This window comes from Roseateles sp. UC29_93 (genome assembly GCF_042695725.1).
In the GTDB taxonomy this organism is placed as follows: domain Bacteria; phylum Pseudomonadota; class Gammaproteobacteria; order Burkholderiales; family Burkholderiaceae_C; genus Roseateles; species Roseateles noduli_A.
In genome coordinates, this window is the sequence record NZ_CP170545.1 from 4,473,677 (window position 1) to 4,527,232 (window position 53,556).

A 53,556-nucleotide genomic window follows, 5' to 3' on the forward strand; every position below is an offset into this window, starting at 1 on the left:
CCTTGGGATCCACGCCGGCCTCGGTGATCACGGTGCCGCCCCAGGAATGTCCCACCAGCACGGTCGGGCCGTCCTGCTGCGCCAGCGCGCGCCTGGTGGCGGCGACATCGTCCGCCAGCGACGTCAGCGGGTTCTGCACGATGGTGACGCGGTAGCCGCGCTTCGTGAGGTCGTCGTGGACACCGCGCCAGCCCGACCCGTCGGCGAAGGCGCCGTGCACCAGCACCACGTTCCGGGCAGGCTTGACGTCCGAGGTACTCCGGGCCGTCTGCGCGGACGCGAGGTCCGACAGACCGGCCGTGGCGGAAACGGCCAGGACGGCGGAAAGGATGGCTTGTCTGCTCATGATGAATCTCCTTGGGTGGGGGAACTGCATGCGGGCCAACACGGCCGGTGGATGACCGACGACACGGTCCGCTCGGGTGGAAGGATCCGGCGAGGGGATCCGGTCAGGGAAGTCGGAGACCGTGGGTCGACACGAGCTCCTCGACGGCGCGCTCCCCGATGACGACGCAGGGGGCCATCGTGTTGCCGCTGGTCACGTGCGGCATGACCGAGGCATCGGCGATGCGCAGGCCGTCGATGCCGTAGACCTTGAGCTGCCCGTCCACCACCGCCATCGCGTCGCGGCCCATCTTGGCCGTGCAGGACTGATGCCAGTAGGTCACGGCGGCATTGCGGAGGTAGTGCGCCAGCGCCTCGCCCTGCATCCGGCCGGGCAGCGACTCGCCTTTGACAAGCCCCTTGAAGGCCGGGCTCGCGCCGAGTTCGCGGACCAGTTCGATGCTCCGGATCGCGCTGCGAAGGTCGTCCGGGTGCGACAAGGTACCGGTGTCGATCACGGGGGCGTCCGTGAACTCGCGTCCGGAGAGCGTGATGCGGCCGCGGCTCTGCGGATGGGCCAGCCCGGCGAACATCGTCCAGCCATGGGCGGGAACGCCGAGCGAGGCGTTCTCCGCGCTCGGCACCGGGAACTCCACCTGGCAATGGAACATGTCGGGCAGTCGCAGGGCGTTGCTGCTGCTCCAGTACAGCGTGGCTTCCGATCCGCCGTAGCCCACGGCTTGCGGTTCCTCATACTCGAAGATCGCCGCGAAGGAGACATGGTCCTGGTGGTTCTCGCCGACGCCGGGGAGGTGCTGGACCAGGGGAATGCCGTGACGGTGCAGTTCCGCCGCGGGGCCGATGCCGGACTGCATGAGGAGCTTGGGCGTGTTGACGGCGCCCAGGGACAGGATGACTTCGCGATCGGCGTTGAAGCGCTCGATGCGGCCGTGGCGCAGCGCTTCCACGCCCACGACGCGGCGGCCGGAGAACTGCAGCCGGCTCACCACGGTGCCGGTGAGCACCGTCAGGTTCGACTGGCCGCGTCGGGGGTGGACGTAGGCGCGGTAGATGGAATGCCTGCGGCCGTCCTTGACGATGAGGTCGTTGAAGGCGACGCCGCCGAGGCCTTCCATCATGGCGCCGTTGGGGCTGTCGAAGTGGGGGATGTCGCTCGCGCGCGCGGCCTCCACCAGTGCCCGGGCGATGGGCTGCGGATCCTGCACGGCGGCGACGTGGACGGGACCGCCCGTGCCCCGCCGCAGCGCATCGGCCGGCCCGCGGTAGTCCTCCACGCGCCGGTAGATCTTCAGCACGGATTCGTAGTTCCACGCGGGGTTGCCGGACTCCTCGGCGAAGTCCTCCCAGTCGTTCTTGTGGCCGCGCGCCCAGAGCCCCACGTTGATGCTGGAGCCGCCGCCCAGGACGCGACCCATGTTGAGCGGGATCGACCGGTGGTTCAGATGCGGATTGGGTACGCCGCTGAAGTTCCAGTCACGCGCCGATCCGAGATTCAGCGGCCATTGGCCGGGCGTCATCACTTCCGGCAGATCGTCGTCGCCACCCGCTTCGATGAGCAGCACCTTGACGTTGGGGTCCTGCGCGAGACGACCCGCGACGACGGAGCCGGCCGTGCCGGCGCCGCAGATGATGAAGTCGTAGGTCGTTCCGGCAGCGTCGGCGCTGACCGGGTTCGGATGCGAATGTTCCATTGCTTTCTGATCGGCCAAGGCCGATGGCTTGTGACGCGGAAGTGGCCGCGACATCGATCAGAAAGGAAGGACTTGGCGGCTACGAAATGGTAGGAGGAGTGCCGCGAAATGAGGTTGTGAACATCGTCGTTCGAACAAGCCTTGACGCGATCTTCACGCTTGATCGCCTAAGAAGATTAGCGGATTGATGGCTGAGAAGAAATTTAATTCCACGCGCCATTGAGGGAAGACCTCAGGGGGAATCAAGCGGGCTTCAACGAGGTGCAAATGGAGTCCGAACGGGATCCAGACGAACTCAGGCAATCGGAATCGCGGTAGTGGAGAGCACTTCCTTGAGAACCATGAAGGACCTCACCTGCCGGACGCCGGGCAGATGCAGGAGGTGCTCGGCATGCAGGCGGTTGTAGCCGGCGTTGTCCTTGGCGCGGACCACCATGAAGTAGTCGAACTCGCCGGTCACGACATGGCATTCCTGGCAGCCGGGGACCTTCTGCACGGCCTTCTCGAACGCCGCGAACGATTCCGGTGTCGAGCGGTCGAGCACCACGCCGATCACCACCAGCATCCCGGCATCCAGCGCGGACGGATTGAGGAGCGCCACGATGCCCTTGATGTAGCCGGCCTCCTTGAGCCGTTCCACGCGCCTCAGGCAGGCTGGCGGACTCAGGTTGACCTTGCCGGCGAGGGCCACGTTGGAGATCGACGCATCCTTCTGCAGCGCCCTCAGGATCGCCTTGTCGATCTTGTCCAGGGTGGCCGGCGAGAGATCCGTGGCGACGACACTCTTGCTCTGCACTTTTCTTGCGTTCATTCTGACCTTCGAGAGGGTTTGTGATTTGAATCGACTGTACGGAGAACTATCGACTCGTGAAAGGCCGTGATGTTGCAGCAACATTGTTCAGGCTTGTTCCTATCATCGATGGACCCGCAATCAGGAGTGCCTGAGATGAATCTGTCGAAGTTTCCCCGTCATCCGCTGACCTTCGGGCCCACGCCGATCCAACCGCTCAAGCGCCTGTCCGAGCACCTCGGCGGCAAGGTCGAGCTCTACGCGAAACGCGAGGACTGCAACAGCGGCCTGGCCTTCGGCGGCAACAAGACGCGCAAGCTCGAGTACCTCATCCCGGAGGTCCTGGCAGGCGGTTACGACACGCTGGTGTCGATCGGCGGGATCCAGTCCAACCAGACCCGCCAGGTCGCCGCGGTCGCCGCGCACCTGGGCCTGCGCTGCGTGCTTGTGCAGGAGAACTGGGTCAACTATTCCGACGCGGTCTATGACCGGGTCGGCAACATCGAGATGTCCCGCATCCTGGGCGCCGAGGTCACGCTGGACGCGGCGGGATTCGACATCGGCATCCGTCCCAGCTGGGAGCAGGCGATCGAGGACGTGAAGCGCGCCGGCGGCAAGCCTTATCCGATCCCGGCGGGCTGCTCCGAGCATGCGCTCGGCGGACTGGGCTTCGTCGGCTTCGCCGAGGAAGTGCGACAGCAGGAACAGGCCCTGGGCTTCCGGTTCGACTACATCGTGGTCTGCTCGGTGACCGGCAGCACGCAGGCCGGCATGGTGGTCGGCTTCGCCGCGGACGGTCGTGCCGACCGGGTCATCGGCATCGATGCCTCGGCCAGACCCGACAAGACCCGCGCGCAGATCCTGCGCATCGCGCGCCACACCGCCGAGATCGTGGAACTGGGGCGCTCCCTCCAGGACAGCGATGTGGTGCTGGACGACCGCTACGGCGGACCGGAATACGGCCTGCCGAACGACGGCACGCTGGAGGCGATCCGCCTGTGCGCGCGGCAGGAAGGCATGCTGACCGACCCGGTGTATGAGGGCAAGTCCATGCACGGCATGATCGACAAGGTGCGCAAGGGCGAGTTCCCGGCGGGCTCGCGCGTCCTCTACGCGCATCTGGGCGGCGTGCCCGCGCTGAACGCCTACAGCTTCCTCTTCCGCAACGGCTGACGGCAGGCGCGAGAGCTCGTTGCGCTAACGGCCAGCCTAAGCCGGAGTCAGGTCGCGATCCAGCAGGCAGTCGATGAAGGCGCTCAACGCCGCGGGGCGATGGCGCCGGTTCGAGTAGTAGAGGAAGAGCCCGGGCCGCGTGATCGTCCAGTCGGCGAGGACCTGCACCAGACGCCCCTGGGCGAGCCACTCGTCGACGTGCTCGCGGTCGAAGGCGTAGGTGATGCCCAGCCCTTGCAGCGCCGCGGCCACACCGATGTCGGAGTGGTTGGTGACCAGGGGGCCTTCCGCCGCGACCTCAACGCGTTTGCCCTTCTTCTTGAACTCCCATCGATACACGCGGCCGTCGAGCTGCAGCCGCCAGTTGATGCAGGCATGGCCGTGCAGGTCGGCGGGTGACTGCGGCGTGCCGCGGCTTGCCAGATAGTCGGGCGACGCCACCGCGATCATGCGCACGTCGGGGGTCAGGCGCACGGCGACCATGTCCTTCTCCAGCTGAGCGCCCACGCGGATGCCGGCATCGAAGCGACCGGCGACGATGTCGCTCAACGCGTCGTCCACCACGATGTCGAGCGCCACATCCGGATGCGCACGATGGAACCGGCCGAGCCGTGGCGCGATGACGGTTCGTGCCGCCATCCCCAGCGTGTTGATGCGCAGCGTTCCGCCCATCTGGCCGGTCGCCGCGCTGGCCTCGGCGACGGCGTCGGCCATTTCCCGGAAGAGCGGGGCGACGCGCCGGTAGAGCTGCTCCCCGCTGGTCGACGGCGCCACGCTGCGGGTGGTGCGGTTCAGCAGCCGCGCGCCGAGCCGTTCCTCCAGTTGCCGGATCGTCTGGCTCAGCGCCGAAGGCGACAGGCCGAGATGCTCGGCGGCGCGGGCGAAGCTCTCCCGCTCGACCACCGCGACGAAGGCCTTCAGTTCGGCGAATTCCGATCCGCGCATTCTGTATCCGTTGCTACATGGCCTATCCAGATTCTAGGTGATTCTCTAATGTCTCCATCGGACGGAAGCTAGGGACTTCGAAGCCTGAAAGGAGTCTCGTCATGAACGAATCGATCCTTCCCGATCCCATCGCCGCCTACTTCGCCGCCGACAGGCAGAACCCGGACAGCCTTGCCCGATGCTTCACCGCCCAGGCGGTCGTGAAGGACGAGGGGCGCACCTACACGGGCCGCGATGCCATCAAGGCGTGGAAGGCCGAGTCGGCGGCCAGGTACACGTACACGAGCGAGCCGTTCGCCGTGGCGCCGGAGGAGGGCGGTCACGTCGTGAGCAGCCATGTGGTCGGGAATTTCCCCGGCAGCCCGGTCGATCTCAGGTATCACTTCCGCCTTGAGCGCGGCCTGATCGCACAGCTGGAGATCACCGCATGAGCTTCGATCTCCAACTGGGCGGCCTTCGGGCGCTGGTCACGGGCGGTACCAAGGGCGTGGGGGCCGCGGTCGTGCAGAGCCTGCTCGATGCCGGCGCACGGGTGATGACCACGGCGCGGTCCGTGCCGGCGTCATCGACGGATGGCGCGTTCTACGTTGCCGCGGATCTGTCGACGGCCGAGGGCGCGAGCCGCGTCGCGCAGGTTGCGCTCGAGCGGTGGGGTGGCGTCGACATCCTGGTCAACCTGCTGGGCGGTTCCAGCGCGCCCGGTGGCGGTTTCGCGGCGCTGGACGATGCGCAGTGGTTCAGCGAGCTGAACCAGAACCTGATGCCCGCGGTGCGGCTGGACCGCGCGCTGCTGCCCGCCATGCTGGCGCAGGGGTCGGGCGTCATCGTTCATGTGAGCTCGATCCAGCGGCTGCTGCCGCTGCCGGAGTCGACGACGGCCTACGCCGCGGCCAAGGCGGCCCTGTCCACCTACAGCAAGGCCTTGTCGAAGGAGGTGACGCCCAAGGGCGTCCGCGTGCTGAGCGTCGCGCCAGGCTGGATCGAGACGGAAGCGGCCGTGGCGCTGGCGCAGCGGCTGGCGGCCCAGGCCGGCACGGACTACGAGGGTGGGAAGCGGATCATCATGCAGTCGCTCGGCGGCATTCCACTGGGCAGGCCGGCCAAACCGCAGGAGGTGGCGGATCTGATCACCTTCCTGGTGTCGCCGCGCGCCGGCTCGATCTCGGGGTCGGAGTATCTGATCGACGGCGGGACCGTCCCGACGGTGTAGGGCGACGGGGCGTGCCGTTCCCGGACGGGAGGCGGCAAGTCCTGACCCCAAGAGACTCACGTATTGGCGTGGTCCGCAAAGGCGGACGTTTGCGGAAGAAGGGCGGCGACTGAAGTCTCGGGGTTGCGGATTCACTCCGCCGGGAGGTAGTAGCTGAATTCGTAGAAGTGTTTGCCGTCCCGCACGTCGATGCTGAGCGTGCCGCTCAGGCCGACCAGTTCGCCGGTGCCGGAATCGGGCACGACCTGGACGATCAGCTTGGGCGTGCCGCGATTCATCTCGCCGAAGTGCATCAGCATGAACGAGCCGCTGCGGCCCGCCACCCGGCCCTCGACGCGCTCCATGGCGACGTAGCCGGCCGAACTTGGCTCCGCGCTGCGGAAGGCCAGCATGTGGCCGAGGCCGGTCGCGTCGAGTTCGCCGTGGAACTGCTTGCGAAGCAGCAGATGGCCGAGGTTCGCCTCGGCCTCTTCAGGCGCCGGGGTCAGCGGCGTCATCTGCACGTCGAAGGTGCCGCGGAGGGTGTGGGTCTGGGTCATGGTGGCCTCGGGGTCGATCTACCAATCGATGATGACGAGCCGCTTCATCCTGGCATGACGGGAATGCTGAAATGCCTGCTCCAGGCGGCTCAGAACGGACACCGCAACGGCGGCGTCGTCATCCGGATAGTCTAGTCATTGGATATGCTCGGCACGAGACGCTGACCGGACCGGGAATGAGCAAGCTCCACTTTTCCGAACACGCAGAGCCCATGCGCTTCATGGCCGCGAGCACGGCGCCCCTCGGCGGCGTGCTGCTCGCCTTGTTGGCGCTGTGGATGGCGGCGGTTCCTCCGTCGCTTCATGAGATCGGCTTTGATCTTCCCGGCGACGGTTGCCTGGGCGTGATGGGTCCGGAGGGGCCTCCAGTCCACATCGTCATCATCGACCAGGCCGGGGACGTCACCTGGGATGGCGAGGTGCTGGCCGATCGCGCGGCCCTCGAGCGCCGGATGAGCGCCATCGGTGCCGGGGCCATCGCTCAGCAGCCGGCGATCCATGTCGTGCCGCACAAATGGGCCCGCTACGGTGCGTTCATGGCCGTCGTGGCTGCCGCTCAGCGCAATGGCGTGGCATCGGTCGACCTGATCGGAGAGGGGCCGATGCGCATCCGCGGCGTGCCGGCCGACGCCCCGAGGGTCATCGACCATCTCTGAGCCTCACGAGCAGCTGGGCAAGACCTGACACCGCCGCTCACCGAGCGTGTTGTGGGACCGCCGTGATCCGCGCTTTCAGCACGTCCTTCATCCAGTCGAGCGCCTCGTGCTTGCGCTGCTCCGATTCGGAGGCCGTGCAGTCGGCGGGGACTGCCACGCGATAGCCGCGGACATACGCGTCCATCGCCGTGCACTTGACGCAATAGTCCGTCGCGAGACCCGTGATGACGAGATCCTTGGCGCCCAGCTGCGCCAGGAGAAGATCCAGCGGCGTCGCGTAGAAGCCGGAATGTCGCGGCTTGAGGATCAGCAGGTCGGCCTTGGCGGGCGGCAGCAGCCGTGCCAGTTCGGCGGCGGCGCCGCCCGCTTTGCGGCACTCGCGCAGCAGCGTCTGCACATCCGACCGCCACTGGCCGAAGTTGTCGTTGACGTAGATGACGCACGACCCGTCGGCATGGAACTGCTTCCTCAGCCGCGCGGTGGCGCGTGCCGCATCCACCGCCGCGTCGGCGATGTCCCCGGCGCCTTCGAAGCGCAGCGGATTGATGAAGTCCACCAGCAGCAGCACCTTGCGTGAACGCGGCATGCCCGTCCCGCTCGCGACCTTCCGGTCGATCGCGCGGGCGCCGGAACGGGATGGCATGGTCAACGCGCTTTCATGGATCGCCGCGTCCGCCCGACGCGCCGTAGACCTGCCCGGTGGCGTAGCCGGACTCCGCCGACGCCAGCAGCACGTACACCGCCGCCAGTTCCGCGGGCTGACCCGCCCGCCCCATCGGCGTGTCGGTGCCGAATTTCTGCAACTTCTCCTGCGTCTGACCGCCGCAGACCTGCAGCGGCGTCCAGAACGGCCCCGGCGCGACCGCGTTGACGCGGATGCCCTGCTTGGCCAGCTGCTTCGCGAGCCCCTTGGTGAAGATCAGGATCGCGCCCTTGGTGGACGCGTAGTCCAGCAGGTTCTCGCCCGGGGCGTACGAGTTGACCGACGCCGTGTTGATGATCGAGCTGCCCGGCGCGAGATGCGGGATCGCCGCCTTGGACAGCCAGAACGGCGCGTAGATGTTGGTCTTGAAGGTCCAGTCGAACTGCTCGGTGCTGATGTCCAGGATCGATTCGTGGCTCTGCTGCCGGGCGGCGTTGTTGACGAGGATGTCCAGGCCGCCGAGCTCGCGCACCGCGTCCGCCACCAGCCGCTGGCAGAAGGCTTCCTCGCGCAGGTCGCCCGGCAGCGCGATCCCCTGGCGTCCGGTCTCCCGGATCAGCGCGATCACCTCGCGCGCGTCGGGCTCCTCGTCGGGCAGGTAGTTGATCGCGACGTCAGCGCCCTCGCGCGCGAAGGCGATCGCGGCCGCGCGGCCGATGCCGCTGTCACCGCCGGTGATCAAGGCGCGGCGACCGGCGAGTCGGCCATGCCCCACGTAGCTCTTCTCGCCGTGGTCGGGCGGCGGCGTCATGTCGCGGGCGAGGCCCGGCCACGGCTGTGACTGCTTCGGAAAGGCGATCTTGTCCGTCATCGGAATACTCCTGGGAAAGACGCGGCGACCGCGTTGCCGCATCTGCATCCGCGTTGATGCTGATGCTGATGCGGCAACGCGGATGCCTGTGGCGCCGGCCTCGCGCCGCGATCAATGCTTGGCCTGCTCCTGCGCCATCAGTTCCTGCTTGCGCTGCAGGATCCGTTCGCCGAGCTCGGCCATGTCCAGTCCGGACTTCTTCGCCTTCGGGAACATCTCGTTCTGTTCTTCCTTGACGTGATGCTTGACCCATTCGCTCATGACCTTGACCTTGGCGTCATAGTCCTCGCCGCCAGGCTCGACGCCTTCGACGGCGGCGATCAGGTCCTTGATGCTCTGGTGCTCGACACGCGCCTCGGGGACGAGCTCCTTGTCCTTCAACGCGGCCTGGACTTCCGGGTAGAAGATCTCTTCCTCGACCTGGGCGTGCACCGTCAGCTCCAGGCAGATCTGCGCGACGAGCTGCTTCTTCTTCGCGGTGGAGCGCGACTTCTCGAACTGCTCAAAGAGCCCGGCGACCAGCTTGTGATCGGCGCGCAGCAGGCTCACGGCATCCGGCGTCTTCGTGCGCGCGGTGGTCGTGCGGCGGGTGGTCGATTTGCGGCTGGTGGTCGCGGTCGTCGTGGATGGCATGGAAGTTCTCCTGGCGGTGATGGCTGGGGCGGCGAGCCCTCATGGCTCGTCGCAGCAAGTTCATTGGCAAAGGCGATGCCCGCCGTCGCGTCCGCTAACCGGGATCGTCCGACGCCGCAGCTTCTTCGTCCTCCTTCTTGTTCTTGCGCACGCCGCGCAGGTTCATCGCGAACAGACCCAGCTGCAGGACGATCAAGGCGTACGACTGTGTGAAGGCGCCCCAGACGCACCACAGCAGATTGCTGAGCACGAAGACCCAGAAGCCCCAGGTCCGGCGCCGCGCGCTGCGACCGCCGACCAGCCAAGCGGCGATGAGCGTGACGACCATCGCGGGCCATTGAAGCGCGTTGAGCAGTTGGTCCATGACCCGCCGAGGCAAGCGGCTCGCCAGCGATGGTCCACGGCATTCAGCGGAGGACTGCGGAAGACTGCGGAGGACCGGGGAGGACCGCGGCGGGGGACGAAAAAAAGCCCCGGCGGGCCGGGGCTGGTGACGCGGGCTGGCAGCGGCAGCGGCCGCCGCGACGCCGTTCGAAAGGACGAGCCTTCAGCGATCGTCGCGCGACGAGTCGCTGTCCTGGCCTTGATCGTCCTTGGAGGCGCGGTTGGATTGATCGCGGGAGGTCTGCGGGTTCTGCTGCTGCTGCGAACCTTCGTTCATCTGGCCTTGCCGGCCGCTGCCGGGCTGGCCCTGCTGCGGCGATTGCCGCTGGCCTTGCGATCCTGATCCTTGCTGCTGGCCGCCGGGCTGGTTCTGTCCTTGCTGGCCTTGCTGATGCTGCTGTTGTTGCTGCTTCTGCTGGCCTTGTCCGCCCGGGGCCTGCTGCGGGTTCTGCGCGTTGGGTTGCTGAGCCATGATGGTCTCCACGTTGTGCGCGTCGGCAAAGACACCGACAGCAGGAAATGGGCAATGCGCATGCCGGCTCGGCCATGCCGGTTGCCATCGCCGGGGCGGTGCGCCGCTTGCCACGGTCCGGCAGAACCTGTCGTCCCGGAGTCGCCCGCATGCCCGTCACCGTCCGCATCGGCACCGCCGGTTGGAGCATCCCCAAGGCCGTCGCGTCCTCCTTCCCCGGCGACGGCAGTCAGCTGACGCGTTATGCCCGCGTCCTCGAATGCGCCGAGATCAACACGACCTTCAGCCGCACCCACCGGCCAACGACGTTTGAGCGCTGGGCGAACGAAACGCCGGCGGACTTCCGCTTCTCGGCGAAGGTGCCGGAAGCGATGACGCACGGCGCGCGGCTGAAGGTGCCTCGCGCGGAGGTCCGGGCCTTCACCGCGTCGCTGGCCGGGCTGGGCGATCGGCTGGCCGCGTTGCTCGTGCAACTGCCGCCGTCGCTCGACCTGGACACGAGGACGGCGCGCGCCTTCTTCCGTTCGATCCACGCCGGATTCGAAGGCGCCGTGCTGTGCGAGCCCCGGCACCCGAGCTGGTTCACCGCGGCCGCCGAGCGGCTGCTCATCGAGGAACGTGTCGGACGCGTCGCCGCGGATCCCGCGAAACCGGACGGTGCGGCCACGCCGGGCGGTTGGCTGGGGGAGAAGGGCGATGGCCGCGGCGCCACGGTCTACTACCGCTGGCACGGCTCGCCGCGCATGTACTGGTCGCGGTATGAGGATGACTGGCTCGCCGCGCAGGCATCGGAGATCTCGCGGTGGCCGACGGGCACGCAGGTCTGGTGCGTCTTCGACAACACCGCCTCCGGTGCGGCGGCTGACGACGCGTTGCGATTGCAGGCCTTGCTGAGCGGCGGACTCAAGGGTCCTTGATCGCTGGCCCGGGATCCTTCAAGCGAAGGCGCACCACGGGCCGTGGCTAGAGGCGCTCGATGCCGTCAACGGACACGGCCGATACCACCAGCACACGCACGGGCTCCGTATAAGCCGGACTGTTTGCGCGCAGGGTGGCGAGCAGTGCCGCAACGACGGCAGGGTCCGATTCACGCACCATCAACAACGTGGGCCGGCGCGGTCGGAACGCCCCGGCGGACTCCAGCGGACCCCCTCGCCACCAACCGCAATCCCACGGGTCGTGAGGCTGAGCGCCTCGCTGCATCACGCATTCGCGCCACAAGATCTGCAAGCGCCATTGCAGGCCTTGCCAGCGGCCCAGGCGTGCCAGTTCATGGCTGCCGTCGAGTTCGCACGCGACGCCATCCAGGCCGTTGTGAGGCGCGATGCTGGCCGCGCGCAGCGGCTCCGTGACGACCGGGAAGGCGCCACTCTCGCACCAGGCGCGCAGCGACGAGAGCAAAGGCGCATCGACCGCGCCGAGGGCATCGGGCGGGATCATCAGGGCGTCGTCGAAGCGGCGCGGCAGGCGCATGGCAGGGCGGGTCAACCGCCGCTCGACGAGCGCCTCGCGGGGGCCGAACTCGCCTGAGGCGCGACGCCGATGGGGATGACACGCACGCCGGAGGCGGTCGCCGTGGCGTCGGCCTGACGAGTCGTCTGCGCCGCCGGTGGCTTCTTGCGGGCCGCGAACATGTTCACCACGCCCTGGCGAGCCTCGGAGAAGTAGAACAGTCCGGTCACGGCCAGGACGATGGCCGCGATGCCGGCGGCGATTTTGACGGGGGAGATGTGCAGCATGAAGAAGCCTTCGACGGGGCCAGGAGGGTAACAGCCCGCGCCTGGCGTCCCGAGGTCACTCCTTCGCGACGGCTTCCACCTGGATGCGCAGGGCCACGTCCATCTTGAAACCGTAGTCCTTGCCCGCGGCCAGTCCGAACTCCTCGCGGTTGAAGCTGCCCGAGGCGTCGGCGCCGCAGAAGTCGCGCTTGAACATCGGGTGCGGCATGCACTTGAGCTGGTGGATCGTCAGCGTCAAGGGTCGGGTCTTGCCGTTCAGCGTGAGTTCGCCCACCACCTGGGTCGGCACGCCGCCCTTGGCGCCGTCGAAGCGGCCCTTGAACGTGGCGCTCGGGTTCTTCTCGACGTTGAAGAACTTGTCGCCGGTGGCCCAGGCGTTCATTGCGTCCAGGCCGAAGTCGATGCTGGCCAGGTCCATCTTCACGTCGACGCTGCCCGCGCCGGTGGCCTTGTCGTAGATGATGGTGCCGGCGCTCTTGTTGAGCTTGCCGCGCCAGTGGGACATGCCCATGTGGTCGGCCTCGAAGCTGGGGTAGGTGTGCGACGGGTCGATGTCGTAGGTCACGGGCGCGGCCTGCGCGGCGGCGGCGGAGAAGAGCAGAGCGGGGACGAGCAGCAGCGAGTTCATCGGAGTTCCTTGAGGAGGCTCGGCAGGGGTGCCTCCCTGACGACGAGCCGGGCGGGCGGTTTTCGACATCGTCGCATCTTCTCCGGACGTCTTTCGTGTCGCGGGCCCGTCCACAAGCCGACGGATGCGCCGGCGGGCGCGAAGGATTGAAATGCGGGGCTGCACGAGGCAGGGGATGGGACCGCCATGGCGAAGAAGCAATATCAGATGGGCAGCGGCGCGCGCAAGATCGATCCGAGGCTGCGCATGGTCGCCAATGGCGAGGGCGCGGTGAACGCGGTCCGCGCGGAGACCTGCGCCTCGCTGGCGATCGCGCCGTCGATGAAGGTCGATGCGGTGCTCCAGACCTGCACGGCGGGCGCCGTCGACGGGGCGAGGCCCGCCGCGGTGCCTCCCAAGGGCAACATCGCCGCGCCGCCGTCGGACATCCTGGCCAACGTCTTCATCGCCACCGATTCGATCGACAAGCTGCCGGCCAGCATGCTGAAGGAAACCGGCCGCGTGGGCACGCTCGCCACGGCCACCATCCCGTTGTCCAAGCTGGCCGCCATCGCCGGCAAGACCAGTGTCCGGTCGATCATTGCCGGCCGGCAGCTGAAGGACCCGGACCACCGCGTCGAGCGGACCGTCGTGAACCCGCCGTCGCCGGACATGCGGCAGGTCGATCACGCGAAGCGGCATCGCAACGGCGCCGGCGTGCTCGTCGGCATCATCGATGTCCAGGGCTTCGACTTCGCGCACCCGGATTTCCTGAACAAGGACGGGACCACCCGGTTCGAGGCGATCTGGGATCAAGGCGCCGAGCCCGACGGCACCGCACCCAAGCCGTACGGCCGCGTCATCGACAGCAGGCACATGAACGACGCCATCGCCGCGGCCCCGAAGGTCGGGGCTCCCGCGGTCGAACTGGAGCCGCAGACCCAGCAGGCCGCCGCGTCCCACGGCACGCATGTCGCCAGCATCGCGGCGGGCAACCTCGGCGTCGCGCGTGCCGGCGCGCATTGCCGCGGTGCTGGTCTCGCTCGGCGACGAGGACGCGGATCCCCGGCGCTCGTTCTACGACTCGACCCGGCTGGCGCATGCGGTCGACTATCTCTTCGAGCTGGGCGACAGGCTCGGTCTGCCGGTGTCGATCAACGTGAGCCTGGGGACCAACGGCGACGCCCACGACAGCAGCGCGCCCATCAACCGCTGGATCGACGCGCTGCTGATCACGCACGGACGCTGCGTGTGCGTCGCCGCCGGCAATGCGGGGCAGGGCAAGGCCGAGAGCGAGCAGGACATGGGCTGGATGATGGGACGGATCCACACCAGCGGGCAGATCAAGGCCACCGGGCTGGACACGGACATCGACTGGACCGTGGCCGGGCGCGACGGCAAGGACTACTCCGAGAACGAGCTCGAACTGTGGCTGAGCCCGCAGGACCGGTTCGCGGTGTCCGTCAGGACGCCCGACGGCGAGCGGATCGGCCCGATCGAACCGCTCGAGTTCGTCGAGAACCGGCAACTGCGCGACGGGTCGTTCATCAGCATCTACAACGAGCTCTACCACGCCAACAATGGCGCCAACTACATCGGCATCTACCTGAGCCCGAACTTCGTCGCCAATCCGATCATCGGCGTCGCGGCAGGGACCTGGACCGTGAGGCTGCACGGCCAGGACATCCGCGACGGTCGATTCGACGGCTGGATCGAACGCGACGATCCGCACGTGCTGCCGCCGCAGCCCGGCGTCGTCGCGCCGCTGGCCTTCCCCTCGTTCCTGTCGGAGCGCAGCAACGTGGACTGCTCCTCCATCTCGACGCTGGCCTGCGCGCTGCGCGTGGTCGCGGTCGGCAACCTCGACGACGTCCGCGAGCGCATCCACGTGTCCAGCAGCCAGGGGCCGACGCGCGACGGCCGCTGCAAGCCCGACGTGGTGGCCAACGGCACGGCGGTGGTCGCGGCATCGGGCTTCACCGGCGAGGCGCAGCGCTGGGTCGCGATGACGGGCACCAGCATGGCCAGCCCCTTCGCATGCGGGGTGGCGGCGCTGATGCTGGCCGTCGAGCCCAAGCTGTCCTCCGCGCAGATCGTCGGGATCATGCAGCGCACGGCGCGCCCGCTGCCCGGCGGCAACTTCGCCTGGGGCAACGACACGGGCTTCGGGCGTCTGAATCCCGACGGCTGCATCGCGGAGGCCGCCAACATCAACAAGCGCAAGGACAGGACGAAGCCATGAAGATCCGGATCTTCCAGTCGGACAAGGGCGACTGCCTGCTCCTGACGAGTGCCAGCGGCGCCCATGTGCTGGTCGACGGCGGCATGTCCGACGCGTTCACGACGCATGTGCAGCCCTTCCTGGGCAAGATGGCCGCCGCCGGAAAACATCTGGACCTGGTCTACGTCTCGCACATCGACCAGGACCACATCGCTGGCGTCCTGAAGCTGCTCGACAACACCATGACCTGGCGCGTCCACGACTACCGCCAGGCCAAGGGCTTGAGCACCAAGTTGCCGGCGGTGCCCCGGATGCCGCCGGTCCATGCCATCTGGCACAACGCGTTCTCGATGCTGCTCAAGGAGAACGCCCACGCCGCGGAGGACCTGCTGGCCCAGTCGAGCCAGGTGATGGCGTTGTCGACCGACGACGCCTGGCAGGGCGTGGCCTCCAGCCAGCAGGAGCTGGCGTACAGCATGTCCGAAGCGGTCCGCGTGTCGCGGCGGGTGGCGGCCGACCAGCTCGCGATTCCGCTCAATGCCGAATTCGGCGGTCAGCTGATCCTTGTGCGCCAGCCGGCAGGCGTCGACGCGACCGTCGGCGGCATGGACATCCGGGTGGTCGGCCCCTTCGCCGAGGACGTCGAGAGGCTCCGGGACGAATGGGACGACTGGCTGCGCACCAGCAAGGCCACGGTGGCGAGCTTGCGGGCCAAGGCCAAGGAAGACGCCGCCAGGATCGGCCACTCGGCCGACGGACTCGGGGTCGGCGCTGGAGATCTATCTGAAGCAGCTGGGCAACCGCAACGCGGTCACCGCGCCGAACCTGGCCTCCGTCATGCTGCTGGTCGAGGAGGCGGGCCAGCGGGTGCTGCTGACCGGCGACGGGCATGCCGACGACATCCTGGCGGGCCTGGAGCACCATGGCGTGCTGCTTCCGAATCAGGAGCTGCGCGTGGACGTCCTGAAGGGCCAGCACCACTGGGCCGAGCACAACGTGACCCCCGAGTTCTGCCAGCGCGTGTTTGCGGACAAGTACATCTTCTGCGGCAACGGCGAGCACGGGAACCCGGACCTGGACGCGATGAAGCTGCTGCTGGACACCAACGAGGCCGTGAGGCCGGGCCTGCCCTACGAACTCTGGTTCAACTGCGACGCCACGGTGGCGCCCGAGGGCAAACCCCGGGAGCACATGAAGAAGCTGATGAAGCTGGTGACGGATCATGCAGCGACCCATGCCCACGTGAAGTGCGAGTTCCTCAATGCGTCCAGCGTGGAGTTGCGAGTGTGATTTTCAACCCACCTCGATGACGACCTTGCCACGGAGCGGTTGATCGCCGTTCCGACCGTTTTCGAGGGCCGTGTGCGCATCGCCGATCCGGGCCAGCGGGAAGGTGGCGCCGATGACCGGCCGGATGCGCTCGCGCTCCAGCAGGTCTTTGAGCGCGAGCAGCTTGCCGCGGTTCTGCCTGGTGAAGACGAAGTGGTACTCCGCATTCACGCCCCAGGCGGCATTCAGGTTCTGAGGCGTCGCGATGTCGACGATCGACACGACGCGTCCCGCATCCGCCAGGACCTGCGGCGAACGCTCGAGCGTCCTGCCGCCGATGGTGTCCAGCACGACGTTCACGCCGCGGGCACCCGTCAGCTCACGCACGTGGTCGACGTAGTCGCCGGACTCGTAGTCGATCGCCTCATCCGCGCCGAGCGAGCGGACGAAGTCGGCCTGCGGGGCTCTGCAGGTGGTCAGCACCCGTGCGCCCATCGTCTTGGCGAGCTGAATGGCGATGGAGCCGACGCCGCCGGCGCCGCCGTGGATCAGGACGGTTTCAGCAGGCTGCAGACGGGCGCGCGAGACCAGCGCTTCCCAGGCGGTGCCGCCGACCAGCGTGGTCGACGCCGCTTCGGCGTGCGTCAGGTTGCGCGGCTTGTGCGTCACCAGCTCCTGCGGGACGACGTTGAACTCGGCGTAGCTGCCGCCCTTGGGGCCGAAGATCTTCGGTGTGTAGAAGACCTCGTCGCCGGGCTTGAAGTCGTGCACGCCGGCGCCGACGCGCTCGACCACGCCGGACACGTCGTGCCCGATGACGGCTGGCAGGGGCACGTACGCCGGGTAGTCGCCGCGGCGGATCTGATAGTCCAGCGGATTGATGGACGTGGCGATGACGCGCACGAGGAGTTCACCGGGATCGACGTCCGGCACGGGGATCTCCTGCAGCTGCAGGTGCTCGACGCCGCCGAAGGCGGTCAGGACAATGGCTTTCATGGGGGCTCGCAAAGGTTGAGGTCTGTCTCGCTCCGCCGATTTCTGCGGAACGACGCCATTGTCATATCGCAAATCGTCGATATGTTGAGGAGACGAACTTCAACCCTCCTGCCGGCGATGGTGATGGGTCAGGCCTTGCGCGTCCCGGCGCGCGCTGCTATCCCTCGCGCGAGCCGCCCGTACACTGGCCGCTCAAACGCCCGATTCCGCCCATGTCCGAAGAAGTGCCCCTGCTCCGCGTGCTCGAAGTGCTGGCCAACGCGCAGCGCCTGGAGATCCTGCGCAAGCTCAAGACGCCCGGGAGCTTCCCGCCGCAGGACGAGGGCGACCCGCTGGTCGACGGCGTCTGCGTGTCGTCGATCCAGGAAGGGCAGGGACTGGCGTTCTCGACGACCTCGAAGTACCTCGCCGACCTGGCGAGCGTCGGTCTGGTGACCGTCAAGCGGGCGGGGAGGTGGTCGTACTACCGGCGCGATGAGCGGGCGATTGCGGCGTTGGCGAAGCGGATGGCGCGCGAGCTGTGATTTCTGCTGCTAGAAGGACTGCAACACGCTCTTGGTCGTGAGACAGTCCCAGCAGATGAAGACGTACAACATCCCGCAGTCTCCGATGCAGACCGCATCGCCGAGGGAATCGATCTGGGCATAGAAAGACATCGGCCTTGTGCATGCGCAGGTGGGGACGTCTGGATCCTGGATCCACTCAGGGTCGCCGCCTATCCGATGGCGAGCGCCCATTGGGCGACCTGCCCACTTGAATCCGACGATGGCTTGGGATTCCGGTGTGTCTGGTGCCGGTAGAAGGGGAACTGCCGGGATTTTCATGGCGTCTTGGGAATCTCTGCGTGAGGAGCTGCACTGGGGTCGGCGAGTCCGATCGCCTTCAGGCAATCCAGCGGAGCATGCCGCTTCAGGACGCCGCCGCATCCAGGAAGTACTTCTTGAGCGCCTCGAAATTGTGCAGCACGTAGTCGCGGTCGCCCGCATCGCCGCGCCACGGAATGGGGCAGCGCGTCGTCCAGGTCAAATCCGATCGGTCCAGGTCGGGGCACGGGGCGCTCGCGCGACGGATGTGGACCGGGGCACTCAGAGCGCCTGCACCGCCTTCAACTGCGCCTGCTCATCCTCGGTCGGGAAGACGCTCACGCGCACACGCGGAGGATGCAGGCCGTCGACGCGCTGCATGTGATGCCCGGCGATGCGTACCGCGTCCGCCCAGGCGACGATCACCGTCTGATCCGGTTTCTCCTGCGAGGCGAAGGCCACCAGGTCGGTGTGAGGCAGCAGCGTGTCCACGCCGTCCGACCACACCGAGTAGCTCACCACCCGATCGCTGTCCTTGAACTGCAGCAGCTGGATCGAGCCGACGAAAGGGGCCGCCGGATCCTGCGCATGCTGCTGCTCCAGCAGGTTTTTCTGCGTGGTGTAGTCCTCCGAGTCCTCGACCGCGATCAGCGCCTGGAACTGCTCGCGCAGCGGTTCGGGCGGCTCGAAGGGTTGCCACTCGCGGTCGACGAGCTGCAGCGGCCGGCAGGACAGCCAGCGGGTGTGCTCCTGCTGCATCCGCCGGCACGCGGCGGCCATCAGCGCCAGGCCCGCGAGGTCGTTGGCATCCGTCGCGAACAGCACGTGCCGCAGCGGCACCATCACGACGGGATGCGCCACGCCGGAGCGGTAGATCACATCCGGCAGGAAGAGCCGCGACGATTCGTAGGAGTCGTTCCACGCGCCCTGCCAGAGTCCGGGGGCGACCTGCTGCCAGCCGTCGTTCTCCGGAAGCCCGCGCAGGTTCTGGAGCGCGTCGTTGAAGGCGTCGTCGAAGCTGACGCCCCATCTGTCGAGCATGCCCTGTGCCACGCGGGCGGTGCTCTCCGGCGTGTCCAGACCGAGGAGGGCGACGTAGTCGCCGACAAGGGCGCGATAAGGCATGTCGTTCGCCTCGCGCGGCGCGTCCTTGGCCAGGCTCAGGCTGTTGGCGGCGTTCAGCGCGTTCTTGCCCATGTCGGCGTGCGTGCGCAGCAGGGGGATCAGGCGGGAGTGGACGCTGGCGTAGTCCTCCGCGTGCTCGGGAAGGTCCTTGGACATCGAGCGGAGCATGACGCCGTCCACGTACCGGTAGACCTCGGCGTCGCGTGCGCGGCCGCCCTTGGCCCGGAGGACGTCACTCAGCAGATGCACCAGATGCGAGTGCATCTGCGTGCCGTTGAGCGTGAAAGTGACCTCGGGCGATCCTTCCTTGAAGATCACCTGCGTGGCGCCGGCATCGTTCAGGCGATTGACGACGCGCTGAACGACGTCAGCCGCGGTCGGCTTGCTGAAATGCCAGCGGATCCATTCCATCATGAGCAAGTCCCTGCTGTCTGGTTGGGGCGGATTGTCGAGGAAGGATCCGGTCGGGCGTCGAGTCTCTGGCAACTCCTGACCCCCTAAGGTGCGATCCGTCCAAGCACATGGTCAATGCGGCGAAGGTTGAACTGTCTCGTGGCATCTGATGCACTGGCGCTTCATCATGCCCCGAGCATAGGGCTCCGATTCTGAAGATCGCGGATTTCCGCTTACGGCAGTTCCCACTTCTGCAGCGGAATTTTGAAGTCGAACCGCCAGCCCACCTTAAGGCTCTTCATCTCGACCCGCACTGCCTGCGCATCGAAAGTGAGGATGGCGTCGTTCTGGCGCTCTGCGCCGAAGACGATGCCATTGCGCGCCACAGCGGAGGTCACGAGCTCGATGATGCCGCTGTCGTCGTACGCGGCATTGCGGTGGACGTCGCCCGTGAGTACCAGGGCTCTTCTCTCCTTCTTCTTCAGCAGCTCGACGAGGCGCTGGAACGCGCCGGGATACTGCTCAGTTTTCGTCGCCGAAGGTGTGCACCGTGGAACTGGAAGCCGCCACCAGATGGGTTGCGTCCGAAGTCTCTACCTGGTGCTCGAACCACGCCCATTGCTCGGCACCCAGGATGGCATTGCGACCGCTGCCGGCGTCCGCCGGCCGCGTGCGGTAGAACCGCTCGTCGAGCATGATCAGGTCGATGAGCTTGTCGGGGCCCAGCGCATGTCGGGCATACACATCCGGACCGGTCTGCACCGTCGCCGAGCAGCAGCAGGGCATCGGGCTTCTGGCTGCGGATCTCGTCCCAGGCAGGCTGCTGCGGCTGGTCCTGGAACTTTGAACAAGAGGCGACGGCGAGCTTGAACATGGCGTGCTCCACGGCTGGCGATGCCGCGGACAGCGGCTGGGTGATCGGGCCTTGCGCCTTGACTTTCAGCGCGGCGGAGGCAATCTCGGGCCAGAGGGGAGTGATGCCATCCTCAACATTGCGGAGGGTGGCAGAGGGCGAGTCCAGGTGTCCTGAATGGGAATCGAAGGAAAGGGCGATGAGGTCGTTCAGCGGTCCGTGAGGGCCGCTTCCTTTGGCCGCTCGACGGTTCGCCGCTTCACAACTAGGGATGTCCGTCCTCGCTGGCTGGTGCACGATCCGCCGGCACAGGGAGGAGGCCAAGATGGCTCATTCAATCATCCGCATTCAGGCTTGGGCTTTGGCAATTGCCATGGCATCCATGGCCGCCCCTGCCTGGGCCACGCTCACCGTGGGCAAGGACGCCGCGTGCGGCAAGGACCAGTGGGTCACAGGCCTCACCGGGAAAGCCGGTCTCTGGATCGACGCCGTCGGCCCGACATGCGCCGGCTGGAACGAGAGGACCCACCTTCCCATCGAGGGGCGGGCAGGGCGTCCCGTTGGCGGCAAGGGCGGCGGGGCGGTCACGCAGAGCTGTCCTGCGGGCTCCGCCGTCAGCGCGTGGGAAGTCGCGAAGGTGCTTCAGGGGGATGCCGCGTTTGCCGACAGGGTGACCCTGCAGTGCAGCACGCTCGCACCGCCGCAGACGGTGACCGGGTCGGCCATCGCTTTCGGAGGAAGCAACAACCTGCCGCGTGGCAAAGGCAAGCCAAACAAGGGCAGGTGCCCAGCGGGCGAACTAGCCACCTCGTTGTCGGTCTGGACCTCCAGCGACGGGCGCTTCGTGACGGACGTGAACATGAGGTGCGCCCGCGCGCCGCGCGCGTATTCGGAGATGTCGACGCAACGCGCGGCGGATGGATCCCTCACCGTCTTCTCTCCTGAACTGAAGCTCAAAAGCGGCGACGTCGTCCAGCTCGATTGGTGCCGGGAGTGGGCGACCAATTGCGGCAAGCCGGCTGCGGACGCCTTTTGCGCATCGAAGGGCATGGGACCATCGAGCAATGAAGTCGCGAAGCCGAACTACGGCCTGACCGTCGTGATCTCCGACCAGCGGATCTGCAATGGTCGCGACTGCACCTCTTTCCAGAAGCTCACTTGCAGTCCCCGCAGCTAGGAAAGTGATGCCCTGGCGCAATGCGGGCGATGCCAGTTGTCAGCTAAAGGAATTTCGGAATCGGTCCATCCTGCGGGGTCGTATCCGCTCCCAGGTCCACGATGGTCTTGTCGACGAAGCACCATCCCCATCCTTCTGGCGGGTCGTAGCCTTCGATGATGGGGTGCTGGGTCGCGGTGTAGTGGGCTCGCGCATGCCGATGGGGCGAGTCATCGCAGCATCCGACGTGCCCACAGGTGCGGCAGATGCGGAGATGCACCCATTCGCTGCCAATCTTGAGGCACTCCTCGCAGCCTCGCGCGCTGGGAATCACCGTTCGAATGCTGTCCCGGTGTGTGCAAGAACGTGCCACTGTGGTCTCCTCAGAGTCGCCTTTGAACGGCGAGCTCATCCTAGCAGTGGCCCATGGCGTCGGACCTCGCTCGGCCTGCCTGAGTCGTCCCGTCTCCGGAAACACTGCGTTCCGCCATCGGCACGAGATGAACAGCGCCGTGCCGGGGGTCGAGCTGGCGGCTCTGAGCCAACAGACCGCTACCTCGCCGCCACCGGCAAACTCCTCGCATCCCACCGCTGCATGTTCGCGAGCGCGTTCTCGATCGGATCTGACGTGACGCGTTCCGCGCCGAGGAATGGCCGGTCCATCGCGGCGACGAAGTGGAAAACCAATCCGAGGGCAATCGCCAGCACCACGATCGCCCCGCGACTGCACGCGGTGACGGGCAGCACCGCGACGGGCGCCAAGGTGAGCAGCGAGCTCACCAGCACCACCACCCACAGCGTCGTCGGCACCTTGCCATCGCTGGCCTCCAGCCGGGCGCGTCTCTGCATCAGCAGGTCATTCACCTGGCTCCACATCTGCTCGACCAGCACGGTCTCCGCCGCGCTCGCCGGTCGCAGGGCGCCCAGCGACCGGTAGACGTCGTCGAACGCATCCTGCGTCTGCTGACTCGGCTGCTCGTGCTGCATCGCCGCCCATTCCTTGCCGATGACGCTCCGGCCATAGCCGCGCAGCCGTTCGCGCGCGAGCGTCGACTCCGGCGTCCCGTACACCGCCAGCGACCGGCCCAGCTGCGCCATTGCCGTCGCCTCCCGGCTCACCGCCTGCTCCGCCGCGCTGAACGAGTCCCACACCGACACCGCCGAGAACGCCAGCAGCAGCGAGTTGATCGTCGCGATCACGCCCAGCGACGCGAGCGCGACGTTGCGATCCGCCTCGGTCGCATGCTCGCGCCACCGCCGCGGAAGCACCGCCTGCGCCCCCAGTCCCAGCAGCACCCAGGTCAGCACCAGCCCCATCCCGAGCGCCCAGTTCGGCACGTCGTAGACGATCACCGGCATGGCACGCCTCCCTCGCTCAGGCCTTCGCTCAGCGCATACCGCGTCATGCCCGCCACCCCCCGCACGCCGAGCTTGCGCGTCACGTTCTCGCGATGCGTCGCGACTGTCTTCGCGCTGAGCTTGAGCCGGTCCGCGATCTCCTGCGTGCTCAGGTCCTCGGCGAAGAGCTGGACGATCTCCCGCTCACGCGCCGTCAGCGCGGGACCGGCCGGGATCGGCGTGCCGGCCTCGGGCAGCCGGTGCCGCGTACGGATCTCGTCGACCAGTCCGCCCATCAGCCCCGGGCTCAGGTAGATGCGGCCGCTGGCCACGTCGCGCACCGCGCGTAGCAGCTCCTCGCTCGACGCGTCCTTGAGCACGTACCCCGACGCCCCCGCCTGCAGCGCCGTGACCACGCTGCGCTGATCGCCGTGCATCGACAGGCAGATCGCCTGCACCGACGGATGGTGGGCGCGGACGCGGCGCGTGGCCTCGATGCCGTTGAGGCCCGGCATCGCGATGTCCGTGATCAGCAGATCCGGCTGCAGATGGCGCACGAGCTTGACGGCGGCGGCGCCATCCTCGGCCAGCCCGACGACGTCCAGCTCGGCGTCTCGGGACAGGAGCGCGCGCAAGCCTTCGCGCACGAGTTGGTGGTCGTCCGCCAGGACGATGCGGAGGGTCATCGGAATCTCCCTGAAAAGGAACGTGAAAGCGGAACGAGGAAGAGGAACGAGGAAGAGGGCGTGTGATCGCTCGGCACTCCGCGTGATCACGCGGAGTCGATCGGGATCAGCAAGGTCGCGCAGGTGCCGCGACCCGGCTCGGAGCGCAGCACGAGCGCGCCGCCCAGGGCCTGCAGCTGGGCGCGCGCGCCGCTCAGGCCGAGCCCTCGCGCCTCGGTGTCGCCCTGGCCCGTCGCGAAGCCGCGCCCGTCGTCGCGCACGCGCACGCTCAGCCATCCGGCGTCGACCGTCGGCACGATGTCGACGCGGGACGCCGAGGCGTGCTTCTGCACATTCAGGCAGAGCTCCCGCACCACGCGGCAGGCGACCGCGCGTTGCGCGGCCGGGATCTCGACAGTGCCGGGGGCCGCCATCGCGCTGCCGTCGACATGGATCGCCAGCGGGCCGAGCAGGCCCAGCTCCGCCGCCATGGCGGCCAGCGCCGTCGGCAGGTCGCCGTGCCAGTCCGGCGGCGCCAGCGCGAAGGTCAGCGTGCGGACCGTCTGCGACAGCTCGCCCAGCAGCGCGGTGACCTGGGCCAGCGCCGGATCCGCGCCGGCCGGGGCGGTCGCGCCCTGGCGCCACTCCCCGAACGCCAGCCGCAGCCGGACGATCAGGCCGCCGACCTGGTCATGCAGCAGCTGGGCGACGCGCTCGCGCTCGCGGAGTTCGGCGTCGGCGTGCGCTTCCGCGAGCGTCATCTGCAGACGGGTCAGCCGCTCGAGCCGGTGCTCGCGGGCGAGCCGGCCGGTCGGGCCGGTGGAACGGGGCCGCGTCGGCGGCGGGGACTCTTCACGCTGGCGGGGACGGTGTGGGGTGAGGTTCATGCGAGCTCCCTGTGCGCCTGGACGGCGTCGTCGTGTGGATGCCGACCCCGGGGGATCGGTGCCGCAGACGGTAGTCGGCGCCGTCTTCCGCGACCTTCCGGAAACCTTCCGGAAGCGCCGTCAGGTTCCGGAAGGTCCGGAAACAGGCGCTTGCGGGCGTCTGCACGCCCTTGCACGCCCTTGCACGCGCTCGCGACCGACCGGCCAGGCCGTTCATTCGCGGGGGCAGTGCGGACGCTGGTGCGGCGTGGCACGGCTGAGGTCGTAGCAGCGCTTCAGGTAATCGATGTTGGCGCCCAGGTCCGGCAGCGGTCGCCCGATGCCTTTCCAGTGCTCGGCCAGCGCCTTGCGCAGCGGGTCGACGGCCGCCATGTAGTCGTCGGGGAAGGGGACGACCTCATAGACCAGCGGGAACTCGATGTACTCCAGCTTCACCAGCGCGCCGAGCTGCTCGTAATGGAAGTGGACGGCGGCGAAGTTCTCCATGTCCTGGCTCAGGTAGAGGTCCTCGCCCGAGCCGGCCAGGCGGATGAGCTCCTGGGCGTGCGGGCCGATCTCGGGCAGCAGCTCGCGCTGGAACGCGCGGGCGCGCAGCCGGATGCGCTCGTCGCGCTCCAGCAGGTGGGCGACGTGCTGCAGCGACTGCAGCCGCTCCGTCAGGTTGGCGCGCTTGCTGTCGTCCACCCAGGCGACGAGCTGGGTGACCGAGATCAGCACCCCGACGATGACGCTCAGGCCCGTGGCCAGCCCGACCGCCGCCTGCCAGTAGCCGAGCACTGCCGCGCGGCGGTCGCGCGGCATCCTGACGTTGTCGGAGGCGCTCAAGGCGGCGCTCCCTTCTGGCGCAGCAGGACCGTCCAGGCGCGGTCCGGCGTCGCGATCAGCCGGCCCCCGGCGTCCAGCGGCGCGCGCGTCCAGCTGACGCTCTCGCTGACGTTGCCGCCGATGGCGCCCAACTCGCCGCCGTCCACCTGCACGACCAGGTCGCAGTGCCAGGTCCAGATGCGGCCGCGTTGCGCGCGGGGCAGGGTGCTCCATTGGGCGAAGCCGGTCGGTGCGTCGGGCTGCGCGTCGCGCGGCGCGCAGATGACGTCGCCCGGTCGCGGCGGCGTGACGGCGGCGTCGCGGGCCTCCAGGCCCGAACGGCTCCCGTCCAGCGCCGCGCGGATGTAGTGCCAGTGCAGCTCGCTGGCCTCGAACTGGCGCTCGCCGAAGCCGGCGTTGCGCATCAGCCAGGAGATGAAGACCGCGCTCCAGGGCTTCAGCGAGCCGTCGTCGAAGCGCGTGCGCTGGAGCGGGTAGTCGGGGCCCTTCACACCGATCCAGTACAGCAGCACGCGGGTGTGGAGGTAGGGCTCGGTTTCCTGCCGGCGCGGTGCGTCCAGCCGGCGCTCGGTGAGGTTGGTGGCGGCATCCCAGCGACCTCGACCCCAGAGCTCCCATTCCTGCAGCGCGAGCGCGAGCAGGCGCTCGGTCGACGGCGCCGGCGGCGCGGTCTCGCCGCCCAGGCCGGTCGTCGGGCTGACGTCTGGAGTGGCTTTCGAAGCGGCGTTCGCACTGAGGTTCGACATGGCGGCCGGACGCGGCGGCTCCACTTCATAGACCGGCGCCGGATCGTCGAGCGGCCACGGCGGCGGTGCCGCGATCGGCTTCGTCTGCGCGCAGCCCTGCAGCCAGAGCGCGACGAGCGCGAGCAGCGCCAGCAGCACGGCGTGCGAGAGATCGCGAGGGAACGGATCGTGGCGGTACACCCGCCGGGGCGGACGCTGTGACATGAGGCCTCCTGCGTCGCGGAACGGGGACGCGGAAGGCTCATCGTCGGGGCGGCCCGGCGCTCAGGGCATCGGAGGAAGGCTGAGCTTGGGGGTGAGAAATCCGGAACCGCTCCCGCCGCCCCGGCGCTGGGTCACAAGCCCCAGAACGCCTCTTTCACCGCCAGCTTCGCTGGAATGATCTTCTGCGCGAAGAAGGCATCGGCGATACGCTGCTGATCCGCCGCGATCGCCGCCGTCAGCGGACGCGCACCGTAGCGCAGGCGCTTCTGCAGCTGCAGCAGCTGCGCTTCCGGCACGCCGAAGAGCGGCGCCACGAGGCGCGCGCTCTCCTCGCGGTGCTCGTTGGCCCAGGCCCCGGCCTCCGCGAGCAGCGGGATCACCTGCTCGCGCAGCAGCGCGCCATGCTCGGCGGCGAAGGCGCGGCGCGCCTCGTAGAAGCTCCACGGCGGGGACTCGGGGGCGAGGGCGCTGAAGTCGGCCAGCACGCGCGCCTGCGTCGCCGCCTGCGCGAAGGTGAGGTAGGGATCCCAGACGACCCACGCGTCGATCGCGCCGCGCTCGAAGGCCGCGCGCGCGTCCGCCGGCGAGAGGAACACCGGCGACACGTCGCGCAGCTGCAGTCCTGCCTTGGCCAGCGAGGCCAGCAGCAGGTAATGCGAACTCGACCCCTTCTGCAGCCCGACGCGGCGGCCCTTCAGGTCCGCGACGCCGCGCAGCGGGCTGTCGGGTTTCACCAGGATGGCTTCGCTGTGCGGCTGGCCGGGCTCGGCGGCGATGTAGACGAAGTCGGTGCGCGCCGCCTGCGCGAAGATCGGCGGCGGCGCGCCCGTGACGCCGATGTCGACGGCGTCCACGTTGAAGGCCTCCAGCAGCTGCGGGCCGGCAGGGAACTCGAGCCAGGCGACTTGCCAGCCGAGCGGGGCCAGTCGTTGCTCCAGTAGCCCTCGAGCCTTCACGAGCGGCAACAGCCCGCCTTTCTGGAACCCGACACGCAGCGTGCGCCTGGTGCGCACCGAGCGCTCCGTCGTGGCGCCGCTCGGTCGGACTCCCCTCTCCCGCTTGCGGGAGCGGGTGGGGGTGAGGGCCAGCGGCCGCGGCCCGTGCGCCGGTGCCGACGGCGATCCCCGTCGACAACAGGGGCACGGCGGCGAGCAGGGTACGGCGCTTCATGGGAACTCCTTGACGAGGGTATTGGCGATGGCTTTGATGTGACCGGGGTGAGCCGGCCGCGCCAGCCCCAGGTGATCGCGCAGCGTCGTGCCTTCATAACGCGTGCGGAACAGGCCGCGCCGCTGCAGCTCGGGCACGAGCAGGCGCGTGATCGCCTCGAAGCCGGTCGGCAGCAGCGGCGGCATCAGGTTGAAGCCGTCGGCGGCGTCGTGCTCGAACCAGTCCTGCAGGATGTCGGCCACGTCGCTCACGCTGCCGATGGCGGACAGGTGGCCGCGACCGCCGGCGATCTTCATCGCGAGCTGACCGAGCGTCAGGCCGCCGTCGTGGCCGAGCTGCGTCAGCAACTGCTGGCGGCTGCGCTGGCCGCTGTCGGTGAGCGGCAGTTCGGGCAGCGGCGCGTCCCAGTCGAGGCCGCGCAGGTCGATGTTGCCGATCATCCGGGACAGCAGGCCCAGCGCGGTGTCGCGGTGAACCAGCGATTGCAGCTCGGCCTGCCGGTCCTCGGCCTCGGCACGCGTCGGCGCGACCAGCACATAGGCGCCGGGGAGGATCTTCAGCGCGTCGCGCGGGCGGCCGGCGGCCTCCGCGCGGGACTTCAGGTCGGCGTAGAAGGCCTGCGCACGCGCCCGGGTCGGCTGCGCGGTGAAGACCAGCTCCGCGCTGGCCGCGGCCAGCTGCCGTCCCGGCTCGGACGCGCCCGCCTGGACGATCACCGGCCGGCCTTGCGGCGAACGCGGCACGTTCAGCGGTCCGCGCACGCGGAAGTGCTCGCCGCGATGGTTCAGCACGTGGCGTCGCGTCGGGTCGTAATAGAGGCCCTGATCGCGGTCGTCGATCAGCGCGTCGTCCTCCCAGCTGTCCCACAGGCCTTGGGCGACGGCGAGGAACTCCTGCGCGCGCCGATACCGGTCGCCGTGTGCGAGGTGCGCGTCGCGGCCGAAGTTGCCGGCCTCGTTCGCGTTGTCCGAGGTGACCAGGTTCCAGCCCACGCGACCGCCGCTGAGGTGGTCCAGCGATGCCAGCTGGCGCGCGACCGTGTAGGGCTCGTTGTAGCTCGTGGTCACCGTGCTGACGAGTCCGATGCGCGAGGTGCCCGCCGCCAGCGCGGACAGCAGCGTCAATGGCTCGAAGCGCGAGGACCGCGACAGGCGCTCCGCGCCCGGTCCGTCCTCGGTCGCCACGGAATCGGCCAGGAAGATCGCATCCAGGCAGGCGGCCTCCGCCTCGCGTGCCAGGTGTTGATAGAGCGCGAGATCGACGCCGGCATGCGGCGGCACGTCGGGATGCCGCCACGCGGCGACGTGATGGCCGGACTCGAGCAGGAAGGCGCCGAGGTGCATGCGGCGACTCTGGCCGCGATGACGCGCCGCAGCCTCGGAGACCTCGGAAGGGGACGCTTCAGAAGTCATGCCGCGCCTGCACGCCGAAGTAGCGCTGGTCGTCGCGCGGGACCCAGCGGTTCACGTAGCTGCCCCCGCGACCGAGGAAGGAGGCATACGACTTGTCGAGCAGGTTCTTCGCCACCAGCGCGACGCGCCAGCCCTGGCTGGGCTGCTGCAGCGCGATGCTCGCGTTCCAGATCCCGTACGCGCCCTGCCGGGTGTCGGCGAACTGGCCGATGTCGTACTGCACGCGGCTCTGCCAGGCGTAGTCGCTGCCCAGCTCCAGTTGCCGTCCTCCCGCCAGCGGGATGCGGTAGCTCGCGCGGACCGTGCCCTTCCAGTCCGGCGAGAACGGCAGCGGCTTGCCGTTGACGTCGCAGCTCGCGGCCGCGCCGACGGGGCAGTTGAAGCGGTCGATGCGCGCATGCACGTAGGCGACCGACGCGGCGACGCTGAAGTCGCGCGTCACGCGCGCATCGAGATCGAGTTCCGCGCCGCGGCTCGCGACATCCCCCGCGTTGATCAGCCGCGTGACCACGGTGCCGTCGACCGTGTCGAAGAAGTTGGCCTGGTAGTTGCGGTAGTCGGTGGAGAACACCGCCAGGTTGACCCGCAGCCGGCGGTCCAGCCATTCCGACTTCAGGCCGGCTTCGAGGCTGTTGGAGGTCTCGGGCTTCAGCGCCAGCGCGTCGCGCGCCAGCATGTTGAAGAACACGTTGAAGGCCGGTCCCTTGTAGCCGCGCGACCAGGTGAGGTAGGTGCTGAGGTCCTCGTCGACCGCATGCTGCAGGCCGACACGGCCGGAGCGCCCGATCGCCGTCGTGTCGCCGCCCAGCGCCACCGCGCCGTTCACGCCCGGGATCGCGCCGGCGAACTGCGCATCCGGCGTGCTGCGGGCGCGCTCGTGCGTGAAGTCGAGGCGGTCCTGCGTCCAGCGCGCGCCGGCCAGCACGGTCCACGCCGGGGTCAGGTGCCAGCGGCCCTCGCCGAAGAGCGCGGTGCTGTGGCTGTCGGTCCCGTAGTGCGCCTCGCCCCAGTCGGCGTAGGTGCCGGTCGCGGTGACGCGCGCCACGTCGCGGCGGTAGATCTCCTTGTCGCGCGTGTGCATCGTGAAGAGCCCGGCGACGTAGTCGATCGGCAGCCCGAAGGCCGAGCCCTGCGGCGAGGCGATGCGGATCTCCTGCGACAGCTGCTCGAAGTCCACGATGCCGCGGTCATGCGATTGCGGCAGTCCGGCGGCGGGCGCGGCCAGGCGGTCGCCGTCCTGCACCTGCGTGTTGTCCCAGCCGCGCCAGCCGGTGATGGCGGTCAGCTGATGGCCGGCGGGGAGCTTGCGCTCGTAGGTCAGCGAGGCGCCGCGGTTGCGGTCGTGGACGGTGGTCGCGAGGTTGGTGTTGATGCGGCGGTTGTCGTCGCTGGCCACGACCGGCGCGAGCGCCGACGCGAAGGCGGGGAAGTCCGTGACCGCGCCCGACGGATACGCGATCAGGCGCGTGCGGGTCACGACGCCGGTCGGGATGTCGTCCTTGGACTTGAGGTAGTCGGCGGTCAGCGCAAGCCTGCTGAGCGCGTCGATGTCCCAGTCGACGCGCGCCCGCACGCCGCGCTTGTCGTAGCCGTTGACGCGGCTGCCGTCCTGCACGTTGGTCACGTTGCCGTCGTAGCGGGCGCCCAGTGCCGTCAGCGAGGCGCGCACGCCGCCGGCCAGCGGGCCGGAGATGCCACCGCGCAGCCGCGTCTCGTTGCCGCCGCCGTAATGGCTGAGGTCGATGAAGCGCTCCAGCTGCGAGGCCGGCTCGCGGCTCACGATGTTGACCACGCCCGCCGACGCGTTTTTTCCGAACAGCGTTCCCTGCGGGCCGCGCAGCACTTCGACGCGCTGCACGTCGAGCAGGTCCAGCGTGCTCTGGCCGGGGCGCGCGAGCGGCACGCCGTCGATGACGGTGGAGACCGTGGGCTCCACGCCCGGCGAGGTCGAGATCGTGCCCACGCCGCGCACGAACAGCGAGGTGTCCTTGTTGGACGCGCCGGTGCGGAAGTTCAGGCTGGGCACCGCGGCGGCCAGGCTGCCGAGGGTGTTGCGATTGGCGTTCTCCAAGGTCTCGCCGTCGAGCACGGACACGGCGACGGGGACGCGCTGCAGCGACTCGCTGCGCTTGGCGGCGGTGACGGTCACGGCGGGGAGGGCGTTCGGCGCGGCCGCGTCGGCCCCGCCGCCGACTGCGGTGCCGGCCTGGGAGGCGGCGCCGGACGCCGCGGTCTCGGATGCCGCTGCTGCCGCGGTGTCTTGCGCCAGCACCTGCTCGGCCGACATGGCGCACAGCAGGCTGCAGGCCGCGGCGAGCATCCGGTGCTGCCGGTCGTGGCGCCGCCGGGCGGGGCGGTGTGGGGCGATGGTCGGGCGGCGCATGGCGTTCTCCGTTTTCCTCAGAAGCGATTGAGATGGCCAACAAGCTGTTAGCGCTAACATGGTTCGCATCATCCGAATCGGCGCCAAGGCGCGTCAAAGACCAAAAGATGATTTCCTTAAACGGTTTCCGTTCTGGCCACGGCGTCGTGGCGGGTGCTTCTTCGGCGCGCGCGTCCCACGCAGACGCAGGCGGCGGAGGCACCGATGCGTAAGCGCAAGACCACGCAGCGGACCACGCTGATGGATGTGGCGGCGGCGGCGGGGGTGTCCGCGATCACGGTGTCGCGCTTCTTCAACGAACCGCATCGCGTCGGCGCGGAGGCGGCCGCGCGCGTGAAGGCCGCCGTCGACGCGCTGGACTACGTGCCCAACCTGGCCGCCGGCGGACTGGCGTCGGCGCAGAGCCGCGTCGTGGCGATGGTGGTGCCCAACATCTCCGGGCCGATCTTTGCCCACACGCTGGAGGCGCTCTCGGACGGGCTGGCGGCGGCGGGGTATCAACTGCTGCTCGCGTCGAGCTACTTCTCGAAGGAGAACGAGGAACGCGCGGTGCGCGCCTTCCTCGGCTGGCGGCCGGCCGCGCTGGTGCTCACGAGCCGGCACCACAGCGCCGCGACCGAGCGCTTGATCGAGGCGACGCAGGTCCCCGTCATCGAAACCTGGGAGCTGACGCCGCGCCGGCCGACGCTGCAGATCGGGTTTTCGCACCGGCAGGTCGGGCGCGATGCCGCAGCGCATCTGTGGGCGCGCGGGTATCGCAAGCTGGCGTTCGTGCACAACAGCGCGGCGGGCGACCTCAGCGCGCAGGAGCGGCACGAAGGCTTTGCCGAAGCGCTGCGTGAGCTCGGCCATCGCGGCGAGCCGGTGGCCCTCCGCCCGGTTGCGCCCGCGCCGATGGAGGCGGGCGCCGAGGCGCTGCGCGCGCTGCTGGCGCGCAAGCGGCAGCGGCCGGATGCGGTGTTCTTCGCCAACGACAACCTGGCCTGCGGCGCGCTGCTGGCGGCGCAGCGCGAAGGCTGGTCGGTGCCGGGCGACGTGGCGGTCTTCGGCTTCGGCGACTACGCGTTCGCCGACAAGCTGCTGCCCAGCCTGAGCACGATCCGCCCGCCGGCTCGCGAGATCGGCGAGCACGCAGCGGCGCATGTGCTCAAGCTGGTGGCGGGCGAACAGCCGGAGCGCCTCACGGCGCTCCAGTGCGAAGTCATCGCGCGCGAGAGCGCGTGAACGCGGTGTCCTGCGAGGGAACGGGCAAGGGCAAGGGCAAGGGCGCCTCGGTGGTGCCTCAGCCGCGCTTCACTCGAAAGGAAAGCGGCCTTCCGCCGCGATCGCGCTGAGCGGCAGGCGCGTGTTGGGCTGCTCGCGCGCCTGCAGCGCTTCGGGCAGCACGGACTTGTCGCCGCGACGGCCCAGCGCCACGATGACCTGCGGTGCGTAGTCCTCGGGGATGTCGAGCGAGCTGCGGGCCAACGCGCGGTCGAACCCGCCGATGCTGTGCGCGTGCCAGCCCGACAGCGAGGCCTGCAGCGCGAGGTGCGACCAGGCGGCGCCGGCGTCGAAGGCGTGGGTGGCGTTGGGTTCCAGCGCGGACTTGCCCGGCGGCAGCCAGCGCTGCTGGGACACGACCAGCACCAGCGCCGACGCGCGATGCGCCCAGCTCTGATTGGTGATGCTGAGCGTCTCGAACAGCGTGGCCCAGGCCGGCGTGCCGGCCAGCGCATAGACGAAGCGCCACGGCTGCACGTTGTAGCCGGACGGCGCCCAGCGCGCGGCTTCGAGGAAGCGCAACAGCGTGGCGGTGTCCAGCGGCTCGCCGGTGAAGGCGCGCGGCGACCAGCGGTCCAGGAACAGCGGATCGATCGGATGGTCGGCCTCGCGGACGGCGGGCACGGCCGCGGGAACGGCGGTGGGCTGTGCGGTGGACAGGGCTTGGGACATGACGAGACTCCTTGGAACGGATCGCCGGACACCAACCGCCGGCGCGGGATGGCCCGGACCTTGGCATGTCGCCCGCCGGCGCGCCACGCAGAAAGACGCATAAGCAACTGCGTGACCTTCAGGGCGCCGAGGACATCCCGCGGTGGCCGGCGTTGTCGCGTCTGACCTTTCTCGTCCGTCCGCTCTCGCCCGTCCTTTCTCGAAAGAGGTAGTGATCCCGGCACTGTTCGACATGAATCAAGGAATTCGGCTCAACCTGGGCGGTCCGCGCCCAAGCGGTGCGAAGCGCCCTCAGGGACGGCCCGGACGTGCCGATCCCATGGGCACACACAACAAGGGAGTCACGATGTCTTCGGTTTTCAATCTCAGGATCGGCGCGCGTCTGGCCGTCGCGTTCGGCCTGATGGTGCTGCTCATGCTGCTGATGGCGGGCGCCTCGCACGGCGGGTTGACGTCGGTCGACGGCCGGCTGGGGCAGGTGATCGGTGACCGGTACGTGAAGGTGCGCTCGGTGGGCCGCATCTTCGACGAGCTGAACCTGCAGGCCCGCAACGCGCGCAACGTGTTGCTGCTGGACACGGCGCAGGAGCGCGGGGTGGAGCTGACGTCGATCCGCGAGTCCCGCGAGCGCGCGACCAAGGTCTATGACGCGCTGACCCCCACGATCCACGACACGAAGGCCAAGGCGTTCCTCGAGGAATCGCTGACCGCGCGCAAGGCCTACGGGGAGGCGCTCGACGCCTTCTTCGCGCAGGTCGGGTCGGAGGACATGGACGGCGCGAAGCTGGTGCTGATGCAGAAACTGCGCCCGGCGCAACTGGCCTACGTGGGGTCGCTGGGCAAGCTGGTGGAGCGGCAGGAGCAGCTGATGGAGGAGTCCGGCTCGCTGGCCAAGGAGGCGGTGCGGGAGACGACGTTGGTGCTGTGGATCGCGGTGATCGTCGGCGTGGGGGCAGGTATTGCCTTCGGCGTCCTGGCGACGCGGTCGGTGACGCGGCCGCTGGCGGACGTGCGTCGCGCGATGGAGGCCGTGGCGGGCGGCGACCTGACGACGGACGTGCGCGTGACGCGCCGCGATGAACTGGGGGACCTGCAGCAGAGCCTGGCGCGCATGGTGGAAGGGCTGCGCGGGCTGGTGCGCGAGGTGCGCAGCGGCGTGGACTCGGTGACGACGGCGTCGAGCCAGATCGCGGCGGGCAACCTGGACCTGTCGAGCCGCACCGAGGAACAGGCGAGCAGCCTGCAGCAGACGGCGAGCTCGATGGAGGAGATCACCGGGACCGTGCACCAGGCGGCGGACAGCGCGCGTCAGGCGACGGCGCTGGCGGAGGAGGCGTCGGGGACGGCGCGCCGCGGTGGGGAGGTCATCGGGCGCGTGGTGGCGACGATGGATGCGATCACGGACAGCAGCCGGCGCATCGAGGACATCATCGGCGTGATCGACGGGATCGCGTTCCAGACGAACATCCTGGCGTTGAATGCCGCCGTCGAAGCGGCGAGGGCGGGCGAGCACGGCCGCGGATTCGCGGTGGTGGCTGGTGAGGTGCGTGCGCTGGCGCAGCGCAGTGCGAGTGCGGCAAGGGAGATCAAAACGTTGATCGGGACGTCAGGCGTGTCGGTGGCGTCGGGTGGCCGCGAAGTGGCTGCGGCGGGCGAAACGATGCGCGAGATCGTTGAGCAGATCCGCCGCGTGAGCGAACTCGTCAACGAGATCTCCGGCGCCGCCGGAGAGCAGAGCCGCGGGATCGAGCAGATCAATCAGGCCATCACGCAGATGGATCAGGTGACGCAGCAGAACGCGGCGTTGGTCGAAGAGAGCGCCGCTGCCGCCAACAGCCTGGAAGCGCAGGCGCAGAGGTTGGCGGAGTCGGTGGCGACGTTCAGGGTGGCGTGAAGCGGCAGAGCGCGCTGCTGCTGATGTGCTCGGCTTGCCCCCCCCATTTTTCCTAGGCGATGTAGGACTGCCAAAGGCTGGAAGCGGACGTCACCTCCGTCAGCAACTGAGCGCCAAGTCGCGACTCCGCCGCGAAGCCCGACAAACGCCCCGTCGCCGAGATAGAACTCGTCGGTGCCACGACCGCGCGCGACAACATGGTCGGCCCGTCAGGGGCACGGATCGCCTGCTTGTCGGCGCGGTCATCGCACGTAGATCGGCGTCGTCCACTTCGTGTCGAGCTTGTACTGGAGGTGCCCCGCGCCGCCGTTGGTCAGGCGTTTCATCAGCCCTTTCACACAGGACATTTCCGGGGCACTGACGGCGACCGGTTCATCATTGGCATCGACCAGCAGAGCGACACAGCTGTCGACCTCGCCGTTCACCTCGAACCGCGTGCGGTACGACGCCTGCTCCTGCGGCGTGAAGGTGAACGTGAAGCTGCACTCTCGGTTCTGCATGTAGCGCGCTTCGACGTAGCCGATGCCGATGGTCACCGGCTTGCCGGCCGGCACCTTGAAAGGCTCCAGCGCGCCTCCCGAATTGGCGATCCGACGTGCCACCAGCACGCCGTCCTGCTCGGACTTGCACGAGGCGTCCTCGAAGCTGGACACCCGCCAGGCCTGGAGATTGGTGCTCGTCGACGCCGCCCGCACATCGACGGCCAGCGTCGCCGCCGGGCCGGACGTCACCAGCGCCTGCGGTCCGCCGCAGCCCGTCACCCCCGCCGCGGCCAGGGCCCACGCCCTCACACACCAAGACTTCGCCATGCGATTCCTCCCTCTGGTCGATTGTTGTCCGCCCCATCCCGCTCAGGAGCGGTGGCGATTGTGTCGCGCGGCGAGATAGGCGCGCCAGTCCCGGGCCCCGCTCATTCGAGCGTCCGCGGGCGCCCGTCTGTCCGCAGCGGCGAGTGGTCGGCGCCAATGCCCGTGGGGGCGCGTCATTCCTCGCCAAGGTCTGCGACGTCGTCGATGCACCTGGATGCATCAATGACCGCTGGCGCTGCGCTGCGGACTCCGGGTTGAGGCTGGAAACGGCCATTGAGTAGGCGGAACACTACGCCCCTCCGAGGGACTTTCCTAGCGTCAATTCCGCCCACGCTTGCTCGACAGCGTCGCCTTATCCGCCTGCTAAGCGCTCGCCTCTGGCATCCGCTACGGCGCTAGATCCGATGGGCACCCTGAGGCAGATGTAATCAGCACATCTCCCTCAAAATAGGCACGAGGGTCCACGTCGACCAGTTCGATGAATGATGAAGGTTTCTTATGCTGGACGACCAAGCAGTCGTAGTCTTCGCGGCTAAGGATGGCCGACCTCTGCGGATTTACCCAAAGGTGCTCGTAGCGAGCTTCAATGGTGTCATAGAGATACGCTTCATATTCATGGCTGCCGAGCGGATGCGGATTGGCATCGAAAGGGCGCCCCGTTTCGCGTAGGTACGTAACCTTTCCGGCCTGAAAATCGAGGTCGACAATCCGCCCGCTGGTGGCCATGTCGCTACCCGCGATGATGTAGGTCCAAGAGCGCCAGTCCATCCATGTTGTCATCCGTTGTCCCCCAAGGTCCGGTTGCCGGTCAGTATGGCCGAAAGGTTTCGATTTCTGCGACTGGCTAGGAACCTACGTTTGTGGGGGCCAGCACCAGCCCCTCCTTGCCTCGAAAAATAACGCCCAGAGTCCCCGCGATGGCGTCGAAGCTGTCCGATTCGGGATGGAACGCAATCGTGTACTCCAGGTGCCCGTCGAGCGACCGAGCCGCCGAGCTATCCACGCGCACGCAAAGGCGGGTGGGCTTGAGACTGGCGCTCAGGACTTCACACTCGTGCGTAAGTTGGTCGGACACCATCAACTGCATGTTGTCGGCCTCGACTGCCCGAGACAGCGAGAACCAGTACGCGTCCTCAGCATCTCGAACCCAGATGTGCGCCATGCCTTCGTACTCTTCGTCCTCGATGCGTGCGAACACGACGCCAGTCACAAGCTTTGCCATTCAAACTCCAGTGCGTGGGGTCGAGAAGCCTAACGCGACCTGTCGCCCCGATGTCTGCTTCCGCTGCAGAGCAGACCGTGGTTGCGCACGCTGCCGAACGCGGCGAGCAACTGGTCTGAGATGCGCAGGCAGCACCCATCCAAACCGGCGACCCTGGGCACGATCAGCAACATAGTCACGACCAGCAGCGCCGGTCACCACAGCATGGAGCGGTCACGACCAGCGCATATGGTCAAGGTTGGCCGGCGCGGTGGTCACGGGGTACCAGCACGAGCAGCGAGTCCGCCACCGGTTTCGTATACAGGGGCAGCCCATCTCGCGGTGTCGCCGTTGCGAGCAAGCCATCTCTTGCGACTGGCTCGATGTGGACATCTGTCATTGCGGACAACGCCCGCTGCCGAACGTCCCGCTGTTCCTCATAGACTGCGACATCTCCCACGGAACACGTCACCATGCGAAGGAAACCGAAACCGCTTTATCCCACCCGGCTTGCGCGCACGATTGATGCGTCGGAGATCCCGGGCTTCGAACCATGGAGCGATCGGGGAGGCGACTACCAGGCGGGACGGCCTTATGGCGAACTCACTCGTGAAGGCCGAGTGCGCTTCCTCGTCATGTCGCTTCACATGCAGATGCGTTGGCGAGGAGAGGACGGACAAGATGAGCTGCAAGTCTTCGGACCGGCCGGACATGTGCAGGCCCGCTCCAGCTATCCGGACGTGGATGAGCTACTTCCGACCGTGCTGACGGCGTTGGCCTATTTCTGGAACATCCAGCCCGCCGTATTTGTCGGGCTTGTCAATGACATCTTTGGCGCAGACTTCGGTGTTGACCCAACGGTTCCGCAGGACTGCTATCGACGTGCGGGAATGCTTCCAGGTACCCCACTCGCCGACCATTGGCTGCGAACCAGGTCGTAACGGCTTCTTGTCGACGTTGGAATCGGTCGGAGGCCACGGCTGATTCTGTGGGCCGCCTCATACCCGTTGCGGAAGACTGAGTGGAGGGCAGCTGAGGGTCGAGGGTGGCTGTTCGCTACCGAAGGCAGCGGTCATTCGAGCGACGCTAGCGCGCCTCGGAACTCGCCATGTCGGCTGCAAATCCATCAGCGGCCATTGAGATCGCGCGATCCGCGCCGGTCCGATGTCTGCTGAGCACCATTGACTGTGCGCGGAAGTCGCGTCGTCCATCGGCCGCAACCGCTGCGATCCGGCCAAGGCATCAGGCTGGAAGCGGTCAACCCAGTTAGGCGCGAATCAACCATCGTGAAAGCCGATCCACGAGCCGACCAACGTTGATTGCCGAAGAGTACGGGTAAGTCTGGCGTGGGGCGTTCTTCACCAGCCCCGGTGCTGACTGACAAGCCCTGACCCTCAAGGGGGATGCCATCCCCCTCACTCCCTCTAAGGAACGAACCGCCCGAAGTCTTTGATATAGATCAGAGAACGAAGCCGCGATCGGACGGAGCATGGACCCCGGTGATTCAACCCACCACAACTTCGGCGCCAGTGGCAAGACTGACGTTCGAGCCCTTGATCATTCGTTCATGGGCGAGATGGGCCTATCCGCGAGGACGGCCTCACGTGGTTGTCGTGGTTGAACATCTCGCCCACCTCTCCGGTCGATCCGAAGGCATGTCGCCTTCAACGTCGGAGCCGGTGGTGTCCAACATTGACCGGGGTACGACGACATGGGAAGTTTCCAACAAGCACGCATCGACGAGTCCGACAAGCCGCTGCGCTCGCGCCATCCGTTGGCGGGCTGCGATCAGCAGACGCTGATCCACCTGCAGCACGACTGGGGCATGACCGAGCCGCAAATCTTCGGACCGCGACTCGGCTCCGATGCGATCTGCCTGCGCGCGGATCTGACGATGGGCTCGGCACTGGCCAATCTGCGCGCACTGCTGGTGAGCGGCGCGTCGATGCTGGCCATGCTCTCCGACAACTGCGCGGAGAGTGATCCGGCCAAGCATGTGGCCAACGCGGTCAAGGAGTCGCTGCGCGAAGGGCTGGGGATGCTCGGCGTGGTGGAACGCGCGGTGGATGATGATCGGAGGAAGGTGGTTGCTTGAGCGAGCGAGGCGATGGCGATCGAAGATCGCCTCGCATCGGACCTCAGTCTGGAGTCTATGCCTCGGATCGTCATGACCATACTTCGCGCAGAATGGTGACCCGTCCATTGAAGGTCTTCCATGCCAGAGCTCGCTTGGACCAGTTGATTTTCTGGAGGTGCTTGACGTCGTGCCGATTGAAGGGGAGTACGGCACGTCCTACCTCTACCTATTCACGCGGGATGCGATCACGGTCGAGCTCGGCGTCTATCCGCTTGCAGGAGACGTGTCTCTCAGGATCGTCCACGGCCAGCAGGATGAGCCGGTGCTCAATCTCCAACTGCTCGGGTGCCCAGCCGCACGCGTCATACGGGACAAGCAAGGTACCTGCATTGAGTTCGCGGCAGCCAATGTCTTCACTGGCCGCTTTGACGAGACGACAGCCGCGCCCTATGGATTTCGACTCCGAATTAGGCCATTGCTCCAGGTCGAACCGTACTCGTATCCCGTCTAGTCGCATCACTCCTGTCGACGCGGGTTGAGCGTCTCGGCAGTGTCTGGACCACGCCGATGAGACACCTGATCCGATCCATTGCGTCCTTGCTTATCGCAGGATGTGCCACCTACACCTTTGCGCAGTCGGCGGTTCGGCAGGACACGCAGCCAGCGCCGGCCAACGACCCCATCGACTGCCCGAAGAAGTACCAGGAGATCGGTTCGATCGCGATCAAGCTGCCCTATTGGGATTTCGACCAGACCGAGAAGGGCTGGCGCTCGCTGGGCAACTGCAATCGGGAACAGACGCAACTGCTCAAGCGGTACGTGAAGCGCCAGGAGAACGAGATGCGCGGTGTGCGCTGGCATCTCGCGCAGACACTGGCGATGGAGGGCGACGACGCCGCGGCCGCGGCCGCGGAGCAAGCCTTGTTGTCGGTCAATCCGGACGAAGCATTTCGGTCCGGTTGCACGCCATGTCGGCAACGTGTGCAGCCACGGTCCGGCATGCCGGAGCGGACGTTGGCAGGCAACACGTGAAGGACATGAATCGGCCAGTTATCGACATTGGTGAGCGGCCGGTCTGCGGCGTTCTTGCTCGACCGACGGATGACCCTCAACCTTCGATCATGCGACGGCGAAGTGACAGGTCGAGACTGATTCCAGATACCCGGCTTAGACGACCTGGACGAGCGCCGCTACAGCTACCTGACAATCAGGGTCAATGCGTCTTACCGACGGCTGGTGGTGTCAGTACTCGGACGAAGACCAGCAATGATTCGTGGAATCTGAAGATGATGCAAATAGAAGGTTCAGCGTATCAGCTCCCGCCGCGTGGCTCTTGGCTTTACGTGATGGCAAGCAGCAGAGACTATGGGAGAGCGAAGATCGGAATGACGACGCAGAGCAACCCGATGAGACGGTTTGCAACCCTGCGTTGCGGCGACCCATTCTTGTTTCTCCGAGTCGCCTTTTACCTGCCGCATGACTGTCCGGTAGATGCCGGGGCGCTCGAGAGACGTCTACACGTTGCATTCGGGCCAGCCCGAATACAGTTCTTCAGCGGGGGATGGTCTGAGTGGTTCTACATTGAACATGACAGGGCCGAATTTGAGTGCCAAAGATTCATCGAGAACTTCTTTGAAGATCCGGAGTGCGTTCGTCCTTTCTCCGGCATCGCCTACCACCAAGGGTCGCAGATCCTTAAAGCCTATGACGAGGATTTGATTTCGTTGTTCGGCCCGCCGCCTGTGCTGCACGAAGACGGACTTCCGTACTAGAAAGCGCCATTGCTACATTTCACGCGAAGGCCAGATCATCGATGCCACCCGTTCGGCAAGGCCGCTGCTCAAGCTGAGCGCTTAACGACTGCTACCGGGCCCCGATTTGCACGGGCGGTAGGACCGAAACGGGTCGATCGCCGATGCTCATCAGCGCTCAGCGAAAGACCGAACCCAGCCTACAGCGCGCCTTGGACACGGTTTGGTGCCTGTGTCCGCGGTGCCGCACTGCCTGTGTAGCAGCAACCGAGTCGGGTGTTCAGAAGCCCCCGGAATTCGCAGCAAACAGTGCTTCGACACCGCATCGGTTTCATACCGGGCGCGGGCATTCTTCGGTTCGTGACGTCACCATGCGATGGATCCGGCAGAGTTGGAGATGCACCCAAAGCCCCCATCGAGTCCTGCATCCCTGGGACGCCGTCACCTCTGGCGACAGGGCGGTGCTAGCCTGCGCAAGCCCTCAGGACGTCAGGAGTGCTGCCATGCGCATCGCGACACGTGTCTCTCGAGCCTTCACGCTTCGCAGGTCCTTGGTCACCGTGCCGGGTCTGCTCGCGATGATCCTGGTCGCCACCGGGTCCGGAGCGACGGCCGCCACCTACAGTGGGGAGGCGCGCAGCGAAGCCCGGACGCTGAATCTCATCGCGCCGGTCGACGCCCGATCGGTGGTGGACAACGTGCCCACCGGCACCTTGACCTCCGCGGAGATCGCGGAATATCGGCCGAATTTCAATGGCGCGGAGAGCAGCAGCAGTGCCGGCGGCGGTGCGCTCGCGGGGCTGGTGTTCCTGTCCGCCAACGCCACGACGCGCACCATCGGGCATGACGACTCGGCGTCCATCGCCTCATCGAGCGCGTCGGCCCGGTTGACCGACAGTTTCATCATCCATTGCGGCGGCTGCGCGGACGGCACGGTCGGCACGATGCTGTTCCAGGTGGTGACTGCGGCCAAGCTCTCTTCGACCTCCTTTGCCGGCGGCATCATCGGCACACCGCCTTTCGGCCTCGCGCGCAGCGAGATGACATGGAACACCTCGCTGCAGGTGAACAGCACCGGACTCGACGCGGTGACCGGTGCCTGGCCGACGACCGTCACGGCCGGGTCGGGGATCTCCCGCGTGACCGACAGTACCGGGCTCGACGACCTCACCGTGACCGGCCTGCACGGCGCGAGGCATACCTTCGCGTTGACCTTTGCCTTCGGGCGGCCGATCGAGCTCGATTTCGCCGCCGCGATGCAAGCCAATGGATCCGCCATCCCGACGGGGCTCGAGTCGCAATACGCCTATGGCAACTGGGGGATGGGGGAGGCGTTCACCGCGTGGGGCGGCATCCTGTCGGTGCGGGACTCGTCCGGGCAACTGGTGAGCGGGTTCTCGGCGCTGACCTCGCAGGGGATCAGCTACGCACAGTCATTCTCCGACGTGGTCCCCGAGCCCGCCACCTGGGCGCTGATGGGGCTGGGAGCCCTGGTGTTGCCGCTGCTGGCGCGCCGGGCAAGACGCATTGACTCGATTCCACCGGTTGAATGAATGCGGGCTCCCCAGGATCCCGCATGAGGGATCCAGCCCTGGATGAGTTGCTGCGATCCATTGGGAGGGAGGAGAGCAAAGCCGCAATCTTCTGCTTCGCCGCGCGATCGGACTTCGCGGATACTGCCCGCGCAGCCGTTGCACGCTCCTTCATGACCCTTCGCCGCATCCGCTTCGCCGCTCTTTCTGTCCTCCTGGTCGTGGTCATCCTGGCCGCGGGCGCCGCGCTGGTCTACATGTCGCAGCGCATGGCCGCTGATGGGAGCTTCAGGACCCGATCGACGCTGATCACGGCAACGGATCGTCCGGTGTACTTCTGGACGGTGGTCGCGATCCCCTGGCTCGCGGGCGTCGTCTTTCTCGCAAGCGCTCCACTGGTGGCATGGCGCGCATGGAAGGCCACCCCGGAAGAGCAGGACAAGTTGGAGCGCCAGAATCCGCGCATCTATGGTCAGACTCGCCGCTCGTTGACCATTGCCTTCTGGGTCCTGGTCGCAATGATCTGCACGATCCCCGCGTGGGCGGTGACCTGGCCACCGTCCGATGCTCAGCGTCCGTCCGCGCCCCTCGTTCTGCGGCTGCCTCCGCATGCGGCGCGCGATGCGGCTCCGGCCGCGCAGCTTCCGACGGCAAAGCCTGTCGCAGGCACCGGCCAGTCCATGCGCGTGCAGCCGATCAGGACCCTCTTCGAATGGGGCGTCGAAGGAAGCCGCGAGGCGCTCATCGCTTGTCAGCGGGGCGCCTATCCAGGCGCGGCGGTCGCGGCGTACCAGACCTGGACGCCGAAGAGCAACGCCCAGCCGGATCACTGCGACAGGTTCTGAAGCCTCCTCGTCGGCTGAACCGGCGGCCATCGCTCAGAGCGTCAGCCACCCCACCAGCACCGCGCACACCACCAGGAAGGGGAGGCTGATGCGATGGAACTCCGCCAGCCCGCCCGGCACGCGCGCCAGGCGCAGGGCGATGAGGTTGGCCATCGATCCCAGCACGAAGCCGAAGCCCCCGACGTTCACGCCGATGGCCAGCACGGCCGGTTGCGGCAGGTGGTCCGCCAGCAGCAAGGTGGCCGGCACATTGCTGATCACCTGCGAGCTCACGATCGCCGCCAGATAGGCCGGCAGCGGCTGGTCCAGCGGCAGCCGCGCCAGCAGGCCGGCCACCTGGGGCAGGGTGACGAGCTGGTGCAGGTCCACGAACATCAGGGCGAAGGTGGCGAGCAGGGCCCAGTCCAGCCGCTTCAGCACTTCCCGGTACCAGAGCGCGTAGACCGCCACCACCACCGCCAGCGCGGGCACCCACTGGTGCAGCTCCAGCGACAGCACGAAGCCCACGAACAGCACGACGGACAGCGTCAGCAGCCGGGGCTGGGTGGCCGTCTTGTGCCGCGCGGGCGCGATCGTGATCGGCGTGCCCGGCATCGTGAGGAGGATGGTCGCCGTCAGCAGGACCAGCATCACGCCCACCGACGGTCCCATCATCGCGATGAAGCCGCCGAAGGACTCGCCGGAGCGATGCCAGAGGTAGAGGTTCTGCGGGTTGCCGATCGGCGTCAGCGACGAGCCGGCGTTCACCGCCAGCGCCTCCAGCGCGACCAGTCGCGCCAGGGGCAGCTTGGCCTGCGCGGCCAGCTCGCGGGTCAGCGGCACCAGCAGGAACAGGCTCACGTCGTTGGTGACCAGCGCGGCGAGCACTGCGGCGACCGCGCACATCACCAGCGCCAATTGCCGCGCCGTGCCGGTGCGGGCCAGCAGCGCGCGGGCGGCTCCCTGCAGCACACCGCTGCGTTCGACGCCTTGCGTGATGGCCAGCAGGCCGGTCAACGCCCCCAGGGTCTGCCAGTCGATCAGGCGCAACCAGTCGCCCGGCGAGATCGGCCGCAGCAAGGCGAAGGCGACAGCCACCAGGGCCAGGAAACCCAGCAGACGGTTGCCGCCCGGGCCGGCATCGTGATCGCCGGGCGGGAGGTCCGGTGCAGGGTCCGACGGATCGGGGCTGGGGCGTGAGGAGAGGGGGGCGCTCATGAAACGATGGGGGGCGAGGGCTCGACGCCGGGGGGAGTGGCAGGATGACGCGCAGTACCGGCTTCCGGCATGCGTGTCGCGAAGAGGGGCAGCGCGGCACAAGCGATCAACGCCAGCACGCTGAAGGCCCACGCCGGTGCCCGTGACGGCCAGCGCCAGACGGAGGCCAGTACGGCCTGGAGTGAACGGCGCGCCCGGCGGCGACTAGCCGTCGCCCAGGTTGACCAGGCGTTGAATCTCCTTGCGGCGCGCGCCGATGGCCGAGTCGATCCGGGGCAGCCACGCCGCGAGCGGACTGTCCTTGGCCGCCGCGAAATGCACGTCTTGCGCCGACAGCGGCTGTCGTCCGACCTGCAGCGTCTGCAGATTCCCCACCCGCCGCGCGCAGCCGGGCATGGACGCTGTCGGCGGAGCCATGAAAACTGGTCACGAGCAGCACGTCGCAGTGTCCGGCCTCGAGCGTGCGAAGCCGACGCGACAGGTCACCCGCCACCGGTCGCACGTCCAGGCCATCCGCGGCGGGATTGGCCAGCGCGTTGCCGTAGGTTGCCATGCGGGACATGCAGACCACCCGACCGCGCAGGTCGTCGACATGGCGGACATCGAGCTGGCGGTCCCGCCGGCTGACGGTCCAGATCGCGCCGCGGAAGAGGGGCACCGAGAAGCTCAGCCGCTCGCTGCGCTCTTCGGTCGGGCTGACGCCGAAACCGATGGTCTCGCCCCGTTCGACCAGCCGGAGCAGGCGGGAGAAGGGCACGGCGCTCCGCTCCCAGCGCAGCTTGGCGGCCTGTTCGACGACCGTCAGGATCGGGGTCAGGAAGGTGGCATCGACGGCCTCGGACAGGGCCAGCGGGACGACCGGGGGCACGCGCCCGGACTGCGCGACGGCCGGCGTCGCGGCGACGAGCGCGGCGCCAAGGAAGCTCCGGCGCTTCAGGGGCTGGCCTGCCGTCAAGGCCAGGTCGGCGAGGTGTTGCATGCGTTGATTCCTCTGTCCCTTGAACGGGTCTGAGGAACATTGTCGGGCAGTCATGCGACAGCAGGATGCTTCCTCCGCCTCGGTCCGGACGCAACACCTGGCACCAGGCCCCGAACGACACCTGTTCCGCGATTGATGACAACGATTCTCAATTGAGATCAATTCTCATCTATAGTGCCGACCGACTCAACCCGGCACGAATCGCGATGTCCCTCTTCACGCTCGACAAGATCGGCCCCTGGCTGACCCCGCTGCTGCTCTGCGCGGGCGCCCAGGCCCATTCGCCCTATCTCAAGCCCAATACCTTCAGCGCCGAGGAGCAGCGCAAGCAGGTGACCGTGGAAGCCTCGTTCGCCGAAGGCGACCTGCGGCCCGACGTGGCGATGAAGTCCGACGCCTTCCACGTGATCGGGCCCGACGGCAGGAAGCTGGCGCTGACGCCGGCGGCCGCGCTGAAGGAGGCGACCTATCTCGAGGTGCCGCTCGGCGCCGGCAACGGCACCTATCTCGTGTCGTCGGGGGTGCGCAAGGGCCGGCTGGCCAAGGGCGTGCTGCGCGACGGCAAGGTGCATTTCGCCGAACGCGCGGAAGACACGCAACCGGACGACAAGCCGATCGAGGTGCAGAGCATCACCCGCGCCGACGTCTACGTCAGCCGCGGCCGTCCGAGCGCGGCGGATTTCGACACCGACGGCGTCGGCATCTATCCGGTGACCCAGCCCTATGACCTCTATGCCGGAGCCCCCGTCATCGTGCGCGTGCGCGACAGCCGCCAGCCCCTGGCCGGCGAGACCGTGACCGTCATCGCCGACGGCCAGAACTACGTCAGCCACAAGCAGGCGGAGCAGGACTTCACCACCAATGCCGCCGGCGAAGTGAGCTTCAAGCCGAAGACCGCGGGTCTCTACCTGCTCCAGGTGCGCGTGCGCCGCGCCTCGGCGGACAACCCCGCGCTGTGGATCAGCACCACGGCCACCCTGACCATCGAAGTGCAGCCCCAGCCATGAAGACCTCCCTCCCACGTCACCTGTTCGTCGCCCTGCTGGGACTGGCCGCGCTGCCTGCGCTGGCCGCGTCGCATTCCTCGACCACGTTCATCGCCGAGCAGGACCTCAACGGCGACGGCAAGGTGCTGCCGGCCGAATTCAAGCTGGGCCGCGAGGTCGAGTTCGTGCGCATCGACTTCAACGCCGACGGCCAATTGAGCGAGGCCGAATACCTCGGTGAATTCGAGGGCCGGCTGATGCAGCGCATCGGCAAGATCGCCGACCCGGAGAAGCGCCGCGAGGAACTGCAGCGCCAGATGCGTCAGGCGAAGGTCCGTTTCGGTGTGCTCGACACCGACAAGAACGGCAGCATCAGCCTGGAGGAGTTCCAGGCCGCCGGCCTGCGCATGTTCACCCTGCACGATCGCAACAAGGACGGCGCGGTGGACGAGGCAGACCTGAAGATCGCCGAGGACGAGAAGAAGGCGGGCAAGGAGAGCTTCGTTTCGCCGTGAGGTGTATGGCTCCCTCTTCCGCTTGCGGGAGAGGGCGGGGGGTGAGGGCCAGCGGCCGAGGCAGTCATCAGCGCCCATCCAGCCGGAACGACGCCCTCGTCTCAACCGCCGGCGCCGCGTCGCCGCTCTCATCCTTCAAGGCAACACCTGTCACCTGACGGGATCGCGCCTCGTTGAGCAACCACGCGAGGCGCGCCGCCGCCGCCTCGGGCGCCAGACCTTCCGGCCTCACGTTCGAGATGCAATTGCGCTCCGCGTCCACGCGGCCGGGCCGAGGCGCCCAGGTGACGTACACGCCCATGCTGTCGGGCGAACTCAGACCCGGGCGCTCGCCGATCAGCACGACGGCGAGCTTCGCCCCCAGCGCGTGACCGATCGGATCGCCGATCGCGACGCGCGCCTGGCGAGCGATGGCCACGGGCGCCCAGCGCCAGTCGTTCGCCAGCAGCGGCCTGAGCGCCGAGATGAAGGCGAGGGCATGACGCTCGATCGCCAACGCGGACAGGCCGTCCGCCACGATCAGCGCCAGGTCTGGCGGACCTTCCACCTCACACCCGGCCAGCAGCGCGGTCGACCTGTCGTCGAGCCGACGACCGAGATCCGGCCGCTGCAGGTACATGGCCCGATCGGTGGCGGCGCTGTGCAGATCGAGTGTCGCGAGCCCCGCCGCGCTCAACGAGGCGGCGAGCGCCTCGTGATCCAACTCGCGATGCACCGCGTCCCGCGCCTGCGCATGGGCGAGCTGGAACGCCAGGTGCGCCGCCGTGGGCTGACTGACGCCCGCGCGGCCCAGGCCGATGCGCGCCGGCGTGTGCCGGCGCAGCGTGCTCCAGGGGTTGGGAATGATGCTGTCGCTCGCGGGATCGCTCATGGTGTCGTCGCTCATGGCTGTCCTCACGACGACGGCAGCAAGGCCGCGAAGGCCGGGGACATGCCGTCCACCAGATGACCCGGCGCGCCGGGGCGGGCGATGCGCATGCGCTCGAGCCAGCGCTCGAACTCCGGCGCGGGGCGCAGTCCCAGCACCCGCCGCGCATACAGCGCGTCATGGAAGGACGTGGTCTGGTAGTTGAGCATCACGTCGTCCGAGCCCGGGATGCCCATGATGAAGTTGCAGCCCGCCACGCCCAGCAGCGTGAGCAGCACGTCCATGTCGTTCTGGTCGGCCGCGGCATGGTTGGTGTAGCAGATGTCGCAGCCCATCGGCAGGCCGAGCAGCTTGGCGCAGAAGTGGTCCTCCAGTCCCGCGCGGATGATCTGCTTGCCGTCGTACAAGTACTCGGGCCCGATGAAGCCGACCACCGTGTTCACGAGCAGCGGCTCGAAGTGCCGCGCCACCGCATAGGCCCTGGCCTCGATGGTCTGCTGGTCGCAGCCGTGGTGTGCGCCGGCGGACAGCGCGCTGCCCTGGCCGGTCTCGAAGTACATGACATGCCTGCCGCGTTGTCCGTCGTCGAAGACGGCGCCCCGCGCCAGCGACAGCGCCGCCGCGCGGGCCTCGCCCAGCAGCTTCAGGTCGATGCCGAAGCTGCGGTTGGTCGCCTCCGTTCCGCCGATGGACTGGAACACCAGGTCGACCGGCGCGCCGCGCTCGATGCACTGCAGCGTGTTGGTCACGTGGGTGAGCACGCAGCTCTGGGTGGGGATCTCGAAGCGCTCGATGACCTCCGCGAGCAGGCCCAGCAGGTGCGAGACCTGGGTCACGTTGTCGGTCGCGGGATTGATGCCGATGACCGCGTCGCCGCTGCCGTACATCAGCCCGTCCAGCACGCTGGCGGCGATGCCGCTGGCATCGTCGGTCGGGTGGTTGGGCTGCAGCCGCGTGGACAGCCGGCCCGGCAGGCCCAGCGTGTTGCGGAAACGCGTGACGACCTCGCACTTCCTCGCCACCAGGATCAGGTCCTGGTTCCGCATGATCTTGCTCACCGCGGCCACGATCTCGGCGTGAGCCCCGGAGCCAGGCGTGTCAGGGCGGCGGTGTCGGCCGCGTCCGAGAGCAGCCACTCGCGCAGCCCGCCGACCGTCAGGTGGCCGACCTGCAGGAAGGCCGCGGCGTCGTGCGTGTCGACGATGAGGCGGGTGACCTCGTCGTCCTCGTAGGGGACCAGCGCCTCGTTGAGGAAGGTTTTCAGCGGCAGATCGGCCAGGGCCATCTGCGCGGCGACGCGCTCCTGCTCGGAGCCGGCGCCGACGCCCGCGAGCCGGTCGCCCGAACGCTCCGGCGTGGCCTTGGCCATCAGCTCGCGCAGGCTGTCGAAACGGTAGCTGACGGCACCGACACTCTCGCCGTAGGCCGAGGCCCTGGAAACGTTCATCGCTGGCTCCTTGCGCGCCAGCTTAACCGCCGCCCGGGACGCCCGTCCGCCTCCCCGCCCGGAACGCCACGGCGGTGCCCGGACTCATCAACACGGATGATGCGACGGCTCGATGCATTGCCTACGCTGATTCTTTCGGTGCAGCCCGCAGGCCGCGGTGATCGCCGGGGGATCGATCCCTGATCGCTCCCCTCGCGATCTCCGCCTGATCTCCCTCGGATCGCTGCCTCATCCCCCTGCGCGCACCGAGGGAGTCATCGCCATGTCCGTCCGATTCCAGGATCGTCCCTTCACGCTGACCCAGCCCGACGGCAGCACGCTGGCCGTGCGCGGCAGCGGCAACCAGTTCCGCGCCACCTTCGAGACCCTCGACGGCCGGCCGGTGGTGCTGAACCCGCAGACCGGCTGGTACGGGCCGGTCGCGACACCGCCGCCGGGACTGGTGGCGGCGCTGGCCGCTGCTCCGGGCGGGACCGGCAGCGCCGGACTCGTGCAGGTGTCGCCGTTGCAGCGTGAAGCCGCCGGCAGTCCGCTGGCCCGCCGCTGCGATCAGCGCCGCGCGGAACGCCAGCAGGAGCTGCGCTCGCTGCGCAATCTGGGCTCGTCGGGCGGGCCGCTGCTGGCCCCGCCGCAGCGCCAGACGGTGGGCGACTTCGTCGGCCTGTGCCTGCTGATCGACTTCGTCGACGAGCCGGCGACCATCCCCCGCGACGAGGTCGATCGCTTCTGCAACCAGGTCGGCTACAACGGCTTCGGCAACCAGGGCTCGGTGCGCGATTTCTTCCTCGACAACTCCGCGGGGCGCTGCAAGTACAGCAACGTGGTGGCGCCGTACTACCGCGCCAAGCATCCGCGCACCTACTACACCGACGAGTCGATCCAGATGCCGATCCGGGCCTGGGAACTGATCGGCGAGGCGCTGGCGCACCACAAGGCCACGGGCTTCGACTTCACCCCGCTCACCGCCGATGCGCAGGGCTTCGTCTACGCGATGAACGTGTTCTATGCCGGCGAGGTGCGCAACAACTGGGCCCGCGGGCTGTGGCCGCATGCGCACCGGTTGCAGGCGACGGTGCCGCTGGCGCCGGGCAGGGGCGCGCTGGACTACCAGTTCACCGCCATGACCAGCGAACTGACGCTGGGCACCTTCTGCCACGAGAACGGCCACATGCTGTGCGACTACCCCGATCTCTACGACGACGAGGAGGACGCGCAGTCCAGCGGCGTGGGCATGTACTGCCTGATGTGCGCCGGCAACTTCGACGAGAAGAATCCCATCGCCATCAGCGCCTACCTCAAGCGCCTGTCGGGCTGGGCGAACCAGGTGATCCCGCTGGAACACGACCGGATCGTCGAGCTCAAGGCGGGCAGCAACGACATGGCCATCCACAGCCGCGGCGGGCGCGAGTACTTCCTCGTCGAGAACCGCCAGCGCAGCGGGCGCGACGGCTCGCTGCGCGACAGCGGCCTCGCCATCTGGCACGTGGACGAGACCGGCGACAACAGCCGGGAACAGATGACACCCGCCAGCCATTACGAGCTGTCGCTCGAACAGGCCGACGGGCTCTTCCAGCTCGAACGCGGGCGCAACCAGATGGGCGACGCCGGCGACCTGTACAAGGGACCCGCCGCGCGTTTCGCCGACGACACCACGCCCTCCAGCCGCTGGTGGAACGGCACGGCCTCCAACCTGACCATCGACCAGATCTCCGCCTCCGGGGCGACGATGAGCTTTCGCAGCCGCTTCGGCGCCGGCACGCCGCCGGCCGCGGTGCGGCACGTCGCGCAGCCCGACCTCGCCATTCCCGACAACGACGCGGCCGGCATCCGCAGCACGATCCAGGTGCCGGAGGACGTGACGCTGGCGTCCATCAAGATCGGGCTGACCATCGCCCACCCCTATGTGGGCGACCTTCGCGTCTCGCTCGCGACGCCCTGGGGCGCCGTGGTCGAGCTGCATCCGAAGGGGCAGGGCGGCAACGCGAAGAACCTCGACCTGACCTACGACGAGTCCACGCTGCCTGCGTTGGCCACGCTGCGGGGACGCAGCAGCCGCGGCGCCTGGACGCTGACCGTGCAGGACCTCGCGCCGCAGGACCGCGGCCGTCTGCAGCGCTGGGGGCTGGACCTCGCCGCCGCGGCCGCGCTGCCCGACGTCGTGGTGCTGAAGGAATCCCCCGGGACCGCGATCCCGGACGGCAAGGCCGCCGGCATCGAGCGCACGCTGAGCAATCCCCGAGCCTTCGTGCTCGCGAGCGTGGAGGTGTCCGTGGAGATCTCGCACAGCTGGGTCGGCGACCTGGAAGTCAGCCTCGTGTCGCCGGCCGGCACCCAGGTGCCGCTGCATGCGCGCGCCGGCGGGTCCTCGCACGATCTCGCCGTGACCTACACGTCGGCGACCACGCCGGCGCTGGCGGCCCTCGCCGGGCAGCCCGCGGCCGGTGCCTGGAAGCTGCGTGTGGCCGACCGCGAGGCGCAGGACGTCGGCAAGCTCAACGGCTGGCGTCTGACCTTGAAGGCCTGAGGGGGAGCGTGTCGGCCCGCGCCTGCGCGGGCGGCCGCTCCGTGCGGCCGTCCGCGTGCCGGGCGAAGCGGTCGTCGCCGTCCCCGCCTTCTTCCTTGCCGTCCCCGTGGACCGGCGCGGCGTCGGGCCAGGGCCAGCCGCCGAACTCGGTGCGCCGGTAGTCCTCGAAGGCCTGGCGCAGCTCCTGCTCGGTGTTCATGACGAAGGGACCGTACTGCGCTACCGGCTCCCCGATGGGGCGGCCTTGCAGCATCAGCAGCTCGCCCGGTTCATCGCCGTTGGTCAGCACGACCCTGGCGCCCGCGCGCACTTCGATGCCGGAACCGACGGGCACGACCTGACCCTCGATGGTCATCCGGCTGCCGGCGAAGAAGTACAGCTTGCGCCGCGTGCCATCGCCCAGCGCCGCGGGCAGGGTCCATGTCGCACCGGCTTCCAGGCGCAGCGTCCACATCGCCAGGTCCGAATGCAGGCGAGAGCCCCACGAGTCCGGCGGCGGCGCGAGCGGCCTGGCCGCGCCGGCATGGCCGTCGCCATCGACGGCGGCCGGCAGGCCGCCCGCGATCACCACGACCTCGGTCGCGCGTCCCGCTTCGTCGACGAAGGTGTGCCGCGGGATGTCCTGCGACCAGAACATCGTGAAGTGCGGCTCGACCATCTTGCTGTCCGCCGGCAGGTTGAGCCAGATCTGGAACAGCTCCAGCGGGTTGGGCCGGTCGGTGTGCAGCAGCGGGAACATCTCCGCGTGGACGATGCCCTTGCCGGCCGTCAACCACTGGACGTCCCCGCCGCCGAAGCGCGCGCCGGCCCCCAGCGAGTCGGCATGGTCGATGCGGCCCTTGCGGACGATGGTCACCGTCTCGAAGCCACGGTGCGGGTGCGCCGGGAAGCCGGGCACCTGCTGGCCGTGGTACATGCTCCAGCCGTCCTGGCGTGAGAAGTCCGAGCCCATCTTCCGGCCCGCCAGCAGCGACGCGTCCGGTCCGTGGCGGCCGTTGCCGCGCGGATAGGCGTCGTCATGGTGGACGCAGAACAGGAACGGATCGATCGTCTCCCAGGGCATCCCGAGCGGCTGGATGGAGAGGATGGCGGAGGAGGGCGCGTCGGTGGCGGTGATGGCGGTCGTTGCTGTCATGGCTGTTACGGCGTTCTGGTGTTGGCGTTCTGGCGCTTAGGCGCCTAGGCGCCTAGGCGATTACCCGGATATCCCTCCACCCTAACCCGAACCGGCCGTCCGCGCTCGAGGCGAGGCATTCCTGACGATCTGCCGGGGCAGGCGGGCCTCGTCAGTCGTCGCCCTACACGAGCTTCATCCAGTCCCGGATGGTGCGTCCCAGGGGGCCCGCGTACAACGTCCACCATGGACCAAGGGCGTGAATTCCCCGCCGATGGCTCCGCTCGAAGGAGGCCTTGCCGTGCAGCAACAACGAACGAAAGCGACGACGTCACTGACCCGCCTGCGCCGCTGGCTGGCCGCGGGCAATGTGGCGCTGGGACTGATGCTCTGCGTGGCGGCCGGTCTGAGCCTGCACAACGCCCGCGAGGGCGATGAAGGCGCGGCGCAGCTGACCGCCGAGAATCTGGCCACGAGCATGGGCAGCGAAGTGGCCGCGGAGCTGCGCCTCATCGACAACGCCTTGGCCACGGTGGCCGAGCGGTATGCCAAGACGCCCCGCGCGGCGGACCGGGCGGACGTCCTGGCGGCAATGGTGGCCGAGCAACGGCAGCTGCTCCAGCACGTGAGCGCGATTCGCGTGGTCGATGCGACCGGTGCGGTGGTCGCCGACGAGGGCGCGGGCACAGGCACGGCGGCCATCCACCTGGGCGACCGGCCGTACTTCGAGCGCGCGCG

60 protein-coding genes and 2 pseudogenes (2 of these 62 only partly in view) are annotated in these 53,556 nt (G+C 68.2%); 24 read left to right on the plus strand and 38 right to left on the minus strand.

Annotated elements, in window-relative coordinates:
• The 3 genes from ACFJIX_RS20890 to ACFJIX_RS20900 form a co-directional block, all read right to left on the minus strand.
• Nucleotides 1-346, minus strand: partial view of an alpha/beta fold hydrolase gene (locus tag ACFJIX_RS20890; RefSeq protein WP_377154481.1) — the 5' end (the start) only. Its footprint begins 452 nt before the window's first position; the window shows 346 of its 798 coding nt (coding positions 1-346); it begins with the start codon at nt 344-346; its stop codon lies off the left edge, out of view.
• 103 nt (nt 347-449) lie between these two features.
• Complete coding sequence (locus ACFJIX_RS20895) at nt 450-2,036, minus strand: GMC family oxidoreductase (protein ID WP_377154483.1); 1,587 nt, start codon at nt 2,034-2,036, stop codon at nt 450-452.
• A 295-nt stretch (nt 2,037-2,331) separates the two neighbouring features.
• Complete coding sequence (locus tag ACFJIX_RS20900) at nt 2,332-2,847, minus strand: Lrp/AsnC family transcriptional regulator (RefSeq protein WP_377154485.1); 516 nt, start codon at nt 2,845-2,847, stop codon at nt 2,332-2,334.
• Nucleotides 2,848-2,982: 135 nt separating this feature from the next.
• On the opposite strand from ACFJIX_RS20900, the gene ACFJIX_RS20905 reads away from it, so the two are divergent.
• Nucleotides 2,983-3,999: a 1-aminocyclopropane-1-carboxylate deaminase gene (locus ACFJIX_RS20905; RefSeq protein WP_377154487.1), complete on the plus strand. Its 1,017-nt coding sequence runs from the start codon at nt 2,983-2,985 to the stop codon at nt 3,997-3,999.
• Between the two features lie 36 nt (nt 4,000-4,035).
• Here ACFJIX_RS20905 and ACFJIX_RS20910 read toward each other — a convergent pair whose 3' ends face one another.
• Nucleotides 4,036-4,944 (minus strand): LysR family transcriptional regulator, encoded by a 909-nt coding sequence (locus ACFJIX_RS20910; protein ID WP_377154489.1) that lies wholly within the window; start codon nt 4,942-4,944, stop codon nt 4,036-4,038.
• 101 nt (nt 4,945-5,045) lie between these two features.
• On the opposite strand from ACFJIX_RS20910, the gene ACFJIX_RS20915 reads away from it, so the two are divergent.
• Entirely contained in the window at nt 5,046-5,375 is a 330-nt protein-coding gene (locus tag ACFJIX_RS20915) for a nuclear transport factor 2 family protein (RefSeq protein WP_377154491.1), read from the plus strand.
• On the plus strand, nt 5,372-6,154 hold the full coding sequence (locus ACFJIX_RS20920) for an SDR family oxidoreductase (RefSeq protein WP_377154493.1): 783 nt from the start codon (nt 5,372-5,374) through the stop codon (nt 6,152-6,154). Before ACFJIX_RS20915 ends, ACFJIX_RS20920 begins: the two co-directional genes overlap by 4 nt.
• A gap of 131 nt (nt 6,155-6,285) precedes the next feature.
• Here ACFJIX_RS20920 and ACFJIX_RS20925 read toward each other — a convergent pair whose 3' ends face one another.
• Nucleotides 6,286-6,693 (minus strand): DUF3224 domain-containing protein, encoded by a 408-nt coding sequence (locus ACFJIX_RS20925; RefSeq protein WP_377154495.1) that lies wholly within the window; start codon nt 6,691-6,693, stop codon nt 6,286-6,288.
• A 176-nt stretch (nt 6,694-6,869) separates the two neighbouring features.
• On the opposite strand from ACFJIX_RS20925, the gene ACFJIX_RS20930 reads away from it, so the two are divergent.
• A complete protein-coding gene (locus ACFJIX_RS20930) occupies nt 6,870-7,349 on the plus strand; it encodes an ExbD/TolR family protein (RefSeq protein WP_377154497.1) in 480 nt (159 codons plus the stop codon).
• 37 nt (nt 7,350-7,386) lie between these two features.
• Here ACFJIX_RS20930 and ACFJIX_RS20935 read toward each other — a convergent pair whose 3' ends face one another.
• The 5 genes from ACFJIX_RS20935 to ACFJIX_RS20955 all read right to left on the minus strand — a co-directional run bounded on the left by ACFJIX_RS20935 (nt 7,387) and on the right by ACFJIX_RS20955 (nt 10,352).
• The gene (locus ACFJIX_RS20935) at nt 7,387-7,992 is read right to left on the minus strand and encodes a cysteine hydrolase family protein (protein WP_377154499.1); all 606 of its coding nucleotides are present in this window, start codon (nt 7,990-7,992) and stop codon (nt 7,387-7,389) included.
• A gap of 13 nt (nt 7,993-8,005) precedes the next feature.
• Nucleotides 8,006-8,863: an SDR family oxidoreductase gene (locus ACFJIX_RS20940; RefSeq protein WP_377154501.1), complete on the minus strand. Its 858-nt coding sequence runs from the start codon at nt 8,861-8,863 to the stop codon at nt 8,006-8,008.
• 111 nt (nt 8,864-8,974) lie between these two features.
• The gene (locus ACFJIX_RS20945) at nt 8,975-9,496 is read right to left on the minus strand and encodes a hemerythrin domain-containing protein (RefSeq protein WP_377154503.1); all 522 of its coding nucleotides are present in this window, start codon (nt 9,494-9,496) and stop codon (nt 8,975-8,977) included.
• 94 nt (nt 9,497-9,590) lie between these two features.
• Complete coding sequence (locus tag ACFJIX_RS20950; RefSeq protein WP_377154505.1) at nt 9,591-9,860, minus strand: hypothetical protein; 270 nt, start codon at nt 9,858-9,860, stop codon at nt 9,591-9,593.
• Between the two features lie 183 nt (nt 9,861-10,043).
• Nucleotides 10,044-10,352: a hypothetical protein gene (locus ACFJIX_RS20955; protein ID WP_377154507.1), complete on the minus strand. Its 309-nt coding sequence runs from the start codon at nt 10,350-10,352 to the stop codon at nt 10,044-10,046.
• A 149-nt stretch (nt 10,353-10,501) separates the two neighbouring features.
• Between ACFJIX_RS20955 and ACFJIX_RS20960 the strand changes: the two genes are divergently transcribed.
• Complete coding sequence (locus tag ACFJIX_RS20960; protein WP_377154509.1) at nt 10,502-11,269, plus strand: DUF72 domain-containing protein; 768 nt, start codon at nt 10,502-10,504, stop codon at nt 11,267-11,269.
• A gap of 46 nt (nt 11,270-11,315) precedes the next feature.
• Here ACFJIX_RS20960 and ACFJIX_RS20965 read toward each other — a convergent pair whose 3' ends face one another.
• The 5 genes from ACFJIX_RS20965 to ACFJIX_RS20985 form a co-directional block, all read right to left on the minus strand.
• The gene (locus ACFJIX_RS20965) at nt 11,316-11,825 is read right to left on the minus strand and encodes a hypothetical protein (protein WP_377154511.1); all 510 of its coding nucleotides are present in this window, start codon (nt 11,823-11,825) and stop codon (nt 11,316-11,318) included.
• Between the two features lie 11 nt (nt 11,826-11,836).
• Nucleotides 11,837-12,091 (minus strand): hypothetical protein, encoded by a 255-nt coding sequence (locus ACFJIX_RS20970; protein ID WP_377154513.1) that lies wholly within the window; start codon nt 12,089-12,091, stop codon nt 11,837-11,839.
• A gap of 55 nt (nt 12,092-12,146) precedes the next feature.
• A complete protein-coding gene (locus ACFJIX_RS20975) occupies nt 12,147-12,719 on the minus strand; it encodes a YceI family protein (RefSeq protein WP_377154515.1) in 573 nt (190 codons plus the stop codon).
• Between the two features lie 203 nt (nt 12,720-12,922).
• Complete coding sequence (locus tag ACFJIX_RS20980; protein WP_377154517.1) at nt 12,923-13,270, minus strand: hypothetical protein; 348 nt, start codon at nt 13,268-13,270, stop codon at nt 12,923-12,925.
• Between the two features lie 240 nt (nt 13,271-13,510).
• The gene (locus ACFJIX_RS20985) at nt 13,511-13,681 is read right to left on the minus strand and encodes a hypothetical protein (protein ID WP_377154519.1); all 171 of its coding nucleotides are present in this window, start codon (nt 13,679-13,681) and stop codon (nt 13,511-13,513) included.
• A gap of 26 nt (nt 13,682-13,707) precedes the next feature.
• Here ACFJIX_RS20985 and ACFJIX_RS20990 point away from each other — a divergent pair, with 26 nt between their 5' ends.
• Nucleotides 13,708-14,940: a S8 family serine peptidase gene (locus tag ACFJIX_RS20990; RefSeq protein ID WP_377154521.1), complete on the plus strand. Its 1,233-nt coding sequence runs from the start codon at nt 13,708-13,710 to the stop codon at nt 14,938-14,940.
• Nucleotides 14,937-15,149 (plus strand): annotated as a pseudogene (locus tag ACFJIX_RS20995) (MBL fold metallo-hydrolase); the annotation flags it as partial. The gene ACFJIX_RS20990 and the pseudogene ACFJIX_RS20995, both read left to right, overlap by 4 nt.
• A gap of 32 nt (nt 15,150-15,181) precedes the next feature.
• Here the strand turns inward: ACFJIX_RS20995 and ACFJIX_RS21000 are convergent.
• Nucleotides 15,182-15,457 (minus strand): hypothetical protein, encoded by a 276-nt coding sequence (locus tag ACFJIX_RS21000; protein WP_377162097.1) that lies wholly within the window; start codon nt 15,455-15,457, stop codon nt 15,182-15,184.
• A 299-nt stretch (nt 15,458-15,756) separates the two neighbouring features.
• Here ACFJIX_RS21000 and ACFJIX_RS21005 point away from each other — a divergent pair, with 299 nt between their 5' ends.
• Nucleotides 15,757-16,209 (plus strand): hypothetical protein, encoded by a 453-nt coding sequence (locus tag ACFJIX_RS21005; protein WP_377162100.1) that lies wholly within the window; start codon nt 15,757-15,759, stop codon nt 16,207-16,209.
• A gap of 3 nt (nt 16,210-16,212) precedes the next feature.
• Here the strand turns inward: ACFJIX_RS21005 and ACFJIX_RS21010 are convergent, their stop codons facing one another.
• A complete protein-coding gene (locus ACFJIX_RS21010; protein WP_377154523.1) occupies nt 16,213-17,184 on the minus strand; it encodes a zinc-dependent alcohol dehydrogenase family protein in 972 nt (323 codons plus the stop codon).
• A gap of 212 nt (nt 17,185-17,396) precedes the next feature.
• Between ACFJIX_RS21010 and ACFJIX_RS21015 the strand changes: the two genes are divergently transcribed.
• Entirely contained in the window at nt 17,397-17,708 is a 312-nt protein-coding gene (locus ACFJIX_RS21015; RefSeq protein WP_377154525.1) for an ArsR/SmtB family transcription factor, read from the plus strand.
• 561 nt (nt 17,709-18,269) lie between these two features.
• On the opposite strand, the gene ACFJIX_RS21020 is transcribed toward ACFJIX_RS21015, so the two are convergent.
• The 3 genes from ACFJIX_RS21020 to ACFJIX_RS21030 form a co-directional block, all read right to left on the minus strand.
• Nucleotides 18,270-19,526 (minus strand): hypothetical protein, encoded by a 1,257-nt coding sequence (locus ACFJIX_RS21020; protein WP_377154527.1) that lies wholly within the window; start codon nt 19,524-19,526, stop codon nt 18,270-18,272.
• A gap of 212 nt (nt 19,527-19,738) precedes the next feature.
• A complete protein-coding gene (locus tag ACFJIX_RS21025) occupies nt 19,739-19,903 on the minus strand; it encodes a hypothetical protein (RefSeq protein ID WP_377154529.1) in 165 nt (54 codons plus the stop codon).
• A gap of 124 nt (nt 19,904-20,027) precedes the next feature.
• Complete coding sequence (locus ACFJIX_RS21030; RefSeq protein ID WP_377154531.1) at nt 20,028-20,267, minus strand: alkaline phosphatase D family protein; 240 nt, start codon at nt 20,265-20,267, stop codon at nt 20,028-20,030.
• 416 nt (nt 20,268-20,683) lie between these two features.
• On the opposite strand from ACFJIX_RS21030, the gene ACFJIX_RS21035 reads away from it, so the two are divergent.
• On the plus strand, nt 20,684-21,535 hold the full coding sequence (locus tag ACFJIX_RS21035; protein WP_377154533.1) for a hypothetical protein: 852 nt from the start codon (nt 20,684-20,686) through the stop codon (nt 21,533-21,535).
• Between the two features lie 43 nt (nt 21,536-21,578).
• Here ACFJIX_RS21035 and ACFJIX_RS21040 read toward each other — a convergent pair whose 3' ends face one another.
• From ACFJIX_RS21040 to ACFJIX_RS21080, 9 genes are all read right to left on the minus strand, one after another.
• Complete coding sequence (locus ACFJIX_RS21040) at nt 21,579-21,926, minus strand: UBP-type zinc finger domain-containing protein (protein WP_377154535.1); 348 nt, start codon at nt 21,924-21,926, stop codon at nt 21,579-21,581.
• A 140-nt stretch (nt 21,927-22,066) separates the two neighbouring features.
• On the minus strand, nt 22,067-22,873 hold the full coding sequence (locus ACFJIX_RS21045; RefSeq protein ID WP_377154537.1) for a hypothetical protein: 807 nt from the start codon (nt 22,871-22,873) through the stop codon (nt 22,067-22,069).
• Nucleotides 22,864-23,538, minus strand: a complete 675-nt coding sequence (locus tag ACFJIX_RS21050) for a response regulator (RefSeq protein WP_377154539.1) — start codon at nt 23,536-23,538, stop codon at nt 22,864-22,866. The genes ACFJIX_RS21045 and ACFJIX_RS21050 overlap by 10 nt, the downstream gene beginning before the upstream one ends.
• Nucleotides 23,539-23,624: 86 nt before the next feature.
• Nucleotides 23,625-24,404, minus strand: coding sequence for a sensor histidine kinase (locus ACFJIX_RS21055; protein WP_377154541.1), 780 nt, complete (start codon nt 24,402-24,404; stop codon nt 23,625-23,627).
• 213 nt (nt 24,405-24,617) lie between these two features.
• Nucleotides 24,618-25,229, minus strand: coding sequence for a hypothetical protein (locus ACFJIX_RS21060; protein ID WP_377154543.1), 612 nt, complete (start codon nt 25,227-25,229; stop codon nt 24,618-24,620).
• The gene (locus tag ACFJIX_RS21065; RefSeq protein WP_377154545.1) at nt 25,226-26,179 is read right to left on the minus strand and encodes a DUF2272 domain-containing protein; all 954 of its coding nucleotides are present in this window, start codon (nt 26,177-26,179) and stop codon (nt 25,226-25,228) included. The genes ACFJIX_RS21060 and ACFJIX_RS21065 overlap by 4 nt, the downstream gene beginning before the upstream one ends.
• A 131-nt stretch (nt 26,180-26,310) precedes the next feature.
• Entirely contained in the window at nt 26,311-27,192 is an 882-nt protein-coding gene (locus ACFJIX_RS21070) for an aliphatic sulfonate ABC transporter substrate-binding protein (protein ID WP_377154547.1), read from the minus strand.
• Between the two features lie 153 nt (nt 27,193-27,345).
• Complete coding sequence (locus tag ACFJIX_RS21075) at nt 27,346-28,761, minus strand: LLM class flavin-dependent oxidoreductase (RefSeq protein ID WP_377154549.1); 1,416 nt, start codon at nt 28,759-28,761, stop codon at nt 27,346-27,348.
• Nucleotides 28,751-31,144: a TonB-dependent receptor gene (locus ACFJIX_RS21080; protein WP_377154551.1), complete on the minus strand. Its 2,394-nt coding sequence runs from the start codon at nt 31,142-31,144 to the stop codon at nt 28,751-28,753. Before ACFJIX_RS21080 ends, ACFJIX_RS21075 begins: the two co-directional genes overlap by 11 nt.
• A gap of 204 nt (nt 31,145-31,348) precedes the next feature.
• Here ACFJIX_RS21080 and ACFJIX_RS21085 point away from each other — a divergent pair, with 204 nt between their 5' ends.
• Nucleotides 31,349-32,368, plus strand: a complete 1,020-nt coding sequence (locus tag ACFJIX_RS21085) for a LacI family DNA-binding transcriptional regulator (RefSeq protein WP_377154553.1) — start codon at nt 31,349-31,351, stop codon at nt 32,366-32,368.
• 69 nt (nt 32,369-32,437) lie between these two features.
• Here ACFJIX_RS21085 and ACFJIX_RS21090 read toward each other — a convergent pair whose 3' ends face one another.
• Complete coding sequence (locus ACFJIX_RS21090) at nt 32,438-33,079, minus strand: nitroreductase family protein (RefSeq protein WP_377154555.1); 642 nt, start codon at nt 33,077-33,079, stop codon at nt 32,438-32,440.
• 346 nt (nt 33,080-33,425) lie between these two features.
• Here ACFJIX_RS21090 and ACFJIX_RS21095 point away from each other — a divergent pair, with 346 nt between their 5' ends.
• Complete coding sequence (locus ACFJIX_RS21095) at nt 33,426-34,973, plus strand: methyl-accepting chemotaxis protein (protein ID WP_377154557.1); 1,548 nt, start codon at nt 33,426-33,428, stop codon at nt 34,971-34,973.
• A 242-nt stretch (nt 34,974-35,215) separates the two neighbouring features.
• Here the strand turns inward: ACFJIX_RS21095 and ACFJIX_RS21100 are convergent, their stop codons facing one another.
• The 3 genes from ACFJIX_RS21100 to ACFJIX_RS21110 form a co-directional block, all read right to left on the minus strand.
• Nucleotides 35,216-35,782: a hypothetical protein gene (locus ACFJIX_RS21100; protein ID WP_377154559.1), complete on the minus strand. Its 567-nt coding sequence runs from the start codon at nt 35,780-35,782 to the stop codon at nt 35,216-35,218.
• A gap of 387 nt (nt 35,783-36,169) precedes the next feature.
• On the minus strand, nt 36,170-36,550 hold the full coding sequence (locus tag ACFJIX_RS21105; protein WP_377154561.1) for a hypothetical protein: 381 nt from the start codon (nt 36,548-36,550) through the stop codon (nt 36,170-36,172).
• 76 nt (nt 36,551-36,626) lie between these two features.
• A complete protein-coding gene (locus ACFJIX_RS21110; RefSeq protein ID WP_377154563.1) occupies nt 36,627-37,004 on the minus strand; it encodes a hypothetical protein in 378 nt (125 codons plus the stop codon).
• Between the two features lie 452 nt (nt 37,005-37,456).
• On the opposite strand from ACFJIX_RS21110, the gene ACFJIX_RS21115 reads away from it, so the two are divergent.
• The 7 genes from ACFJIX_RS21115 (at nt 37,457) to ACFJIX_RS21145 (ending at nt 43,188) form a co-directional block, all read left to right on the plus strand.
• Nucleotides 37,457-37,924, plus strand: coding sequence for a hypothetical protein (locus tag ACFJIX_RS21115; protein ID WP_377154565.1), 468 nt, complete (start codon nt 37,457-37,459; stop codon nt 37,922-37,924).
• Between the two features lie 770 nt (nt 37,925-38,694).
• Nucleotides 38,695-39,078, plus strand: a complete 384-nt coding sequence (locus tag ACFJIX_RS21120) for a hypothetical protein (protein WP_377154567.1) — start codon at nt 38,695-38,697, stop codon at nt 39,076-39,078.
• 157 nt (nt 39,079-39,235) lie between these two features.
• Nucleotides 39,236-39,571 (plus strand): hypothetical protein, encoded by a 336-nt coding sequence (locus ACFJIX_RS21125; protein WP_377154569.1) that lies wholly within the window; start codon nt 39,236-39,238, stop codon nt 39,569-39,571.
• Between the two features lie 86 nt (nt 39,572-39,657).
• Nucleotides 39,658-40,092: a hypothetical protein gene (locus ACFJIX_RS21130; protein ID WP_377154571.1), complete on the plus strand. Its 435-nt coding sequence runs from the start codon at nt 39,658-39,660 to the stop codon at nt 40,090-40,092.
• A 353-nt stretch (nt 40,093-40,445) separates the two neighbouring features.
• Nucleotides 40,446-40,832 (plus strand): GIY-YIG nuclease family protein, encoded by a 387-nt coding sequence (locus ACFJIX_RS21135; protein WP_377154573.1) that lies wholly within the window; start codon nt 40,446-40,448, stop codon nt 40,830-40,832.
• Between the two features lie 482 nt (nt 40,833-41,314).
• On the plus strand, nt 41,315-42,364 hold the full coding sequence (locus ACFJIX_RS21140; protein ID WP_377154575.1) for a PEP-CTERM sorting domain-containing protein: 1,050 nt from the start codon (nt 41,315-41,317) through the stop codon (nt 42,362-42,364).
• A 23-nt stretch (nt 42,365-42,387) separates the two neighbouring features.
• Nucleotides 42,388-43,188: a hypothetical protein gene (locus tag ACFJIX_RS21145; protein ID WP_377154577.1), complete on the plus strand. Its 801-nt coding sequence runs from the start codon at nt 42,388-42,390 to the stop codon at nt 43,186-43,188.
• A 33-nt stretch (nt 43,189-43,221) separates the two neighbouring features.
• Here ACFJIX_RS21145 and ACFJIX_RS21150 read toward each other — a convergent pair whose 3' ends face one another.
• Entirely contained in the window at nt 43,222-44,385 is a 1,164-nt protein-coding gene (locus ACFJIX_RS21150) for an SLC13 family permease (protein ID WP_377154579.1), read from the minus strand.
• Nucleotides 44,386-44,589: 204 nt separating this feature from the next.
• Nucleotides 44,590-44,802 carry a hypothetical protein gene (locus tag ACFJIX_RS21155; protein ID WP_377154581.1) on the minus strand — a complete coding sequence of 71 codons (213 nt, stop codon included), beginning with the start codon at nt 44,800-44,802 and terminating at the stop codon, nt 44,590-44,592.
• Here ACFJIX_RS21155 and ACFJIX_RS21160 point away from each other — a divergent pair.
• The 3 genes from ACFJIX_RS21160 to ACFJIX_RS21170 all read left to right on the plus strand — a co-directional run bounded on the left by ACFJIX_RS21160 (nt 44,801) and on the right by ACFJIX_RS21170 (nt 46,865).
• A complete protein-coding gene (locus ACFJIX_RS21160) occupies nt 44,801-45,397 on the plus strand; it encodes a hypothetical protein (RefSeq protein ID WP_377154583.1) in 597 nt (198 codons plus the stop codon). The genes ACFJIX_RS21155 and ACFJIX_RS21160 overlap by 2 nt on opposite strands.
• A gap of 173 nt (nt 45,398-45,570) precedes the next feature.
• Nucleotides 45,571-46,371, plus strand: a complete 801-nt coding sequence (locus ACFJIX_RS21165) for a DUF4198 domain-containing protein (protein ID WP_377154585.1) — start codon at nt 45,571-45,573, stop codon at nt 46,369-46,371.
• On the plus strand, nt 46,368-46,865 hold the full coding sequence (locus ACFJIX_RS21170) for a hypothetical protein (RefSeq protein ID WP_377154587.1): 498 nt from the start codon (nt 46,368-46,370) through the stop codon (nt 46,863-46,865). Before ACFJIX_RS21165 ends, ACFJIX_RS21170 begins: the two co-directional genes overlap by 4 nt.
• Nucleotides 46,866-46,932: 67 nt before the next feature.
• Here ACFJIX_RS21170 and eutC read toward each other — a convergent pair whose 3' ends face one another.
• Entirely contained in the window at nt 46,933-47,751 is an 819-nt protein-coding gene (eutC, locus tag ACFJIX_RS21175; protein WP_377154589.1) for an ethanolamine ammonia-lyase subunit EutC, read from the minus strand.
• 8 nt (nt 47,752-47,759) lie between these two features.
• Nucleotides 47,760-49,180, minus strand: a pseudogene (locus ACFJIX_RS21180) (ethanolamine ammonia-lyase subunit EutB).
• A 262-nt stretch (nt 49,181-49,442) separates the two neighbouring features.
• On the opposite strand from ACFJIX_RS21180, the gene ACFJIX_RS21185 reads away from it, so the two are divergent.
• Nucleotides 49,443-51,704 (plus strand): M6 family metalloprotease domain-containing protein, encoded by a 2,262-nt coding sequence (locus ACFJIX_RS21185; RefSeq protein ID WP_377154591.1) that lies wholly within the window; start codon nt 49,443-49,445, stop codon nt 51,702-51,704.
• On the opposite strand, the gene ACFJIX_RS21190 is transcribed toward ACFJIX_RS21185, so the two are convergent.
• A complete protein-coding gene (locus tag ACFJIX_RS21190; protein ID WP_377154593.1) occupies nt 51,673-52,839 on the minus strand; it encodes a pirin family protein in 1,167 nt (388 codons plus the stop codon). The two genes, ACFJIX_RS21185 and ACFJIX_RS21190, sit on opposite strands and share 32 nt — an antisense overlap.
• A gap of 280 nt (nt 52,840-53,119) precedes the next feature.
• Here ACFJIX_RS21190 and ACFJIX_RS21195 point away from each other — a divergent pair, with 280 nt between their 5' ends.
• Nucleotides 53,120-53,556, plus strand: partial view of a diguanylate cyclase domain-containing protein gene (locus ACFJIX_RS21195; RefSeq protein WP_377154595.1) — the 5' portion only. Its footprint extends 1,507 nt past the window's final position; only the first 437 of its 1,944 coding nucleotides appear in the window; it begins with the start codon at nt 53,120-53,122; its stop codon lies beyond the right edge, outside the window.

Excerpts from the sequence above, each read along its gene's own strand:
- ACFJIX_RS20895 (WP_377154483.1), bottom strand. The coding sequence starts at position 2,036 with ATGGAACATTCGCATCCGAACCCGGTCAGCGCCGACGCTGCCGGAACG.
- ACFJIX_RS20900 (WP_377154485.1), bottom strand. The coding sequence starts at position 2,847 with ATGAACGCAAGAAAAGTGCAGAGCAAGAGTGTCGTCGCCACGGATCTC.
- ACFJIX_RS20905 (WP_377154487.1), top strand. The coding sequence starts at position 2,983 with ATGAATCTGTCGAAGTTTCCCCGTCATCCGCTGACCTTCGGGCCCACG.
- ACFJIX_RS20910 (WP_377154489.1), bottom strand. The coding sequence starts at position 4,944 with ATGCGCGGATCGGAATTCGCCGAACTGAAGGCCTTCGTCGCGGTGGTC.
- ACFJIX_RS20915 (WP_377154491.1), top strand. The coding sequence starts at position 5,046 with ATGAACGAATCGATCCTTCCCGATCCCATCGCCGCCTACTTCGCCGCC.
- ACFJIX_RS20920 (WP_377154493.1), top strand. The coding sequence starts at position 5,372 with ATGAGCTTCGATCTCCAACTGGGCGGCCTTCGGGCGCTGGTCACGGGC.
- ACFJIX_RS20925 (WP_377154495.1), bottom strand. The coding sequence starts at position 6,693 with ATGACCCAGACCCACACCCTCCGCGGCACCTTCGACGTGCAGATGACG.
- ACFJIX_RS20930 (WP_377154497.1), top strand. The coding sequence starts at position 6,870 with ATGAGCAAGCTCCACTTTTCCGAACACGCAGAGCCCATGCGCTTCATG.
- ACFJIX_RS20935 (WP_377154499.1), bottom strand. The coding sequence starts at position 7,992 with ATGCCATCCCGTTCCGGCGCCCGCGCGATCGACCGGAAGGTCGCGAGC.
- ACFJIX_RS20940 (WP_377154501.1), bottom strand. The coding sequence starts at position 8,863 with ATGACGGACAAGATCGCCTTTCCGAAGCAGTCACAGCCGTGGCCGGGC.
- ACFJIX_RS20945 (WP_377154503.1), bottom strand. The coding sequence starts at position 9,496 with ATGCCATCCACGACGACCGCGACCACCAGCCGCAAATCGACCACCCGC.
- ACFJIX_RS20950 (WP_377154505.1), bottom strand. The coding sequence starts at position 9,860 with ATGGACCAACTGCTCAACGCGCTTCAATGGCCCGCGATGGTCGTCACG.
- ACFJIX_RS20955 (WP_377154507.1), bottom strand. The coding sequence starts at position 10,352 with ATGGCTCAGCAACCCAACGCGCAGAACCCGCAGCAGGCCCCGGGCGGA.
- ACFJIX_RS20960 (WP_377154509.1), top strand. The coding sequence starts at position 10,502 with ATGCCCGTCACCGTCCGCATCGGCACCGCCGGTTGGAGCATCCCCAAG.
- ACFJIX_RS20965 (WP_377154511.1), bottom strand. The coding sequence starts at position 11,825 with ATGCGCCTGCCGCGCCGCTTCGACGACGCCCTGATGATCCCGCCCGAT.
- ACFJIX_RS20970 (WP_377154513.1), bottom strand. The coding sequence starts at position 12,091 with ATGCTGCACATCTCCCCCGTCAAAATCGCCGCCGGCATCGCGGCCATC.
- ACFJIX_RS20975 (WP_377154515.1), bottom strand. The coding sequence starts at position 12,719 with ATGAACTCGCTGCTGCTCGTCCCCGCTCTGCTCTTCTCCGCCGCCGCC.
- ACFJIX_RS20980 (WP_377154517.1), bottom strand. The coding sequence starts at position 13,270 with ATGGCGGCCAGCTTGGACAACGGGATGGTGGCCGTGGCGAGCGTGCCC.
- ACFJIX_RS20985 (WP_377154519.1), bottom strand. The coding sequence starts at position 13,681 with ATGCTGGCGACATGCGTGCCGTGGGACGCGGCGGCCTGCTGGGTCTGC.
- ACFJIX_RS21005 (WP_377162100.1), top strand. The coding sequence starts at position 15,757 with ATGCTGCTGGTCGAGGAGGCGGGCCAGCGGGTGCTGCTGACCGGCGAC.
- ACFJIX_RS21010 (WP_377154523.1), bottom strand. The coding sequence starts at position 17,184 with ATGAAAGCCATTGTCCTGACCGCCTTCGGCGGCGTCGAGCACCTGCAG.
- ACFJIX_RS21015 (WP_377154525.1), top strand. The coding sequence starts at position 17,397 with ATGTCCGAAGAAGTGCCCCTGCTCCGCGTGCTCGAAGTGCTGGCCAAC.
- ACFJIX_RS21020 (WP_377154527.1), bottom strand. The coding sequence starts at position 19,526 with ATGATGGAATGGATCCGCTGGCATTTCAGCAAGCCGACCGCGGCTGAC.
- ACFJIX_RS21035 (WP_377154533.1), top strand. The coding sequence starts at position 20,684 with ATGGCTCATTCAATCATCCGCATTCAGGCTTGGGCTTTGGCAATTGCC.
- ACFJIX_RS21040 (WP_377154535.1), bottom strand. The coding sequence starts at position 21,926 with ATGAGCTCGCCGTTCAAAGGCGACTCTGAGGAGACCACAGTGGCACGT.
- ACFJIX_RS21045 (WP_377154537.1), bottom strand. The coding sequence starts at position 22,873 with ATGCCGGTGATCGTCTACGACGTGCCGAACTGGGCGCTCGGGATGGGG.
- ACFJIX_RS21050 (WP_377154539.1), bottom strand. The coding sequence starts at position 23,538 with ATGACCCTCCGCATCGTCCTGGCGGACGACCACCAACTCGTGCGCGAA.
- ACFJIX_RS21055 (WP_377154541.1), bottom strand. The coding sequence starts at position 24,404 with ATGAACCTCACCCCACACCGTCCCCGCCAGCGTGAAGAGTCCCCGCCG.
- ACFJIX_RS21065 (WP_377154545.1), bottom strand. The coding sequence starts at position 26,179 with ATGTCACAGCGTCCGCCCCGGCGGGTGTACCGCCACGATCCGTTCCCT.
- ACFJIX_RS21075 (WP_377154549.1), bottom strand. The coding sequence starts at position 28,761 with ATGACTTCTGAAGCGTCCCCTTCCGAGGTCTCCGAGGCTGCGGCGCGT.
- ACFJIX_RS21080 (WP_377154551.1), bottom strand. The coding sequence starts at position 31,144 with ATGCGCCGCCCGACCATCGCCCCACACCGCCCCGCCCGGCGGCGCCAC.
- ACFJIX_RS21085 (WP_377154553.1), top strand. The coding sequence starts at position 31,349 with ATGCGTAAGCGCAAGACCACGCAGCGGACCACGCTGATGGATGTGGCG.
- ACFJIX_RS21090 (WP_377154555.1), bottom strand. The coding sequence starts at position 33,079 with ATGTCCCAAGCCCTGTCCACCGCACAGCCCACCGCCGTTCCCGCGGCC.
- ACFJIX_RS21095 (WP_377154557.1), top strand. The coding sequence starts at position 33,426 with ATGTCTTCGGTTTTCAATCTCAGGATCGGCGCGCGTCTGGCCGTCGCG.
- ACFJIX_RS21100 (WP_377154559.1), bottom strand. The coding sequence starts at position 35,782 with ATGGCGAAGTCTTGGTGTGTGAGGGCGTGGGCCCTGGCCGCGGCGGGG.
- ACFJIX_RS21105 (WP_377154561.1), bottom strand. The coding sequence starts at position 36,550 with ATGGACTGGCGCTCTTGGACCTACATCATCGCGGGTAGCGACATGGCC.
- ACFJIX_RS21110 (WP_377154563.1), bottom strand. The coding sequence starts at position 37,004 with ATGGCAAAGCTTGTGACTGGCGTCGTGTTCGCACGCATCGAGGACGAA.
- ACFJIX_RS21115 (WP_377154565.1), top strand. The coding sequence starts at position 37,457 with ATGCGAAGGAAACCGAAACCGCTTTATCCCACCCGGCTTGCGCGCACG.
- ACFJIX_RS21120 (WP_377154567.1), top strand. The coding sequence starts at position 38,695 with ATGGGAAGTTTCCAACAAGCACGCATCGACGAGTCCGACAAGCCGCTG.
- ACFJIX_RS21135 (WP_377154573.1), top strand. The coding sequence starts at position 40,446 with ATGACGACGCAGAGCAACCCGATGAGACGGTTTGCAACCCTGCGTTGC.
- ACFJIX_RS21140 (WP_377154575.1), top strand. The coding sequence starts at position 41,315 with ATGCGCATCGCGACACGTGTCTCTCGAGCCTTCACGCTTCGCAGGTCC.
- ACFJIX_RS21145 (WP_377154577.1), top strand. The coding sequence starts at position 42,388 with ATGAGGGATCCAGCCCTGGATGAGTTGCTGCGATCCATTGGGAGGGAG.
- ACFJIX_RS21150 (WP_377154579.1), bottom strand. The coding sequence starts at position 44,385 with ATGAGCGCCCCCCTCTCCTCACGCCCCAGCCCCGATCCGTCGGACCCT.
- ACFJIX_RS21160 (WP_377154583.1), top strand. The coding sequence starts at position 44,801 with ATGAAAACTGGTCACGAGCAGCACGTCGCAGTGTCCGGCCTCGAGCGT.
- ACFJIX_RS21155 (WP_377154581.1), bottom strand. The coding sequence starts at position 44,802 with ATGGCTCCGCCGACAGCGTCCATGCCCGGCTGCGCGCGGCGGGTGGGG.
- ACFJIX_RS21165 (WP_377154585.1), top strand. The coding sequence starts at position 45,571 with ATGTCCCTCTTCACGCTCGACAAGATCGGCCCCTGGCTGACCCCGCTG.
- ACFJIX_RS21170 (WP_377154587.1), top strand. The coding sequence starts at position 46,368 with ATGAAGACCTCCCTCCCACGTCACCTGTTCGTCGCCCTGCTGGGACTG.
- eutC (WP_377154589.1), bottom strand. The coding sequence starts at position 47,751 with ATGAGCGACGACACCATGAGCGATCCCGCGAGCGACAGCATCATTCCC.
- ACFJIX_RS21185 (WP_377154591.1), top strand. The coding sequence starts at position 49,443 with ATGTCCGTCCGATTCCAGGATCGTCCCTTCACGCTGACCCAGCCCGAC.
- ACFJIX_RS21190 (WP_377154593.1), bottom strand. The coding sequence starts at position 52,839 with ATGACAGCAACGACCGCCATCACCGCCACCGACGCGCCCTCCTCCGCC.